50 protein-coding genes and 2 pseudogenes (2 of these 52 only partly in view) are annotated in these 56,699 nt (G+C 73.9%); 36 read left to right on the top strand and 16 right to left on the bottom strand.

Annotated features, from left to right (window positions below; all coding sequences use genetic code 11):
- Both Sdagh_RS04090 and Sdagh_RS04085 read right to left on the bottom strand, forming a co-directional pair.
- On the bottom strand, positions 1–1,367 hold the 5' portion of the coding sequence (locus Sdagh_RS04090) for an FAD-dependent oxidoreductase (protein WP_190078373.1). The gene continues 298 nt to the left of window position 1, outside the view; the window shows 1,367 of its 1,665 coding nt (coding positions 1–1,367); it begins with the start codon at positions 1,365–1,367; its stop codon lies off the left edge, out of view.
- Positions 1,368–1,384: 17 nt separating this feature from the next.
- Positions 1,385–3,025, bottom strand: coding sequence for a carbamoyltransferase family protein (locus tag Sdagh_RS04085; RefSeq protein ID WP_190078374.1), 1,641 nt, complete (start codon positions 3,023–3,025; stop codon positions 1,385–1,387).
- A 603-nt stretch (positions 3,026–3,628) separates the two neighbouring features.
- On the opposite strand from Sdagh_RS04085, the gene Sdagh_RS04080 reads away from it, so the two are divergent.
- The 9 genes from Sdagh_RS04080 to Sdagh_RS04040 all read left to right on the top strand — a co-directional run bounded on the left by Sdagh_RS04080 (position 3,629) and on the right by Sdagh_RS04040 (position 12,578).
- Positions 3,629–4,969 (top strand): alkaline phosphatase family protein, encoded by a 1,341-nt coding sequence (locus Sdagh_RS04080; RefSeq protein ID WP_190012113.1) that lies wholly within the window; start codon positions 3,629–3,631, stop codon positions 4,967–4,969.
- A 71-nt stretch (positions 4,970–5,040) separates the two neighbouring features.
- Positions 5,041–5,394: a hypothetical protein gene (locus Sdagh_RS04075; protein ID WP_189422586.1), complete on the top strand. Its 354-nt coding sequence runs from the start codon at positions 5,041–5,043 to the stop codon at positions 5,392–5,394.
- A complete protein-coding gene (locus Sdagh_RS04070) occupies positions 5,391–6,833 on the top strand; it encodes a M78 family metallopeptidase domain-containing protein (protein WP_190078375.1) in 1,443 nt (480 codons plus the stop codon). Before Sdagh_RS04075 ends, Sdagh_RS04070 begins: the two co-directional genes overlap by 4 nt.
- Positions 6,830–8,038, top strand: coding sequence for a cytochrome P450 (locus Sdagh_RS04065; protein ID WP_190078376.1), 1,209 nt, complete (start codon positions 6,830–6,832; stop codon positions 8,036–8,038). The genes Sdagh_RS04070 and Sdagh_RS04065 overlap by 4 nt, the downstream gene beginning before the upstream one ends.
- Positions 8,035–8,793: a 4'-phosphopantetheinyl transferase family protein gene (locus Sdagh_RS04060; RefSeq protein ID WP_189422580.1), complete on the top strand. Its 759-nt coding sequence runs from the start codon at positions 8,035–8,037 to the stop codon at positions 8,791–8,793. Before Sdagh_RS04065 ends, Sdagh_RS04060 begins: the two co-directional genes overlap by 4 nt.
- A 42-nt stretch (positions 8,794–8,835) precedes the next feature.
- A complete protein-coding gene (locus Sdagh_RS04055; protein ID WP_190078377.1) occupies positions 8,836–10,392 on the top strand; it encodes an aldehyde dehydrogenase family protein in 1,557 nt (518 codons plus the stop codon).
- Entirely contained in the window at positions 10,389–11,228 is an 840-nt protein-coding gene (locus tag Sdagh_RS04050; RefSeq protein ID WP_189422576.1) for an LLM class flavin-dependent oxidoreductase, read from the top strand. The genes Sdagh_RS04055 and Sdagh_RS04050 overlap by 4 nt, the downstream gene beginning before the upstream one ends.
- A 52-nt stretch (positions 11,229–11,280) precedes the next feature.
- On the top strand, positions 11,281–12,045 hold the full coding sequence (locus tag Sdagh_RS04045; protein WP_189422574.1) for a phytanoyl-CoA dioxygenase family protein: 765 nt from the start codon (positions 11,281–11,283) through the stop codon (positions 12,043–12,045).
- On the top strand, positions 12,042–12,578 hold the full coding sequence (locus Sdagh_RS04040) for a hypothetical protein (RefSeq protein WP_190078378.1): 537 nt from the start codon (positions 12,042–12,044) through the stop codon (positions 12,576–12,578). The genes Sdagh_RS04045 and Sdagh_RS04040 overlap by 4 nt, the downstream gene beginning before the upstream one ends.
- A gap of 61 nt (positions 12,579–12,639) precedes the next feature.
- On the opposite strand, the gene Sdagh_RS04035 is transcribed toward Sdagh_RS04040, so the two are convergent.
- Genes Sdagh_RS04035 through Sdagh_RS04020 form a run of 4 tightly spaced genes read right to left on the bottom strand, consistent with a single transcriptional unit; the run spans position 12,640 to position 17,448 of the window.
- Complete coding sequence (locus Sdagh_RS04035) at positions 12,640–13,737, bottom strand: DUF4346 domain-containing protein (protein ID WP_190078379.1); 1,098 nt, start codon at positions 13,735–13,737, stop codon at positions 12,640–12,642.
- The gene (locus Sdagh_RS04030; protein ID WP_189422568.1) at positions 13,724–15,565 is read right to left on the bottom strand and encodes a B12-binding domain-containing radical SAM protein; all 1,842 of its coding nucleotides are present in this window, start codon (positions 15,563–15,565) and stop codon (positions 13,724–13,726) included. The genes Sdagh_RS04035 and Sdagh_RS04030 overlap by 14 nt, the downstream gene beginning before the upstream one ends.
- A gap of 30 nt (positions 15,566–15,595) precedes the next feature.
- Positions 15,596–15,874 carry a phosphopantetheine-binding protein gene (locus Sdagh_RS04025; protein ID WP_189422566.1) on the bottom strand — a complete coding sequence of 93 codons (279 nt, stop codon included), beginning with the start codon at positions 15,872–15,874 and terminating at the stop codon, positions 15,596–15,598.
- 29 nt (positions 15,875–15,903) lie between these two features.
- Positions 15,904–17,448 carry an alkaline phosphatase family protein gene (locus Sdagh_RS04020; protein WP_190078380.1) on the bottom strand — a complete coding sequence of 515 codons (1,545 nt, stop codon included), beginning with the start codon at positions 17,446–17,448 and terminating at the stop codon, positions 15,904–15,906.
- Between the two features lie 504 nt (positions 17,449–17,952).
- Between Sdagh_RS04020 and Sdagh_RS04015 the strand changes: the two genes are divergently transcribed.
- The 11 genes from Sdagh_RS04015 to Sdagh_RS03965 all read left to right on the top strand — a co-directional run bounded on the left by Sdagh_RS04015 (position 17,953) and on the right by Sdagh_RS03965 (position 29,077).
- The gene (locus Sdagh_RS04015; RefSeq protein ID WP_190078381.1) at positions 17,953–18,891 is read left to right on the top strand and encodes a glycosyltransferase family 2 protein; all 939 of its coding nucleotides are present in this window, start codon (positions 17,953–17,955) and stop codon (positions 18,889–18,891) included.
- Positions 18,888–19,910, top strand: a complete 1,023-nt coding sequence (locus Sdagh_RS04010; protein WP_189422551.1) for a PIG-L deacetylase family protein — start codon at positions 18,888–18,890, stop codon at positions 19,908–19,910. Before Sdagh_RS04015 ends, Sdagh_RS04010 begins: the two co-directional genes overlap by 4 nt.
- Before the next feature lie 217 nt (positions 19,911–20,127).
- Positions 20,128–21,240, top strand: coding sequence for a radical SAM protein (locus Sdagh_RS04005; protein WP_190078382.1), 1,113 nt, complete (start codon positions 20,128–20,130; stop codon positions 21,238–21,240).
- Positions 21,233–23,560: an AMP-binding protein gene (locus Sdagh_RS04000; protein ID WP_190078383.1), complete on the top strand. Its 2,328-nt coding sequence runs from the start codon at positions 21,233–21,235 to the stop codon at positions 23,558–23,560. The genes Sdagh_RS04005 and Sdagh_RS04000 overlap by 8 nt, the downstream gene beginning before the upstream one ends.
- Positions 23,560–24,333, top strand: coding sequence for an SDR family NAD(P)-dependent oxidoreductase (locus tag Sdagh_RS03995; protein ID WP_189422545.1), 774 nt, complete (start codon positions 23,560–23,562; stop codon positions 24,331–24,333). The genes Sdagh_RS04000 and Sdagh_RS03995 overlap by 1 nt, the downstream gene beginning before the upstream one ends.
- A gap of 26 nt (positions 24,334–24,359) precedes the next feature.
- Positions 24,360–25,556 carry a Gfo/Idh/MocA family protein gene (locus Sdagh_RS03990; RefSeq protein ID WP_226534509.1) on the top strand — a complete coding sequence of 399 codons (1,197 nt, stop codon included), beginning with the start codon at positions 24,360–24,362 and terminating at the stop codon, positions 25,554–25,556.
- Positions 25,557–25,587: 31 nt separating this feature from the next.
- A complete protein-coding gene (locus Sdagh_RS03985) occupies positions 25,588–26,694 on the top strand; it encodes an LLM class flavin-dependent oxidoreductase (protein WP_189422541.1) in 1,107 nt (368 codons plus the stop codon).
- A 28-nt stretch (positions 26,695–26,722) separates the two neighbouring features.
- A complete protein-coding gene (locus Sdagh_RS03980) occupies positions 26,723–27,073 on the top strand; it encodes a hypothetical protein (protein WP_189422539.1) in 351 nt (116 codons plus the stop codon).
- Positions 27,074–27,086: 13 nt separating this feature from the next.
- On the top strand, positions 27,087–28,016 hold the full coding sequence (locus tag Sdagh_RS03975; RefSeq protein ID WP_189422537.1) for a transglutaminase-like domain-containing protein: 930 nt from the start codon (positions 27,087–27,089) through the stop codon (positions 28,014–28,016).
- Between the two features lie 215 nt (positions 28,017–28,231).
- Entirely contained in the window at positions 28,232–28,600 is a 369-nt protein-coding gene (locus Sdagh_RS03970) for an MmcQ/YjbR family DNA-binding protein (RefSeq protein WP_189422535.1), read from the top strand.
- A gap of 78 nt (positions 28,601–28,678) precedes the next feature.
- Entirely contained in the window at positions 28,679–29,077 is a 399-nt protein-coding gene (locus tag Sdagh_RS03965) for a VOC family protein (RefSeq protein ID WP_189422533.1), read from the top strand.
- A gap of 70 nt (positions 29,078–29,147) precedes the next feature.
- On the opposite strand, the gene Sdagh_RS03960 is transcribed toward Sdagh_RS03965, so the two are convergent.
- Genes Sdagh_RS03960 through Sdagh_RS03945 form a run of 4 tightly spaced genes read right to left on the bottom strand, consistent with a single transcriptional unit; the run spans position 29,148 to position 32,683 of the window.
- Positions 29,148–30,521, bottom strand: a complete 1,374-nt coding sequence (locus tag Sdagh_RS03960; RefSeq protein ID WP_189422530.1) for an alkaline phosphatase family protein — start codon at positions 30,519–30,521, stop codon at positions 29,148–29,150.
- Between the two features lie 48 nt (positions 30,522–30,569).
- Positions 30,570–31,019, bottom strand: a complete 450-nt coding sequence (locus tag Sdagh_RS03955; protein ID WP_189422520.1) for a type II 3-dehydroquinate dehydratase — start codon at positions 31,017–31,019, stop codon at positions 30,570–30,572.
- Positions 31,016–32,398 carry an alkaline phosphatase family protein gene (locus Sdagh_RS03950; protein ID WP_190012101.1) on the bottom strand — a complete coding sequence of 461 codons (1,383 nt, stop codon included), beginning with the start codon at positions 32,396–32,398 and terminating at the stop codon, positions 31,016–31,018. Before Sdagh_RS03950 ends, Sdagh_RS03955 begins: the two co-directional genes overlap by 4 nt.
- 18 nt (positions 32,399–32,416) lie before the next feature.
- Positions 32,417–32,683 carry a phosphopantetheine-binding protein gene (locus Sdagh_RS03945; protein ID WP_190012100.1) on the bottom strand — a complete coding sequence of 89 codons (267 nt, stop codon included), beginning with the start codon at positions 32,681–32,683 and terminating at the stop codon, positions 32,417–32,419.
- A gap of 666 nt (positions 32,684–33,349) precedes the next feature.
- Here Sdagh_RS03945 and Sdagh_RS03940 point away from each other — a divergent pair.
- The 8 genes from Sdagh_RS03940 (at position 33,350) to Sdagh_RS03905 (ending at position 42,199) form a co-directional block, all read left to right on the top strand.
- Positions 33,350–34,516, top strand: coding sequence for an aminotransferase class I/II-fold pyridoxal phosphate-dependent enzyme (locus Sdagh_RS03940; protein WP_189422505.1), 1,167 nt, complete (start codon positions 33,350–33,352; stop codon positions 34,514–34,516).
- A 59-nt stretch (positions 34,517–34,575) separates the two neighbouring features.
- Positions 34,576–35,232 carry an HAD-IA family hydrolase gene (locus Sdagh_RS03935; protein WP_189422503.1) on the top strand — a complete coding sequence of 219 codons (657 nt, stop codon included), beginning with the start codon at positions 34,576–34,578 and terminating at the stop codon, positions 35,230–35,232.
- Positions 35,229–36,254 (top strand): LLM class flavin-dependent oxidoreductase, encoded by a 1,026-nt coding sequence (locus tag Sdagh_RS03930; RefSeq protein WP_190078384.1) that lies wholly within the window; start codon positions 35,229–35,231, stop codon positions 36,252–36,254. The genes Sdagh_RS03935 and Sdagh_RS03930 overlap by 4 nt, the downstream gene beginning before the upstream one ends.
- A 2-nt stretch (positions 36,255–36,256) precedes the next feature.
- Positions 36,257–37,852 (top strand): serine hydrolase domain-containing protein, encoded by a 1,596-nt coding sequence (locus Sdagh_RS03925; RefSeq protein WP_190078385.1) that lies wholly within the window; start codon positions 36,257–36,259, stop codon positions 37,850–37,852.
- A 66-nt stretch (positions 37,853–37,918) separates the two neighbouring features.
- Positions 37,919–38,761 (top strand): SAM-dependent methyltransferase, encoded by an 843-nt coding sequence (locus Sdagh_RS03920; RefSeq protein WP_189422497.1) that lies wholly within the window; start codon positions 37,919–37,921, stop codon positions 38,759–38,761.
- Between the two features lie 52 nt (positions 38,762–38,813).
- Positions 38,814–40,256 carry an MFS transporter gene (locus Sdagh_RS03915; RefSeq protein WP_190078386.1) on the top strand — a complete coding sequence of 481 codons (1,443 nt, stop codon included), beginning with the start codon at positions 38,814–38,816 and terminating at the stop codon, positions 40,254–40,256.
- 40 nt (positions 40,257–40,296) lie between these two features.
- A complete protein-coding gene (locus tag Sdagh_RS03910) occupies positions 40,297–40,896 on the top strand; it encodes a class I SAM-dependent methyltransferase (protein ID WP_190078387.1) in 600 nt (199 codons plus the stop codon).
- 415 nt (positions 40,897–41,311) lie between these two features.
- The gene (locus Sdagh_RS03905; RefSeq protein ID WP_190078388.1) at positions 41,312–42,199 is read left to right on the top strand and encodes a hypothetical protein; all 888 of its coding nucleotides are present in this window, start codon (positions 41,312–41,314) and stop codon (positions 42,197–42,199) included.
- 35 nt (positions 42,200–42,234) lie between these two features.
- On the opposite strand, the gene Sdagh_RS03900 is transcribed toward Sdagh_RS03905, so the two are convergent.
- Complete coding sequence (locus tag Sdagh_RS03900) at positions 42,235–42,417, bottom strand: tail-anchor membrane protein (RefSeq protein WP_190078389.1); 183 nt, start codon at positions 42,415–42,417, stop codon at positions 42,235–42,237.
- A gap of 267 nt (positions 42,418–42,684) precedes the next feature.
- Positions 42,685–42,920 (bottom strand): annotated as a pseudogene (locus tag Sdagh_RS03895) (hypothetical protein); the annotation flags it as partial.
- A gap of 106 nt (positions 42,921–43,026) precedes the next feature.
- Between Sdagh_RS03895 and Sdagh_RS36635 the strand changes: the two are divergent.
- Positions 43,027–44,398, top strand: a pseudogene (locus Sdagh_RS36635) (SWIM zinc finger family protein).
- A 139-nt stretch (positions 44,399–44,537) separates the two neighbouring features.
- Here Sdagh_RS36635 and xylA read toward each other — a convergent pair.
- Positions 44,538–45,704, bottom strand: a complete 1,167-nt coding sequence (gene xylA, locus Sdagh_RS03880; protein ID WP_226534507.1) for a xylose isomerase — start codon at positions 45,702–45,704, stop codon at positions 44,538–44,540.
- Between the two features lie 189 nt (positions 45,705–45,893).
- Here xylA and xylB point away from each other — a divergent pair, with 189 nt between their 5' ends.
- From xylB to Sdagh_RS03845, 7 genes are all read left to right on the top strand, one after another.
- Positions 45,894–47,324 carry a xylulokinase gene (xylB, locus tag Sdagh_RS03875; protein WP_190077890.1) on the top strand — a complete coding sequence of 477 codons (1,431 nt, stop codon included), beginning with the start codon at positions 45,894–45,896 and terminating at the stop codon, positions 47,322–47,324.
- A 93-nt stretch (positions 47,325–47,417) separates the two neighbouring features.
- Positions 47,418–48,626, top strand: coding sequence for an ROK family transcriptional regulator (locus Sdagh_RS03870; RefSeq protein ID WP_189421567.1), 1,209 nt, complete (start codon positions 47,418–47,420; stop codon positions 48,624–48,626).
- Between the two features lie 639 nt (positions 48,627–49,265).
- Entirely contained in the window at positions 49,266–49,865 is a 600-nt protein-coding gene (locus Sdagh_RS03865) for an N-acetylmuramoyl-L-alanine amidase (RefSeq protein WP_190011033.1), read from the top strand.
- Between the two features lie 151 nt (positions 49,866–50,016).
- The gene (locus tag Sdagh_RS03860; protein WP_190077889.1) at positions 50,017–51,186 is read left to right on the top strand and encodes a glycoside hydrolase family 12 protein; all 1,170 of its coding nucleotides are present in this window, start codon (positions 50,017–50,019) and stop codon (positions 51,184–51,186) included.
- Positions 51,187–51,296: 110 nt separating this feature from the next.
- Positions 51,297–52,376, top strand: a complete 1,080-nt coding sequence (locus tag Sdagh_RS03855; RefSeq protein WP_190011031.1) for a lytic polysaccharide monooxygenase — start codon at positions 51,297–51,299, stop codon at positions 52,374–52,376.
- 266 nt (positions 52,377–52,642) lie between these two features.
- Positions 52,643–53,032, top strand: coding sequence for a luciferase domain-containing protein (locus Sdagh_RS03850; RefSeq protein WP_189421563.1), 390 nt, complete (start codon positions 52,643–52,645; stop codon positions 53,030–53,032).
- 184 nt (positions 53,033–53,216) lie between these two features.
- Positions 53,217–54,407: a phosphodiester glycosidase family protein gene (locus tag Sdagh_RS03845; RefSeq protein ID WP_370594866.1), complete on the top strand. Its 1,191-nt coding sequence runs from the start codon at positions 53,217–53,219 to the stop codon at positions 54,405–54,407.
- A gap of 16 nt (positions 54,408–54,423) precedes the next feature.
- Here the strand turns inward: Sdagh_RS03845 and Sdagh_RS03840 are convergent, their stop codons facing one another.
- From Sdagh_RS03840 to Sdagh_RS03830, 3 genes are all read right to left on the bottom strand, one after another.
- Positions 54,424–54,618: a hypothetical protein gene (locus tag Sdagh_RS03840; protein ID WP_189421561.1), complete on the bottom strand. Its 195-nt coding sequence runs from the start codon at positions 54,616–54,618 to the stop codon at positions 54,424–54,426.
- A gap of 123 nt (positions 54,619–54,741) precedes the next feature.
- Positions 54,742–55,605, bottom strand: a complete 864-nt coding sequence (locus tag Sdagh_RS03835) for a phosphatidylinositol-specific phospholipase C/glycerophosphodiester phosphodiesterase family protein (RefSeq protein WP_189421560.1) — start codon at positions 55,603–55,605, stop codon at positions 54,742–54,744.
- 189 nt (positions 55,606–55,794) lie between these two features.
- Positions 55,795–56,699, bottom strand: the 3' portion of a protein-coding gene (locus tag Sdagh_RS03830) for an acyl-CoA dehydrogenase family protein (protein ID WP_190011030.1). Its footprint extends 169 nt past the window's final position; 905 of the gene's 1,074 nt are visible here — the last part of the coding sequence; its start codon lies beyond the right edge, outside the window; the stop codon is at positions 55,795–55,797.

Raw genomic sequence — 56,699 nt, 5'->3', positions numbered from 1 at the left:
AGGAGCAGGTGCGGGCCGGCGGCGGACGGTGCGCACAGATCGAGGGTGGACATCTGCCCGGAGCCGCCGGCAGGGCCGGGCGGGAGCGGCAGGTGCGGGAGCCGGGTGCCGGGCGCGCCGGACAGCTCGAAGGTGCCGGGGAAGGGGCCGCCCGGCCCTGCCGGGCCGCCGATCACCGCGGCCGAACGGTACCGGTACCCCATGATGATGGTGCGCGGATCGCGCACCTCGGCGCCGAGTCGCTCGCCCGGGACGCCGTCGAGCAGCAGGGCCTGCTCGGCGGTCGCGACGCCGACCGGGCGGCGTTCGGCGTCGTAGCTGTCGAGCAGCGCGGGAGCGGCCCAGCCGTCCAGCACCGCGGCGATCTTCCAGGCCAGGTTGTGCGCGTCCTGGATGCCCGCGTTGGAGCCGTAGCCGCCGGCGGGCGGGTGGAGGTGGGCGGCGTCGCCGACCAGGAACACGGGCCCCGCGGAGAAGCGCTCCGCGATCCGGTGCCGGGCCTGCCAGTGGAAGGTCGCCGTCAGCTGCACCGGGATGGCGTCGGTCCCGAGCGCGGCCCGCACCAGCTCCATGCACCGCTCGGGGCCGGGCTCGCGGTCCGGGCCGCCGACGGCCTCGGTCTCCACGGCCGCCGCCCACCGGTGGTCCGCGTCGAGCTGCATGACCGCACCGGAGAACCCCGGGTTCTCGATCATGCTCATGAAGAACCGGCGGCCCTTCAGCAGAGGGGTGAGGTCGGCCCGGAACAGGATGCTGGTGCGGCGCGCGATCGTGCCCAGGCCGTCGCGCGCGATGCCGGCGGCCTCGGGTATCCAGCCGTGCGCGCCGTCGGCGGCGACCAGGTACCGCGCGGTCACGGTCTCGGTACGGCCGTCCGCGCGGCGGACGCGTGCCTCGACACCGTCGTCGTGCACCGACAGCCCGGTCAGCTCCTCCCCGAACCGGACGTCCGCGCCCGCCCGTACCGCGGCCTCGCGCAGCAGCGGCTCGGTGCGGTGCTGCCCGCACCAGAAGGGCGGGCAGGGCCCCGGTACGGCGAGTTCCTCCTCCCCCGTCTCCAGTACCTCCGCCGCGTCGGGACGGGACAGCGAGGGGACGCCGACCACGGTGCGGGGCAGCACCCGGTCCGGCTCGGTGAACACGCGGGGATCACCGCCGGCGACCACCTCGAACCCGGCCCCGGCCATCGCCTCCTGGAGCCCGGCCTCGCGCAGCAGTTCCATGGTCCGCCGGGTGACGTGGGTGGCCCGGGGCAGGGTGGAGGTGCGCGGACGGCGTTCCACGAGCCGGACCGCGACGCCGGACCGGGCCAGGAAGAGCGCGGTCGCCAGCCCGGTGGGCCCGCCCCCGACGACCAGTACGGTCATGGCCGCAGACCCTCCGTTCAGGCCTTGCTCACCAGTTGGTCGCCGACGACCAGATGGTCGAGGTTCATGCCGGCGAAGGCTTCGACGGCCTCCTCCGGGGTCTCCACGATGGGCTGACCCGCCACGTTGAAGGAGGTGTTGAGCAGGACGGGGCACCCGGTCAGCCGCTCGAACTCGCCGAGCAGCCGGTACACCGCGGGGTTCTGGCTCTCCTCCAGCGTCTGGTGCCGGGCCGTGCCGTCCACGTGGGCCGCCGCCGGGATGGCGTCGGGACGGGTGACCTTCGTGACGATCAGCATGTACGGCGAGGGCTGCCCGAGGTCGAAGAACTCGTCGCTGCGCTCGGCGCGGACGATCGGCGCGTACGGCCGGAAGCCCTCCCGGAACTTGACGTTGTCGTTGAGGTGGTCGCGCACGGACGCGGGGAACGGGGCGGCGAGGATGCTGCGGTGCCCGAGCGCCCGCGGACCGAACTCGCTGCGTCCGTCCCACCAGCCCACGATCCGGCCCTCGGCCAGCAGGGCGGCGACCTCCCCGGGCAGGTCCTCGGGGGTCCGCGCGGGCAGCCCGGAGGCGGCGACGGCCTCGCGGGCCCGGGAACGCGGGTACTCGGGCCCCAGGTAGGCGTTCTCCAGAGCGGGGAGTTCCGCCATCGGCACGCCCTCCAGCTCGTGCAGCCCGTAGTAGGCGCAGCCGAGGCTGATGCCGTTGTCCCCGGCGGCGGGCACCACGAAGAGCCGCTCGAACGGCGTCTCCTTCAGGATCCGGCCGTTGGCGACGCTGTTGAGGCCGACACCGCCCGCGATGCACAGATCGGTCAGCCCGGTCCTCTCGTGCAGCGCGCGGGCGCAGTGCACCAGGGCCGTCTCCAGGACCTCCTGGGCGGCGCGGGCGATGGCCGCCCTGGTGTCGAAGTCGGCGTCCTTGGCCAGCCGCCCCAGCAGGTGGGAGACCTTGCTCGCGGAGATGCTGACGCCGCCCCCGGGCAGCAGGGTGACCAGTTCCGCCAGGTCGTCCACGAACCGCTGGTCGCCGTACGGCGCGAGGCCCATGGTCTTGCCGTCCTCGCTGACCGGGAAGCGCGTCTTCGGCCCGGTGTAGGCCAGTCCGATGGCGAGGCTGGCGGTGCGGTACAGGTGGCCGAGCGAGTTGTCGGTCTCACCGGGCTGGTAGTAGGCGCTCTCCGAACCGGCGTCCACCGCGTGCGCCCCGCTGACCCGGTCGAGCAGCCGGATGCCCCGCTCGTCGGCGAGGAAGGAGCTGATGGTCTCGGCCTCCCGGGCCGAGGAGCCCGACTTGTCGCCGACGGTGAGACTGCCGGAGTTGTCGCACACCAGCACCGCGGCCCGGGACATGCCGGAGGCGCCGAACGCGCTGTAGGCGTGGGCCAGATGGTGGTTGATCACCGTCATCCGGCGCCGGAAGGAGTGGTAGAAGGGCCGCGGCACCAGCTCGCAGGCGACCACGTGCTCCACCTCGGCCGCGGTGAGGCCGAGCTGCCCGAGACACGTCTGCCGGCTGACACCGGCCAGCAGATCCGCGCCCAGGCCGTACTTGCTGCGCATGAGCCGTTCTTCGTCCACCGCGACGAGCCGGGTGCCGTCGGTGGCGCAGGAGGCCCAGTCGTGCCCGGATCCACCTAGGCCCAACACGGTCATATCGCGTCCTTTCCGGTGTGAGGGACATCGATCGGGACGTGCGGCGGTCGGCGCCCGGACCGGGGGGTCGCCATGGCCGGCCGGACGGTGATCGAGCGGTGGCCCCGCGCCGGGAAGGGGGGGTGCCGCCGGTTCGCGATGCATGCCCCTGCCCGGCCGGGAACGCGCAGGGCGTGGGCGACGTACGGGCAGCCTGCGGACGGCGGGAAGGACGTCCGCGGAACGGCGGCGGGCGGGGAGACGGTGAGCGAACGGACAGCCCGCACTGTAGTCAACCGGCGTCGAGCACTGTCAAGGAGGCGTCCGCCCGGCCGGCCGTAGTTGACTGAAACACCCGTCCCCGGACGCCGGTGGGGCCCCGGCACGGTGCTCCACCGGGCCGTTCGCGGCCGGGCGACGGCGATACGGGCATCCCTTTCGGCCATCATCATCCAGGGGGCATACGCCGTCCGGATCGGCATGTACCGTGCAGTGCTGACGGCATGGCATCCGGGCGTGCGGCACGACCCCTCCCCTCGGCCCGCCAGGTGCCGAAGCGCAGAACACCACCGTTCCCACTTCGCAAGCGGCGATCCCCTGTACGGCTGGACAAGGGAGTACTGGGTGACGAAGCAGCATCGAACGATCGTGATCATCACGGAGGGCGCGGCTCCCGCCCTGCTGGACCGCTGGTGCGAGGCGGGTGCCCTGCCCGGGTTCGCCCGGCTGCGCCGCGAGGGCGCGCACGGCCCCCTGGCCGCGGAGGGCACCCCCTACGAACCACCCGGCCTGCTCAGCGTGCTCACCGGCAGGCGGGCCGCCGACCACGGCTTCTTCTCGTACTGGACCTGCCACGATCCCGAATACACACCGCAGGTCCTCGGCTCCGGGGACCGCCGTCACCCGCTGCTCTGGCAGCACCAGGCGTTCGCCGGGCTCAGGTTCGCCAGCATCGGGCTCTTCGGAACCCATCCGATCGAGCCGATGGACGGCGCGCTGATCAGCTATCCGATGTACGCCACCCTGCACGCCTGCCACCCGCGCGACCTGCAGCGCCGGCTGGCGAAGCAGGGCATCCGGCCCGTGCACGACGTCTCCATCTTCTGGACCGGCCAGCCCCGCGAGGAACTGCTGCCCCGGCTGCTGGAGGCCGACCGCCAGCGCGGAAAGGCCGCCCTCGCGCTGCTGCCCGAGTCCGACGTCGTCATCGTCAACCTGACCAGCATCGACCGCACCTCGCACATCTACTTCCAGGAACTGGACCACGGCCCCGAACACGACCGGGACAGCGCGGTGTTCGCCGCGTACCGCACCTGCGACCAGGTGATCCAGGACGCCCTGGCCGTCGCCGACGATCACACCGACGTACTGGCCTTCTCCGAGATCGGCTTCGGACCGCTGCGTGCCTACTGCTCGATCAACGACCACCTGGCGGAGGCCGGCCTCCTCGCCACCGGCGCGGAGGGCCGCGTCGACTGGTCCGGCACCCGCGCCTTCGAGGCCGTGCAGGGCACCCACGGCGTCAACATCAACGTCCGCGACCGGTACAAGCACGGCACGGTCGGCCCGGCCGAGTACGAACGGGTCCGCGACGAGGTGCGCGGCCTGCTGCTGGACACGGTCAACCCCCGTACCGGCCGGCCCTACTTCGCCGCCGTGCAGACCCGTGAGGAGGTGTATCCCGGGAGTGCGACCGCGGGTGCGCCCGACCTGATCCTGGAACCCGCCGACTGGCGCTACCTCCCGCTCGGCGACCCGCAGTGGGCGGGCCATGTGCACCGGACCTGGCAGAGCGGCTGGCACCGCAGGGAGTCCTACTGGGCCGGGCTCGGCCCCGGTTTCGCCCCGGCGTTCACCGACGGCGTCCCCGCCGCCCCGGTCGACATCCCGGCCACCCTCGCCGCCCTCCACGGCCGCCCGGTCCCGGCCGACTGGCCGGGCCGCCCCCTGGGTGCTCCGGCCTGACCGTCCGACGCGGCTCCGCCACCGGCCGTCCGGCGTCTCCTCCGTCTCCCCCTTCTCCTGGAGGTCCGCGCATGCGCGACTCACGACCACCCGAACGGCGGCGCGAACTCCGCCGTACCGTCACCGCGCCCCCGGCCGGGACCGACCTGGAGGCGCTGGCCCGCGAGGCGGACCACGTCGTGTGGGAGCCCCCCTCGGCCGACACCCTCCCCTGGGCGGTGCCGGCCGGCCGTACCCCCCGGGAACTGCTGCGCGCCGCGCTCACCGAGGGGGCGATCGGCGGGCCCTGGGAGCGTGGTTTCCCGCGGTACGCCTGGCACCGCACCGGCGATGTCGTCCAGGAGTTCCGGCTGGCCGGCGCGGAACCCGGCCGCTACACCGGCTACACCCTGCACCCGAGCGAATGGCCGGAGGGACTCGCATGAGCACGCTGCCCGAGTTCTCGCTCGTCTGGAAGTGGCACGACCCGCCCGTGCAAGCGCGTGACGAGCGGACCGTGACCTGGGCCGACGTCGAGATGAGCATCGGCACCCTCGCCCCGCTGACCACGGTCGAGGACCCGGCCACCGGCACGGTACGGCCGTACACGACCGGCTCGCTGTACCCGCTCGCCGAGTGGATCGCCTTCAACTGGTGGTCGCTGACGGCGGACGCCCGCCCCGGCACCCAGATCTCCCAGCTCCGCTTCGCCTACAAGAACGGCGTCGGCGACCAGCGCGGCTCCTGGTGGCAGCGGTCGCGACGGCACGTCATGCGGGCCGCCTGCGACGGATTCCGCTGGCCGGACGTCCTGTTCGTGCCCGAGGGGCGGCAGACCCGGATCGTGTGGATGCCGGACGGCGGCCCCGACCCCCGGCCCGGCCCCCGCTACCTCGGACGCGGCAACCTCCTCGTCGGCTCCGAGGGACTCACCGAGACCCTGCGCGGCCTCGTGGACGCCGTCGTCGCCCGGCTGGCCGAATGGGGCGTCGACGACACCCCGCTCCAGCGGGAGTGGACCGCGCTGCGCGGCACCGGCGAGGACGAGGCCGCCTTCTGCCGCGCCGCGGCCCGGCTCGGCCTGGACCCCTACACGGAGGCCGGGCCCTACGCCGACGCCATCCAGCGGGTGCTACGGGAACTCCCCGAGTCGCACGCCTTCGACTTCCTCAACGGAGTCCGCCCCGAGCGCATCACCGACCGGCTCGCCTGGCTCGAACGGGCCCGTGCGGTGGCGGGCACCGCGCCCGCCGGGCGTCCGGCCGACCCGGCCGTCACCGAACTGCGCGAGCTGTGCGCCGACCTCCGCGAGACGTTCTTCGCCCCGGGCCGCCTCGACAACGCCTGGCACCTCGGCTACGAACTCGCCCGTCGGGTCCGCTCCTGGGCGGGGGTGGCGGCCACCGAGCGGTTCGAGACCGACGCGCTGCTCACCTATGTCACCGAGCAGACGGCGTACGTCGACCGGGGCCTGGTCGCCTTCGGCCGGCGCGAGGGTGCCCAGGGACCGGTGCTGGTCTCCAGCCGGCGCTACACCGAGCGGCCCCGCCGCTTCCTCCAGGCCCGTGCCCTGTGCCACTTCGTCTGCGACCTCGACACCGACTTCCTCGTCGTCGCCGCGCACACCCACCGCCAGCACCTGGCCCGGGGCTTCGCGCTCGAACTGCTGGCGCCCGCCCGGGGCGTGGCCGAACTGCTGGGCCGGCCGGACGGGCTGGTCACGGCGGAGGACGTCGAGCAGATCGCGGAGGACTACGGCGCCGGCACCATCGTGGTGGAGCACCAACTGGACAACCAGGTACTGGCCCAGGACTTCCCCTTCGTGCCGGTGGAACCCGCCGTACGGCGCGGCACCCCGGACTATCCGCTGGGACCGGCCCGGTGAGCGCCGCCGCGCCGGAGGTCTTCCCCTACCCCGCGGGCCCCGGCGGCACCGTGCCCGCGCAGTACGACCGGCTGCTCGCCGAGGAGCCGGTCCTGCGGGTCGGGCTCGCCGACGGCAGCGCCGTCTGGCTCGTCACCCGGGACGCCGACGTCCGGACCGTGCTGACCGGGCCGGCCTTCAGCCGGGCCCGGGCCGCCGCACTGCCGGGCACCGGTCTCGGGCGGGGGCAGGGCACCGGGATCGTGGACCTCGACCCGCCCCGGCACACCGCCTTCCGCTCCCCGGTCGCCGCGGCCTTCTCCGCCGAGCGCACGGTCCGGTGGCGGGCCCGCGTCGAGGAGATCGCCGGACAGCTCGCCGCCTCCCTCGGACGCCTTCCGGACCCCGTCGACCTGGTGGGCTCCTACACCGCCCCGTTCGCCGGCCGGGTCGTCTGCGAACTGCTGGGCTTCGACGGGGACCGGTGGCGGGAGATCACCGGTGACGTCGAGGCGCTGCTGATGTCCGGCGGCGCCGACGGACCGGAGCAGGAGGCCTGCCGGACCCGGCTGGCGGAGGCGTTCACCGGCCTGCTCGACGAGCGCCGGGCGCGCGAGGGCGACGACGTCGCCGGAGTCCTGCTGGGGCTGGACGACCCGGAAGCGGAGGGCGGGAAACTGACCGACGAAGAGCGGATCGTCCTGCTCCACGGGCTGGTCATCTCCGGCTTCATCGGGGTGCGGGATTTGCTCGCCCGCCACCTGTACGGCGTGCTGGCCGACACCGGCGTCCGGGACCGGCTGGTAAGCCGGCCGGAGCTGATCCCGGGCGCCGTGGCCGAGTTGCTGCGGTTCTACCCGTCCAGCAACGACGGCCTGCTGCGGGTGGCCACCGAGGACGTCGAGCTGTCGGGGACGCGCATCCCGGCCGGTGCCGCGGTGCTGCCCCTGGTCTCGGCCGCCTGCCGTGACCCGCGTGTGCTCGACCGGCCCGGCGAACTGGACATCGAGCGTCCGCAGACGCCCACGCTCGCCTTCGGCGCCGGACCCCACCGGTGTCCCGCCACCGACCTGGTACTGGTCCAGCACGCGGCCGGCATACGCGAGTTGCTCGCCGCCCACCCCCGTATCGGGCTGGCGGTGGAGCCCGGCGACGTGGCGCACACCTCCCGGTTGCTGCCGCTCGGGGTGGCGGCGCTCCCGGTGCGGCTCGACACGGCACCGTGAGCCGGGAGTCCGCGCCCGTGCTGCTGTGGTGCGTCTCCACCCGGGCCCCCGACCACGTGGTGCGCGCCGCGCGGCTCCTGTTGCCGGCGGCCGACCGGAACCGCATGGCACAGCTCAGGTCCCGGGCGGACCAGGACGCGTTCGCCCTCAGCCGGGCGGTGCTGCGCCGCTGCCTGGGCGCCCTCACCGGCGAGGCCCCGGCGCGGGTGCGATTCACCCGGCAGGACAACGGCAAACCCGAGGTGGCCGGCGCCGGGCGGGACACGGGCCTGGCCTTCAGCCTCTCGCACACGGCGGGCCTGACCCTGCTCGCGGTGACCTGGGGCGGCCCGGTCGGCACCGACGCCGAACGGGTACGGCGGGTCGCCGCCGCGCGGATCGCCGCCCGGTACTTCCCCGGCGACGAGGCCGCCGCCGTCGCGGCGCGTACCGGTCCCGAGGCCTGGGACCTGTTCTTCCGGATGTGGGTGCGCAAAGAGGCGTGTGTGAAGGTCTGGGGCGGCCGGCTGCGGGAGGGCCTGCGGACCCCCGTGCACCCGGCCGCCCCCGGCCCGGCGACCGTACAGGGGCCCCAGGGGCGGCTGTGGCGGGTGTGGGACCTGGCGTGCGTGCCCGCCCCGTACCGGGCGGCGGTCGCCCTGCCCGGGGGTGCCGGCCCCGGCTCGCTGACGGTGCGCCGGGTGACGGCCGCGCAGGTGCTGGAGAGCGGGCCGGCCGCCGGGCGGGGCCGGCGCTGCGCCCTGGCCGCACCCTGACCCGCACCGGCGAAGCGCACGAGCCCGACGAGGAGAAGGCAGATGGCAGAGCACTTCCCGAGATACGTGGACGGCGGTCCGGCCCCGGCGCAGGACGGCGCCACCTTCCGGACGTTCGAACCGGCCACCCGCCGCCACCTGGCCGACGTGCCGCGGTGCGGCCCGGCGGACGTCGAGACGGCGGTGGCGGCGGCCCGCCGCGCCTTCGACCGGGGCCTCTGGCCCCGGATGGCGCCGGACGAACGCGCCGCGGTGCTCCGCCGGATCGCCGAGCGGATCGCCGCGGAGTCCGGCCGCCTCGCCGAGCTGGAGGTCCGCGACAACGGCACCACCGTGCGCAAGGCCCTCGGCGCCGACGTCCCCGGGGCACGCGCCGCGTTCGCCTGGAGCGCGTGGTGGGCCGAGCGGCTGCCCACCCGGCTCGGCCGGCCCGGCACCACGGAGGGCCGCTCGCCGCACTACCTGCGCTGGCAGCCGCTGGGCGTGGTCGCCGCGATCGTGCCCTGGAACCTGCCGCTCCTGCTGGCGGCCTGGCGCATCGCCCCGGCCATCGCGGCAGGCAACACCTGTGTGGTCAAACCGGCGTCGTTCACCTCGCTCACGGCGCTGGAACTGGTCCGGCTGATGCACGAGTGCGGGCTGCCTCCCGGCGTCGTCAACGTCGTCACCGGCCCCGGCGGCACCACGGGGGACAGCCTGGTCCGGGCTCGCGGTGTCGACCTGGTGGCCTTCACCGGATCGGACGCGGTGGGGGAGAGCGTGCGCAGCGGCGCCGCCGGGGCCGGGGTGAGCACCCGGCTGGACCTCGGCGGCAAGTCGCCGAACGTGGTCCTCGCCGACGCCGACCTCGACCGGGCCGCGGCGGGCGTGGCGTGGAGCATCTTCCTGCACAACGGGCAGGTGTGCATGGCCGGTTCGCGGGCCGTGGTGCACACCGACGTGTACGACGGGTTCGTCGAGCGGATACGGCGACGGGCGGGTGCGCTGCGCCTGGGCGACCCGCTGGACCCGGACACCGACCTCGGCCCGCTGGTCTCCCGCAACCAGGCCCGCACCGCCCGCCACTTCACCGAGCGCGGTCTCGGTCAGGGCGCGCGGCTGGTGTGCGGCGGCCGGATGCCCGAGCCCGGGGAACTGCCCGAGGGACTGGACCCGGGCGCCTACTTCCTGCCGACGGTGCTCGCCGACGTGGCGCCGGAGGACACCGTCGCCCAGGAGGAGATCTTCGGGCCCGTGCTTTCGGTCCTGCGGGCCCGGGACGACGCCGACGCCGTGCGGGTCGCCAACGCCTCCCGGTACGGGCTGAGCGCCGGCGTCTGGTCGGCGGACGCCGAGCACGCGCGTACGGTCGCCGAGGCCCTGCGTGCCGAACAGGTGTGGATCAACGACTACCGGCTGGTCGACCTCGATCCGCCGCCCGCGACCGACGGGCCGGCCGGTACCGCCTGGGACCGGGTGACCAATGAACTGGACGCCTACCGCAGCCGCCAGGTCGTCGTCGACAGCACCGACGGACCGCCCGGCCTCGCCCCGACCCCCTACCACCTGCTCGGTTCCGGCCTGCCGCCGGCCGTGTCCCGCCCGCGGAGTACCCCATGAAGATCGGCATCGCGTTCCCCAACACCGTCCCCGGCGCCTCCGGGGCCCTCCAGACCCGGTGGGCCGTACGGGCCGAGGAGCGCGGCTTCTCGTCCGTCGCGGCGACCCACCGGCTGTGCTACCCCGGCCACGAGCCGCTCGCCGTGCTGGCCGCCGCGGCCGGGGCGACCTCGCGCATCGGGCTGTCCACCAACATCCTCGTCGCCCCGCTGACCACCGCCGCGGTGCTCGCCAAGGAGGCCGCCACCGTCGCCTCCCTGGCCGGGGACCGGGTCACGCTCGGCCTGGGGCCCGGGGTGCGCGCCGATGATTTCCGGGCGGCCGGGCGGGACTTCGCGGGGCGGGCCGCGGTGTTCGACGCCCAGCTGGCCGAACTCGCCCGGCTCCGCGCGAAGGGCGGCACCGGTGAGCTGCCGGGGGCGGTGCCGCCGGTGCTGGTCGGCGGGGTGAGCCGGGCCGCCGTCAGACGGGCGGTGCGCTGGGCCGACGGCTGGACCGCGCCCGGTCTGGAGCCCGAGCGGGTGGCGCCCTGGGCCGAGGAGGTCCGCGCCGCCTGGGACAGCGCGGGACGCGCGGGACGGCCCCGGCTCGTCGCGCTCTCCAGGTACTGGCTCGGCGAGGACGTGGCCGAGGAGGCCGCCGCGTTCGTCCGGCAGTACTTCCAGGTGCTCGGCGCCGAGGCGGATTCCTTCGTCGCGAAAACTCCGAGTACACCGGAAGGCATCCGCGATCAGGTCGGCCGGCTGGCCGCCGCGGGATTCGACGAGGTGATCTTCCATCCGACCGCGGCACGGCTCGCGCAGGTGGACCGGCTCGCCGACGTCCTCATTCCCTGAACTCCGCATCCGTCCCTTCCACGCGCCCCGCGCCGCTGATAAATTCGACTTCATGTCTGCCAACCTGACGAGCGACAAACTGAAGGCTGCGGAGGATCTCCAGGAACACGGCTACTGTCTGCTTGAATGCCCGATATCCGAGCGGGATTTCAAACAGCTCAGAAAACGCCTCCTCGACGTGGCGAAAAAGGAACGGGAGGACGGCAGCGCATTTCTCTACGACGGTGGAAACCAACGGGTGTTCAGCCTGCTGAACAAGGGCGAGGAATTCGAGCGCAGCGTCCGTGAACCCCTGGTTCTGCAGTTGATGGAGGAGGTGCTGGGCTTCAACTTCCTGCTGTCCAGCACCCACGCGAACATCGCGGGCCCCGGCGGGGCCTCCATGAACGTCCACGCGGACCAGACGTTCGCCCGGCCACCGTGGCCGCCGTACGCGCTCGTCGCCAACAGCATGTGGATGCTGGACGACTTCACCGAGGACAACGGCGCCACCCGGCTGGTCCCGGGCAGCCACCTGCTCGGCCGACAGCCGGACTACGACCTCGGCGAGGGGGACGTGGAGACGATCCCCGTCTGCGCCCCGGCGGGCAGCGTCATGATCTTCGACGGGCGGCTGTGGCACCAGACCGGGGCCAACGTCACCGACCGGCCCCGGCACGGCATCCTGAACTACTACTGCCGCGGTTACGTCCGGCAGCAGCAGAACTTCTTCTCCGGCCTGAAACCGGAGGTCATCGAGCGCAGCGACGCCGGGATGCGGCGGCTGCTGGGCTTCGAGAACTACTTCGCCCTCGGACTCGCGGACGGCCTCGAATGAGTACGGCGGCCGTGGACACCGGCCGGTTCCTCCAGGCGCCGGGACCCGATCCGGTGCTGCGGCTGGTGGTGCTGGACCCGGCCGGCGTCCTGGGGCCGGGGCTGCGCGAGGCACTGCGACCGGAGGCGGCGGTGCTGCGGGCCGCCCTCGAGGACCCGCTCCCGCCTCCGTCGGCGACGGCCGGTGGCCTGCCCTGGGCGCTGCTCGCCACGGCGGACGGGGGCCACGAGGGCGACATCGCGGCGGCAGCCGTCCGGGCGGTCCGGGCGGCGGGGACGCCTCCGTCCCGGGTGCTGTTCCACACCGGGCGGACGCTCGGCGCCGGGGACACGGCGGCACCGTCCGGCGGCCCGCTGCCGTGTCCGGTCTCCCTGCTGCTGACCGACCCGGGCACGGGGGCCGTGGGCGCCTGGCAGCGGCTCGCCCCGGACGGTTTCACCGTACGCGTCCTCGGCTCCGACGCGTGGACGCCGGCCGGCCTGCCGGTCACGGCCCGGCTCATCAAGGAGGAACTGCGCATCTGGCCGGCGTGAACCGGCGCCGGACGGAGCCCCGCTCCCCCGCGGGGCTCTCTCCCGGACCGGCCCGCGGGTGTCAGGCCGTCAGGGCCCCGTACAGCTCCTGCGGGCTGCACTTGCGCAGGTCCAGGTCGGGCGGGAGGTCGAGGCCGAGTTCCTCCTCCAGGAGGATGGCCAGTTCGATCATGCGGACGGACTCCACGGAGACCTGGCTGCCCAGCGGGACGTCCGGGGCCAGCTCCGTACCCTCCAGTCCGAGCCCCGTCACCACGGCGGTCAGGAACTCCGCCATGCTCGGCTGGCCGGGCGATGCTTCGGTCATGGCCGGGTTCTCCTCTCGGGCGTGGCCCGGCAGTACGGCGTCCCCGGGGCGGCCCGGGGCCCGCAGCGGCACGTCCTGGACGTAGGGAAGACCGAGGCGCAGGGCGGTCTCGGCCTTGGTCAGCTCGCCGCCGAGGTAGCCGGCGTGAGACGGGTCGGTGATCACCCCGGCGCGCAACAGCCCCAGCAGCATGGACTCCGCCCGGACACCGGCCATCTCGTGCCGGGGCGTCAGGTCGTCGTCGTAGTGGCGCAGGACGATCCGCCGGGCCCGCCGGTCCAGGCTGATCACCACGAACCCGTCCAGGACCTGGCTGAGCCCCACCCGCCGGCCGCCCGCCCGCAGCCGGCGGAAGCCCGGCACCGGGCGGTACGGGCCGTCGGCCGAAGCCGCCCGCGCGTCCGGGGCCGGCGGGCGGGCGGCGCGGAGGCGGGCCCGCAGTCTCCGCACGATCTCGCCGAGCACCAGCGGATCGCGCTCCCCGCGCGCGTCCACGACCTCCACCCGGGCCCGCAGCCTCTCCACCTCGTGCAGCGGAACGGAGCGGAGCACCGGCAGGTAGCCGGCCGCTCCGACGATCCTGCGGCGCTCGGGGTCGACGCCGTCCCGGAAGAGAGCCAGCAGGCTCTGTCCGGCGAGGAACCGCGGTGACTCCTTGCCGCAGACGACCAGCCCCCGGATCGCCGGCCGGCGCGCGAGGGTGCGCAGCAGCTCCTCGATGCCGAGGTTGGCCGTCATCAGCGTGCCGGCCAGCGCCACGCCCGGCAGCGCGGAGAGGGGCGCCACCAGCTCCCGGCTGCTCAGGCTGCAGACCGCGATCTGGTCCTCCGCGACCCGTTCACCACGTGGCACCGGTGCCCTCGCCGGTGTACGTGCGCGGCAGACCGCCAGGACGCACCGGTGGCAGGGTGGAGCTGATCTCGGACACCCGGGCTCCGAGCCGGGTGAGCCGCTTGCCCACCCGCAGCTGCTCCGAGCGCATCTGGTCGAGCCGGTCGCGGAAGTACTGCTCGACCTCCACGACTTGGCGCTCCTGCTTGTCGGCGTCCAGCGATTCGTTGAGCACCGCGTCGAGGTTCGCCATGAAGAAGGCGTAGTTGAACTGCCCCATCTCCTGGCGGACGGCGTGCACCCGCTCCTTGAACTCCTCCATCACCTCGTCCACACCGGGCAGCTTGCGGAAGCGGCGCTGCAGCCGGGAGATGAAGGTCTGCAGGACCACGTTGTAGGTCTCGAACTCGAACACCGCGGACTGCTCGGTGATGACCCCGCGCCGGTGGTAGTCCTCGTTGTTGTAGAGCCGCGCGAAGTGCTTGGCCAGCAGCCCGACCTTCTCGTCCGCGAAGGAGTAGCCGTACGGGTCGAGGCTGTCGCGGTAGCTGTGGTCGAGCAGGTCGTCGGATTCCAGGCGGTGCACGATCGCGGTACCCGGGTAGATCTCCAGCCGCTCGGTCATCCGGCGCAGGTTGTGCCCGGCGTTGTCGCGCAGGAACCGGGCGTTGGCCGTCAGGGTGTCGACGGTGGCGTACGGGTGGAAGGGGATGAAGCCCATCGCCAGGTAGATGCCGTGCTCACGCAGCATCCGGATGATGGTGACGTTATCCTCGACCGTGGCGCGCTTCTCCCACAGCAGGAGTTCCTCGGCGGTGCCGGCCTCGATGCCGACGTTGACCTTCTCCAGCCCGGAGGCGGTGAGCAGGTCGAGGAGCGCGTGGTCCTCGGGGGTGTCGTGCCAGTTCTCGGCCCGCATGCAGACGTTGTAGTAGATGTCCAGGCCCCGGTCGAGGATGCCCTGGGCGATGGCGGCGACCCGCTTCTTGCCGACCCGGCCGCCGTCGGGGTCCTCGAAGGTGGAGTCCACGAAGTCGAAGGTGCGGAAGTTGTGGCGCTCCACGATCTGCGCCACCTCTTCGACGATCTGCTCGGGCCCGCGTCCGCGCCACGCCTTGCCGGCCTGTACCCGGTTCTTCAGATGGGGTGCCGAGCAGAAGGCGCAGTTGGCGACGCAGCCGCGGCTGGTGCTGACCCGTACGTACTCCAGCTTGTCGCCGTGCTGGCTCAGCTGGTCCCGGGCCGGGAACGGCAGCACCTCCAGGTCGTGGATGAGGGGCCGGGCCGGGTTCTGGCGGATACCGCCCTCACCGTCCCGGTAGCAGACCCCGGGGCAGTCGGTGAGCGGTTCCTTCAGGTACAGCCGCTGGGCGAGGTCGAGGATGGTGGGCTCGCCCTCGCCGACGGCGACGATGTCCGCGTACGGGTTGTTGCGCAGCACGTCCTGGCCGGCGAACGTACCGGCCGGGCCGCCGCAGGCGATCGGCGTGTCCGGCAGCACCTCGCGGATCTGCCGGCAGAGGCTGACGCAACTGGTCGTGTTCAGGCTCATCAGCGTGAAGCACACCAGGTCCGGCCGGTACTCCCGCAGGTGGGCGACGACCGCCGCGTGGTGCTCGTCGCCGTGCTCCACCTCCCTGATCTCGGCCGTGAAGCCGACGTGCCGCAGGGCGCTGGCCATGTAGGCGACGCCGAGGTGCTCCGGCGACATGACGAGGTCGCCGTCGAGCAGGATCAGGAAGCTGACCTTGAACGAGGCGGGATCGGTGACCCGCGGGTCCAGCGAGAGCTCGAACTCTCCCGGTTTCCGGCGGGGGCTGCGCGTTTCGAGGGTGACGTCCTGAATCATCGGCTCTCCAGGGAGACGGGGTCCGGGCACTCAGGCCGGCTCGTTGGCGGGTTCTCCCTCCCGCACCCGGCTGATGACGTACTCGGCGAGCAGGTCGAGGTCGTCGATCAGCTTGATCGAGAGGTCTTCGTCGGCGATCTCCACGCCGAACTCGCTCTCCACCCAGATCAGGAACTCGATGGTGTTGATCGAATCCAGTCCCAGCGCCTGGACGAGCCCCTTGTCGGGGACCTCGGACGGCTCGATGGACAGTTCGAGGGAGTCGACGAGCACCTTGCGCAGCCGGTCCTTCGTCTCCTGCAGTTCCATGTCGCGCACCCCTTCGTGTCGTTGATCGCTCACAGGTAGCCCATCTCGCGCAGCCGGCTGCTGGTGTAGTCGTCCTCGCCCGGTTCCTCCGGCGCGTCCGCCGGACCGGCCACGGACCGCACGGCGTCCGGCCGGTCGAGATGGCGGGCCGGCCCGGGGACGGGTACGTCCTCGGTGAACACCTCGGTGCGCGGACGGCCGTCGACGTCCTGCGGCCAGGCGGCCCCGAGGTCCGTCAGCAGCGTGGGCATCGCGTCGGTCAGCGGGATCGTGCCGGGCAGCCGGCCCGGGCGGACGCGTGGCGAGCGCTGTGCCCAGATGCCCTCGTACCGGTGGAGTCCGGTCTGCGGGCTGGGGGTCCACAGCTCGCCGGTCAGCGAGGTGACCGGAAGCACGGACTCGTCCGCCGGGACCAGCAGCAGATCGGGGGCGCGCTCACCGTTGCCGCCCGGGTACGCCTCCTGCCGGGGCAGGACCGCCCGGAACACCGGGTCCCCGGTGGGGCCCTTCAGCCCGCCGAGCAGGTCGGTCACCTCCGCAGTGACCCGGTCCCGGTCCCGGGGGGCCACGGTGCCCCGGATCTGGCGGGCCTTGAGATTGAGGTTGAGCCCGTAGGAGCCGGGGACCGGCATGTAGACGGCCGTCCGGGAGAAGTCCACCCGCCGCCCGCCGTCGGCGAACCAGCTCGCGGTGCCGTCCGCGGGCACCGCGCCGGTCTCGGTGGCGAGCAGGCCCGCCTCCTCCAGCACCTGGTGGACGGAGAACGCGTACCGGCCCCGGCCCAGGCCGTGGTCGGAGACGAGGGTCACCACGGTGTCCTCGTCCACCAGTGCCAGCAGCTCGCCCACCGCGGTGTCCAGCGCCCGGTAGACCCGGGTGAGGGCCCGCTCCCAGCCGCTGTCCGCCGGAGCGTCCTCGTGCCGGGGATGCTCCGCGTCCTCGTAGTGCCAGTAGTGGTGTCCGACCCGGTCGGCCTCGGTCAGGACGACCATGACGACGTCCGTGGGCCGGGTGGTCATCAGGTGCCGCACGGACCGGATGCGGGCCTCCACATTGCGTTCGGCCTGGTCCAGGTAGCTCATGTCGCCGCGGAACATCGTGGCGAGGTCGGATTGGAAGTGCGCGCGGGCCGCGGCCAGTTCGCGCAGCAGCGAGTCGGGCCGGCAGTGCCGCAGGGTGCGTTCCAGGGGCCAGGTGATCTGGTAGCCGGGCAGGTCGGCCGGCGGATGGGACATCGGGATGTTGACCAGCCCGAGCGTGTACGACTGTGCCGCCAGCCAGTCCCATGCCGAGGACCGCCCCAGGTCGCCGGCCCTGGTGATCCGGGCGCCGTAACCGGGGTCCTGGGTGTCGTAGAACTGGTAGATGCCATGGTTGCCCGGGGCGGCCGCGCTGACGAAGGTGGACCACCCGGGAGCGGTGTGGGCCGGCCAGGTGCAGGTGGTCCTGCTGCTGGCCGAGGCGGTCAGGAGACGCTCGATGTTCGGAAGCAGTCCCCGTCCCACCAGGGGGTCGATGAGATCGAACGTCCCGCCGTCGATTCCGATGACGAGGGCAAGCGGCGAGGGTGGCACGTGATTGCCTCCAGCTGTGTCGCCGGATGATCGGGTCTGACCGTAACACTGAGGCAAAACGTCATTCGAGGAAAGGTGGTTGTCCGGAGCACCTTGACCGAAAATGGAGGCTCGGACGGACACGCGTGGCGAGCGGTTCTTGATCCGCCTCAGGTTCCGGTCGACCGCAGATGCGCATGGCGATCTTCGCCCGGGTACCCGGGCCGTCGGCCGACTGCCATGCCGTTATGGCCAAAAGGAATCGCCCCGCTTGATCATCAGGCGCTTCTCGCGTGTATTCCGGGCAAGCGGCCCTTCCGAAATTCCACCTGCCGGTTGACTTCCCGGGCTTCGCCGGTGGAGCCTCTCCGGGCGGGCTATTCGCCGACGGTCCGGTCTCACCCCGTGTCCTGCCTCTGTCGTTCACGCCGATTTCCGCAGCGCACTCTCACGTTCTCCCGCGCTCGGAGCGCGCCGGGACTTCGCCGAGCCGTGCCGACTCTTCGCCGACGGAAAGGCCGATGCATGTCCCCGCCCCTGCCCTCCGCGCCGATCACCCTGGCCGTGGTGGTCCCCACCCGGGGCGACCACGAGCGGCTGCGCGTCACGCTCGCCTGTCTCGCCGCGCAGACCGGTGCGCCCGACCACGAGGTGATCGTGGTCGACGACAACGCGCCCGAGGACCGTCCGGCGCTCGCCGGCGTCCTGGCGGAGGCGGACGACCGGCTGCCGCTGCGGGTGGTGCCCGGACCCGGACGGGGGCGGGCGGCAGCCCGCAACGCGGGTGCCGGCGCGGCCGACGCCGCCTGGGTGGTCTTCCTCGACGCCGATGTCGTCGTCGGCCCGCGCTTCCTGCGGGCGTACGCCGACGCCGCCCGGCCCGGGGTCTTCCTCCACGGCCGGATGCGCGAACTCCCGACGGCGGCACGGCTGCTGACCGCGTTGAAGGACGCCCCCCGGCCGGAGATCCAGCGGACCGCGGCGGAGCTGACCGGCTCCGCGCCCGGCGCCCGGGACCGCGATCCCCTGCGCCGCACGATGGCGAACGCCCTGGAGCGCGCGGTCGAGGCGATGGACGCGGGCACCCTGCCGGACGTCGCCGCCTGGCTCGGCTTCGTCGGCGCCAACTCGGCCGTGCCCAGGGAGGCGTGGCGCTCCGTGGGCGGCTTCGACGAGGAGTTCGGGCGCTCCTGGGGCTGCGAGGACATCGAGTTCGGGGTACGGCTGCACACCGCCGGGCTGACGCGGTCCCTGGTTCCCGAGGCGTACGGCGTCCATCTCAGCCACACCAGGCCGGACCGCTGGCACCAGCACGGAAGGAACATGGAGCGGTTCGCGGCGCTGCACCCGCTGCCCGCGGTACGGGCCCTGACCGCCCTGCTCGGCCCGGACGGGACCCCCGAGCGCTATGTGGCCTCCGTCCAGGCCGAGACGGCGCGGTCCCGGCCGACCGGCACCCGGTGAGCGCGCCCCGCGGGACCCGCGCCCACCTGGTGGTCTCCCCGCACCCGGACGACGCGGTGTGGTCCCTCGGGGGCCGGCTGGCCCACTGGGCCGCGCGGGGGGTACCGGTCACGGTGGTCACGGTCTTCGACGGACCGGAGCCCGAGGGCGTTCCGGAACCCGAGGCCGTTCCGGGGGCCGAAGGCGTTCCGGGGGCCGAGGGCGTTCCGGGGGCCGGTCCGGCTCCCGTATCCGCGCCGCGGGAGCGGGCCTCGGCCCCGAGCCCGGCCGGCGGGTCCGGCACCCGGCCGCTCGCCGGCCGTCTGCCGCCGCGCCCGCGGGTCCCGGCCTCCGGTGCCTCCGGCTCGCCCGGCGCCCCGCGGCAGACCGCCCCGTCTCCCCCGCCGCTCCCGCACACGGACCCCTCGCCCGATGCCTGGCGGCGCGTCGCCCACCCCGCGCTCCGGCGTCGGGAGGACCGTGCCGCGCTCGGTGAGCTGGGTGTCGCGCACCTCTCCCTGGGCTTCACCGACGCCGCGCTGCGCACGTCGGACGGCCGGTACCGCTACCGCTCGGCGCCCCGGGTCTTCGCCGCGCGCCACCCGGACGACGACGACCTGCCCGGCGCGATCAGTGAGGCCCTGCGCCCGCTCTGCCCGCCCGGTACCCGGGTGCACGCTCCCCTGGCCGCCGGCCGGCATGTCGACCACGTGGTCTCCCGGGCCGCCGTGGAGCGCCTCGCCGCGCCCGGCACCGTCTGGTACGAGGACTTCCCCTACCCCTTGCGCGGACGGGACCACGACGGCCTCTCCGCCCGTTGCCAGCCCCTCACCGAGGCCGAGGTCGAGCGCTGGCTGGCCGCCGCCCTGCGGTACGCCAGCCAGGCCGAGGCCCTGTTCGGCGGAGCGGACGGGCTGCGCCGGGCCCTGCTCGCCCGGACCCGCGCCCACGGGGCCGAGGCGGGGACGCCGCACGCCGACCGCCACTGGCTGCGCGTCGAGCCGGGCCGCCCCTGGGAGGACCGTGCCGATACGTCATGACCTGCGGAAGGCATCGGACGGCCGAGGCGTCGGGAGACGGTCCGGCAGACCGGACCGGGCAGGTCCCGGAACCGAGCCGGGGCGGTGGCGCCCACGCGTGCCGCTCCCCCGATCACATCCGGCGCAGTCCTCCCGGCATGCCACCGGCCCGGGTGCCCCGGCCCCCCGTACGACCGCGCGACACGTGCTCCGTCGGACGACCGTGAAAGGACCGCAGATGCCGCCCCTCGCCCCGCTCCCGCTGATCGGCAACGATCTGGTCATCAACGAGGACTCCTGCAACCTCAGTTGCACCTACTGCCTGACCGGGCAGAGCAACCTCAAGGAGGGCCACTCCCTCAAGCTCATCTTCGATCCGCCCAAGCGTGACGACTACTCCCCGGCATCGGGGCTCGGCAAGCGCATCAACACCGTCGCCGACCGGCTCGGCAACCGGTTCGGCCTGCCGCTGCTGAAGGTCACCGGGGGCGAGATCTTCCTGGTCCGCGGGATCATGGACTTCCTGGAGGAGCAGTCCGCCAAGTACGAGGTCCTCGTCATCCAGACCAACGGCGTACTGGTCGGCGACGAACACCTCGCGCGGATGCGGTCGTGGGGCAACGTCGTCCTGCAGGTCTCCCTGGACAGCCACCTCTACCCGGGCAACAGCTACCGCGTGCAGTCGGAGTCGCTGCACACCAAGGTGGTCCGGGCCGTCAGCCGGATCCTCGACTCCGGCCTGCCGGTCGAGATCTACGGTGTCCTCAACGACCGCAGCGTCGGCGAACTGCCGGACTTCGCCGGCTGGCTCGCCTCCTTCGACAACCCGCCCACGTTCTTCCCCTTCCCGGTCCGCGGCCCGGACGCCGCGCAGTTCGCGGTACGGCCCGACCAGATCGGCCACATCGAGGAACTCGTCGAGCGGTACGACGAGTTCAGCCAGGTGCTGCCGCCGCGCGCCTACTTCGCCCGGCTGCTCAGCTTCTACCGCGAGGGCAAACGCACCTTCCGCTGCCATCTGCCCCGGCTGGTCGTCTCCAGCTTCAGCGACGGCGTCGTCACCCCCTGCCCCAACATCTGGTTCTCCGACATGGGCAACATCCTCGGCGAGGAGTCGGAGAACCTCCTGACCAAGCTCGGCTCCAGCGGCCTCTACCAGGCGCTCCTCGCGCCCAAGCCGAGGCTGAGCGCCTGCCATGGCTGCTTCACCCCGTGGGACACCCTCTCCATGTACTTCGAGGACGAGATCACCCTCGACGAGCTGTGCGCCGCCCCCACCTACGCCCCGCCCCGGATCCGCGGCATGATCGAGCACGCCAAGGCCGAGTACCTGGCGAGCAGCGATGGCTGAGGGCACCGGACGGGCCCCCGGCACGCTCCGAGGAGCGCTCCCCGGCACCCTCCTGGACGCCGTGGGACGCCTCGCCCCGGACACCCCGGTGCTGGCCGGCCGTACCGCGGCCGAGCTGACGGCCGAAGCGCACCGGGCCGCGGACGCCCTCAAGGCCCAGGGAGCCGAGGGCGAGGCGGTGGCGCTCCGGCTGCCCAACGGTCCCGACTGGGTGGTGCACTTCCTCGGCCTGCTCGCCGCGGGCGCCCGCCCGCTGCCCGTGGCACCCGACACCCCCGGCCCCGAGGTCGGCAGGCTGCTCGGGCTGACCGGTGGCGGCCGGGTGCTGGAGCCCGCCGACCGGGCCGGCCGGCCGGTCCGGCTGGAGGGCACCCCGGGTGCCCCCGCCGACGACGGCCCCGGCGTGCTGCTGCCCACCTCGGGCTCCACGGGCGCGCCCAAACTGGTCTGGCGCCCCGAGGCGAGCTGGCTGACCGAGGCCCGCCGCTACCGGGACGGCGTCGGCCTCACCGGCGAGGACGTCCTGCTGCTGCCCGTGCCGCTCGCGCACGCGTACGCCCTCGGCTGGATGTGCGGCGCGCTGCTCACCGGGGCCACCATCACGCCCGTGCCGCCCACCGGGCTCGGCGAGACGGCCCGCGCCCTCGCCGCCGGCGCCACCGTCGTCGCCCTGGTGCCCGCGACCGCACGGCTGCTGGCCACCCGGCAGCGGCTGCGCGCCCGCCGCGCCCGGCCGGACACGGCACCGCCGGCCCCCCGCCTGCGCATCGCCATGGCGGGCGCGGGTCCGGTCGACGGACCGCTCGACGCGCTGTTCCGCGAGGCGTACGGCATCGGACTCGCCCGGAACTACGGCTCCACGGAACTCGGCGGGGTCCTCTCCGGGCCGGCCGGGCTGCCCCCGCTGTGCGTGGGCACTCCCCTGCCCGGGGTGGGCGTCCGCCTCCTGGACCGCACCACGCGCGCCGAGACGGCGGACGGCCCCGGGATCCTCCAGATCCGCACCGACGCGCTGCCCGACTGGCACGACACCGGCGACCTGGCCGTGTTCGAGCGGGGCGCCTGGCGGATCCTCGGCCGCGAGGGCACCGCCGTCCGCCGCGGCGCCCGCTGGGTGGCGCCACTGGAGATCGAGTCGGTGCTGCGCACCCACGAGGGCGTGCGGGACGTGCGGGTCGCCGCCCGGCGCCGGGCCCACGAGGGCGAGGACGGGCTGGTCGCCGAGGTCGTCGTGTCCGACGAGACCGACGAGGAGGCGCTGCGGGCCCACGCGGCCCGGCACCTCGCCCCGCACAAGGTCCCCGACACCTTCGTGCTGCGCTCCGCCCTGCCGAAGACCGCCGTCGGCAAGGCCGCGGCCCCGGTCCGCTACCGCCTCACCACGCGGGCGCTGCGCGCCGCCCGCGCCTACAAGGCGTCCGAGCTGCTCTTCGCCCTCCACGGCCTCGGTGCCCTGGACCTCCTGGCCGAGGGCGCCGACCTCGCCGAGATCAGCGCCGCGCTGGACTGCGACACCCGGGCGCTGGAGCTGCTGCTGGACACCGCCGCGGCCCTCGGCCTGCTCTCCACCTCCCCCGGCGCCGGCGGCCCCGCGGTCGCCGGCGCGGAACTCGCCGCGTTCGTGGAACTGGAGGAACGGCTCTCCCGCGATCTGGTGAGCCGGGAGGCGCTGGCCGCGGTGGCGCGTACGGGCTTACACCACCGGCCGTTCGAACAGCGCCCGCCGGACGACGCGTTGGTGCGTGTGTACCAGGGCGCCATGAGCGGGCCCTCCGCCCGCGCCCGCACCGCTCTCGGGCTGCGGCTGGTCCGGGCGCGTCCCGGTACCCGGCTGGTGGAGGTCACCGCCGGACCCGGCCGCTACCTGGAGCGGCTGCTCGCCGGCGACCCCACGGCCACCGGCCACCTGTGGCAGACCGGCCGGCTCGCGGGGCCGGTGAGCGAGGCGGTGCGTGAGGCCGTCGCCGCCGGCCGGGTCACCACCGGGCCGGATCTGCCGCACGGCGACGCCGATGTCTGCGTCGTCGCCAACAGCGTCCACGACCCCGCCGGCGGCGCCCGCCTCGCGCCGCTGCTGCGGACCCTGAAACCCGGTGGCCGGCTCCTGGTCGACGATGTCTTCCTGCCCTCCGGCGCCCCGGACGGCGAGCCCGGCGAGGGTGCCGAGCTGGCACTGGACTGGCTCACGCACGGTGGCACCCGCTGGCCCACCCTCGCGGCGCTCACCGCCGCTCTGACCGAGGCGGGCGCGGACCTCGTCCGCGACCTTCCTCTCGAAGGTTCCCCCTGTCATCTCGTCCTGGCCAAGGAGGCCGACTGATGGGTGATCCCGTCGTCCGTATCGCCGAAACCATGGGACAGCGCGGCCGAGTGGTCGTGATCTCCGGAGCGTCCGGGAGCATCGGCAGCGCCTGCGCGGCCCAACTGGCCGAGCTCGGTGCCACCGTCGTCGCCGGCTACCACAGCGGCGAGGACCGGATGGGCAAGCTGGCCGCCCGCGTCGAGGAGGCCGGCGGGACGCTCGTCCCCGTCCGGGCCGACCTGTCGGAGCCGGACGGACCGGCCCAACTCGTCTCGGCGGCCCTCGACCGGTTCGGCCGGATCGACGGCCTGGTCGCCGCCGCCGGGCTGCGTACCCGGCGCCTCGCCATGGCCACCGACGCCGGCACGCTGGCCGAACTGCTCGACGTCAACCTGGCCGGCTCGGTCAACCTCGCCAAGGCGTGCCTGAAGCCGATGATGCGGGCCCGCTACGGCCGTATCGTCCTGTTCGGCTCCCGGGCCGGCACCAGCGGCCTGCCCGGACACAGCGCGTACGCGGCGACCAAGGGCGCCCTCCAGCCCTGGGCGGCCTCGCTCGCCGGCGAGGTCGGCAAGCACGGGATCACGGTCAACGTGGTGGCGCCGGGCGCCATCCGGGCCGAGGTCATGGACTTCTCCCCCGCGGAGCGGGACCTGGTGCTCCAGTTCATCGGCGCCGGACGGCTCGGCGAACCGGACGAGGTCGCCGCGGCGGTGTCGTTCCTGCTCTCCCCGGCGGCCTCCTACGTGAGCGGCAACACCCTCGTCGTGGACGGCGGTGCGCGCTTTTGATGCCCGGCGCGGCCGACGCACCCTCCGTGCCCGGCACGGCCGCCGCACCCGCGCGGTCCCGCCCGGCCGACGCCCCGCCCCTGCGCACGGCCGTCCTCGGGGCCGGCTGGGTCTCGCGCACGGTGTGGGTGCCGCTGCTGGAGGCGCATCCGGCGTTCGAGGTGGCGGCGCTCGTGGACGCCGACCAGGCCGCTGCCCGTGCCCTGGCGCCGCCCGGACGGGAGGTGGTCGTCGGCACCGGCCCGGAGGACCTCGCCGGCCTGCCCCTGGACCTCGCCGTGATCGCCCTGCCCAACCACCTCCATGTGCCTGTCGCCCGTACCCTGCTCGGCCGCGGGGTCCCCGTGTTCGTGGAGAAACCGGTCTGCCGCACCGCCGCCGAGGCCCGAGCCCTCGCCGAGGCCGCCCGGGGCGGGGCGGGCGTGCACGCCGGGAGCGCGGCCCGTCACCGCGCCGACGTCCGGGCCCTGGCGGCGCTGCTGCCCTCGCTCGGCGATCTGCGGGCCCTCGACCTCGACTGGTCCCGGGCATCCGGCATCCCGGAGCGCGACGGCTGGTTCACCGACCGCCGGCTGGCCGGCGGCGGGGCCCTGCTCGACCTCGGCTGGCACCTGCTGGACGTCGGTTTCGACCTGCTCGGCCGCCCCGGGGTGACGGACGCCCTGGGCACCGTCTCCGGTGACTGGCTCGGGGACGCGGACGCCGTCGCCGACTGGAGCGGGCGCGGGCGCGACGGCGGCACCCCGGCCCGCACGGCGGACGACCTGGTGGAGGACACCGCGCGCGGTTTCCTGCTCACCGACACCGGCGTCGCCGTCTCGCTCCGCGCGCGCTGGGCCTCGCACCAGGCCGTGGACCACACCACGGTCACCGTCGAGGGCACCAAGGGCGTCGCCGTCCTGCGCGGCACCTTCGGCTTCAGCCCGCACCGCGTCCAGCGCTCCTCGCTGACCGTGCTGCGGCGGGGTGAGCGCACCGAGGTAGCGCTGCCCGAGGAACCCGTGGGCGTCGAGTACGAGCGCCTCGTCGAGCACCTCGCCCGGCGGCTGACCGGCCCCGAGGCGTCCTCGCCCGACGCGGGCGGCGGCTCGCTCGCCGAGATCGGCGTACTCGCCTCGTGCGTCGACCGGCTCTACGCGGCGGCCGGACGCCCCGGCCTTCCCACGAAGCCACCGGAACCTCCCCGGGGCCAGGGGGCCCCGAAGACCCGGCAGTCCCTGTGACCACCCACCCGATCTCAGCTCCGGAGTGCCCATGAAATTCGCGTACTTCACCCACGTATGGGGACGGGAGAACATCTCCGTCCGCCAGCGGTACGAAGAGCTGTGGCAGGAGATCGAGGCCGCGGACCGGCTCGGCTTCGACTACGCCTTCTCCGTCGAACACCACTGCACCCCCGAGGAGAGCTGGATGTCCTCGCCGGCGGTGTTCTGCACCGGCGCTGCGCTGCGCACCGAGCGCATCCGGGTGGGGCCGATGGGCTGGGTACCGCCGCTGCACCACCCGCTGCACATCGTGGAGGAGGCCGCGACGCTCGACCACCTCCTCGGCGGCCGGCTGGAGGTGGGGCTCGCCTCCGGGGTCAGCGACCAGCCGTTCAAGCCGTTCGGCGCCGACTTCGCCGGACGCAAGGAGCGCACACGGGAGTGCGCCGACCTGCTGCGCACCGCGTTCGCCGGGAAGGGTTCCTTCGACTTCGACGGACCCGTGCACCGGCTGCGCGACATCACCCTGTCGTTCGGCGCCGAGCAGACCCCCCACCCGCCGCTGTGGATTCCCACCACGGACCGCGCGACCCTGCGCCACCTGGCGAAGACCGGCGGCCACACCTGTTCCACCATGATCGTCCCGAGGGCGGTCATGGGCCTCGTCTACCGCCACTACGTCGACTGGTGGCGCAAGGAGGGGCAGCCGGGCGCCCCGAACATCGGCTACTGGAGTCTGGTGCACGTGGCCGGGACGGACGCCGAGGCGGAGGCCCGGGCGGCGGAGCAGGCGACCCGCACCTTCGTCGAGACCCTGCGCTACGGGTCGGTGCGCCGCTCGGTCGACCGGCTCGCCCCGGCGAGTGGCCTGAGCACCGCGGACATCCTCGCCGGCTGCCACGACTTCCGGTTCCTGATGGACCACAACCTGATCTTCGTGGGTTCTCCGCGCACGGTCGCCGACCGCGTCGCCGAGGCGGCCCGCGAGGGGTACTTCAACACCCTCTTCGGGGAGTTCGTCTTCGGTGACATCACCGGGGACGAGGCGATCGGCTCCATGGAGCTGTTCGCCCGGGACGTCGTCCCGCACCTCGCCGCCTTCACCCCGTACGAACCGCCCGAGGCGGCCGCGCCGAGCGCCGCCGCCGCCTCCTGAGACCCCAGGGAATCCAGCCTTGACCTCCATGACCGAACCCGACGGAGTGCTGATCGCATTCGCCGGCGGCGACACCGCCGACCGCCAGGTGCTCGCCCGGCGCCTCACCGACACCGTCGTGCAGCGCGGAGCCCGGGCGACCGTCCTGGACGGTCCGGCGGTACCCGCCGGCCTGCGTGCCGCCCTCGTCCTCCAGGTGACCGGCGGACCCCGGGGTGCCGAGCCGATCGTCGTGCCTCCCGGCGAGCCCGATCCGCTGGACCACCTCCTGCGGGAGCTGGAGCGGCGCGGGCTGCCGCCGGCGTCCGCGGCGGCCTACAGCCCCGACGAGGAGGACGAGGTGGCCCGCCGTCTCGAAGCCCTCGGCTACATCGACTGACCGAGGCCGGCCCATGGTGACGCATGCCAGCAGTGAGCCGCGCGAGCGGCAGCTTCCCGAGCCGAAGCTCGTCGAGGACCTCGTGAGGCGGTTGCGCCAGGTACCCGACCGGCAGCGGCGCTTCTCGGTGACACCCGTTCAGGCCCGTCGCGTGCACGGCGTCCGCCCCGACCTGCTGGCCGCGCTCACCGCCGCCGGCGTCCCGCACGTCGGGGTGGGTGACGAACGGCTCTACGACGCCTACGACCTCGGCAACGCGGCTCTGCACCTGGGCCGGCTCTCGGTGCAGAGCCGGTCCATGCGCGCGTGGTCCAAGGCATGGCAGACCGCCCTCGGCCAGGCACCGGCCCACCGTGTGCAGGTGGTTTCCGCCTGCCCGGTACCGGGCCACCGCGGCCCCTGCCGCTACGGCGTGCTGCTGGGGGACCGGAGACACCAGGTCGAAGGTCCCGCGGCGGATGCCCGCCTGGGCGAGCTGCGCACCGCCCCCACTCGGGACTGGCCCGAACTTCCCGCAGCCGTACGGGAGTTGTTGCGGGAGGAGGCGGACATCGGGTTCTTCCTCCTGCCCGAGGCGGTGCGCTGGGACCAGGAGTTCATGTGGCGCACCCGCATGGCGGACTGCGGTGGCGCCGCCGCCTGGCTGGTCCACGAGGGCGGCCGGCGCGGCCTGCGGAGCCGGTTCTCCTTCGGCCTGCTGGTGGCCGCCCCCTACTCCACCCCGCACTGCTGGGCGGAGTTCCTCGTCGACGGGGTCTGGGTCCCGGTCGACCCGCTGCTCGTCCAGGCACTGAACCAGTGGGGCGGACTCGATCCGGGCGCCTTCCCGCCCGACGGCACCCCCGGTGCCCTCTTCCACCGCCTCACCGACCGCTTCACCAAGGTGGTGAGCCACGGTGGCGTCTGGGCGCAGGTGTCCTTGCCGACGGACCGGATCGACTGAGCGCGGGCCGGGCGGAAAGGCGACCCCGACGGCGCTTCACAGCACTTCCGGCACGGCCCCGGCCTTTTTCGGCCATCGTGTCCGCGACCCGGGCGCGTTGGGCGGTCACGCCCGGAACGACGGCCTAGGCTGACGGACGCGATCGGAGCGCAGGACCTCGTCGGCCTCGTGCCTCCGGGCACGTCGCTGACTCCCTCGACGACGAGAGGACGGGCATGACCCCTGAAGAACTGTCGGACTTCGCTCTGGAGTTGCCGAGCGCCACGGACGACGAGGCCTTCGGCCCCGGGGCCACGGTGTTCAAGGTCGAGGGCAAGGTGTTCGCCATCCTTCAGGACGCCACCGCCGAGGGACCCGCGCAGGTCACGCTGAAGTGTGAGCCCGACCTCGCGCTGCATCTGCGCGACCAGTACCCGGCGGTGGGGCCCGGCTACCACGTCAACAAGCGGCACTGGAACACGGTCCTGCTCGACTCCACCGTCCCGGCGTCCGAACTGCGGGAGATGGTGGAGCACTCCTACGACCGCGTGGTGTCCGGCCTGCCGAAGGCGGTGCGCGAGCGCCTGCGGCTCCAGCGGGGCTGACCCGAGGGGTCCGCCCGCACACCCCCGGCCGCCCGGCACCAGCAACTCGCCCCGACAACAAAGGAAAGAGCACCACTCATGGCAGTTCCTCAGCTGTCCCTCTTCGGGATCGTCGTCGACGACATGTCCAAGGCCCTGGCGTTCTACCGCCGCCTCGGGCTGGACATTCCCGCCGAGGCCGACTCGCAGCCGCACGTCGAGACCGTGCTGCCCGGCGGAGTACGGCTCGCCTGGGACACCGTGGAGACGGTCCGCAGCTACGACCCCGAGTGGAAGGCGCCCACCGGCAGCCACCGGTTCGCCGTCGCCTTCGAGTTCCCCGACGCACAGGCCGTCGACGCGAAGTACTCCGAACTGGTCGACGCCGGCTACGTCGGCCACGTCGAGCCGTGGAACGCCGTCTGGGGTCAGCGCTACGCCATCGTCCTCGACCCCGACGGCACCGCGATCGACCTGTACGCGCCGCTGGCCGACTGAACCGGCCCACGGCGGGCGCCGGCCGGCCCCCTGGCCGGCCGGCGCCGCGACGGGGCCCGGCCCGTCCGCCTCACCCGGGCAGGCGTCCGCCTCCCGGCAGGCCCAGCAGCTCCCGCAGTGCGGGAGCCACGTCGTACAGCGACAGGTCCTCCGCGCGGCCCGGTGCGATGCCCGGGGTGTCGAGCACGAGGATGCCGGTGTCACCGTGGTTGGCGTGGTCGGGGCCGGTGTCGTTCTCGGTGGTGTACAGCCCCTGGCCCATGCCCAGCGTGGCCAGCGCGCGCCAGCGCAGGTTGCCCACGTAGACCAGCAGGTCGGGGGCGATGCCGTTGACTTCCGGGTAGAGCTGCTCGGGACGCAGGGCGCGGGTGCCCATCGGGTTGCCCTGGTCGTCGGGCAGCCGTTCCAGCGCGCTCGCGATACGGTCCAGGGTGGCGTCGTACTCGCCCGCCGGTACGGTGCCCTCGGGTTCGCGCCCCTCCACGTTGAGGAAGATCCGGCCGTAGTAGCCGCCCTCCGCCCAGGCCGTGGTCCGCTTCCAGTCGACGTGCGCCCGCGCCATCGGCGTCGGTCCGGCGGGCTCCTTCGCCAGGACGAGCAGCCCCTCCCGCCGCAGCCACTCGTTGATGAACAACCCGCCGACCATCGGCTGCGCCCCGTGGTCGGAGACCACCAGGACGGAGGTGTTCTCCGGCAGGCACTCCAGGAAGTCGCCGATGTGCCGGTCCAGCGCGCGGTAGTAGTCGCGGAACAGGTTCTCGTAGGGGTTGCCGGGCTCGTGGCGGGGGTGTCCCGGGTCGCAGTACTTCCAGAAGCCGTGGTGCAGCCGGTCCGGGCCCATGTCGACGAAGGAGAGGAACTCCCAGTCCTGATGGGTGGCCAGATGCCGGGCCACCTGGAAGCGCTGCTCGCTCATGTCGAAGATCTGCTGGGAGACCCGGCCCAGCTCGGGCGAGCGGAAGTTCTCCACGTCGAGCGCGTAGCCGCCGGTCAGCTTCTCCAGGTCGTCGCGGAGCGCGGGCGGTGAGGTGAACTCGGAGCGGGTCGAGGGAGCGAGGAAGCAGGAGACCATCGCGCCACGGATCGGGGTCGGCGGATAGGTGCCCGGCACGCCCAGCACCACGCTGTCCCGGCCCTCGGCCGTCATCTCGTCCCAGATCCGCGGGGCCCTGATGCTGCGCGAGGTGGCGAAGGCGAGCGGCCCGTAGTCGTGGGCCGCCCGGTCCCGGAAGCCGTACACACCGAGTTCGCCCGGTGTCCGGCCGGACATCATGCACGACCAGGCCGGCATGGTGATGGGCGGGTCGACGCTGCGCATCGGGCCCCACAGCGAGCGCTGCCGCAGAGCGCTCAGGACGGGCATGTCCTCGGCGAACCGGTCGAACATCAGCTGCGGCGTCGCCGAGTCGAGTCCGATCACGGCCACCCTGCCGGGCTGGGGCATCGATTCCTGCCTTCCTGGGGAACGGGGGTCGGGGGCGGTCCAGAGCGGTCAGTCCGGTCCGGCCGCCGGAGGCACGAGCCGGGTGAGGGCCTGGGCGGCGACGCGGTAGCCGAGCGCGCCCAGGCCCATCACCACGCCCGCGGCGAGCGGGGCGGTGACGGACATGTGGCGGAAGCTCTCGCGCGCCCACACGTTGGACAGGTGCACCTCGATCCAGGGCGGCGCGAAGTCCTCCAGCGCGTCCCTCAGCCCCCAGCCGGCGATCATCAGCGCCCCGGGGTTGACCAGGGCGCCGACCGCGTCGCCGTGCTGCTGGAGCAGCTCGATCAGCTCCCCCTCGCCGTTGCGCTGCTCGGCGACCAGGGTCCAGCCGCGGGAGGAGACCTCCTCGGCCACGTCCGCCTCGATCCGGGCCAGCGTGGTGGTTCCGTAGATCTCCGGCTGCCGGGTGCCGAGGGTGCCGAGGTTGGGGCCGTTGAGCAACAGCACATGGCTCATTCCCGGTCCTCCTCGCGGACGTCCAGGACGACCGCGCCGTCGAGCCCCAGCGGCCGGATGCCGATGGAGGCCAGTACGGTCGGTGCCACGTCCACCATGTCGTACGGCTCCTGCGGCACACCGTCGTCCGCCCTCGGGGCGGGAGCGCCACGCCGGTAGAACACGGCGTTCTCCCGGGTGTGGGTGCCGGTCAGCGCGTCGGAGCGCAGGAGGGCCGTGCCCTCCCAGCCGCCGCGCAGCTGCACGCCCGGAGCGGGCAGTGCCAGCAGGTCCGCCGCATGGCCGGCCAGCGGCCCGTGGTAGAGGTCCGCCGGCCGGAACACCGCGGAGACCAGCGGGGGACCGTCCACGTCGGCGCCGACGTGCTCCCCGTCGCAGCGCAGCGCGGTCAGTTCACCGGCGATCTCCTCGGCCAGCTCCTCCGCCTCGGACGCGGTGAGTCCGCCGCCCCCGAACCGCTCCTTGCGGTGCAGGTAGATCCGGGCGGGATCGAGCGCGAAGGCCCGGGTGCGGGCGTCGAGTCCGGCGGCGAGCTTGGGGGCGGAGCCCAGCGGGGCCAGGTAACCGGCTTCCCTCAGCCAGGAGTTGACGTAGAACTGCCGGTCGGCGGGGCCGAAGCCGTGATCGCTGACGAGGAACAGCTCGTCGTCGTCCCGGCACAGGTCGACGAGCCGGCCGACGCAGGAGTCGACCAGCCGGTAGAAGTCCCGCACGGCCCCGTGCAGCGGATCGGCGGGGTCGGCCACGGCCCGCCAGAGGAAGTGGTGCACCCGGTCGGTCTCGGTGATGACGGCCACGCCCAGGTTCCACGGTTCGTGGGCGAGCAGGTGCTCCATGGCGTCGGTGCGCGCCCGCAGTGCCCGTACCGCCCGGCCGAGGAACCCCTCGGGGTCGCCGGCCACGTCGCCGACCTCGACGTCCAGTTCGTAGTCGAAGCCGCGCAGGACCGGCAGCAGCCGTGCCGGGGTCACCGCGTTCTCCATCCGGGGGGCCACGAATCCGGAGACCACGACGCAGTCGGCGGCCGGCGCGGGATAGGTGCCGGGGACGTTGAGGCACACGGTGCGGCCGCCCGCCGCGGCGGTCAGTGCCCACAGCGGGGGCTGGCGCAACTGCATCAGGTTCGGGAAGTGCGTCCGGTAGTCCGCGTCCGGCACGAGGTCGGTGAAGCCGAAGATGCCGTGCCGGCCGGGGTTGGTACCGGTGAGGAAGGTGGCCCACGAAGTGGAGCTGATCTCCGGTACCGGCGCCCGCAGCGGGGCGCAGTGGCCTTCTTCGAGCAGCTCGCCGATGCGGGGCAGGGTCCCCTCCGCCGCGAGTTCGGTCAGCAGGGTGCGTGGCATTCCGTCCAGCCCGATGATCAGGGCGCGCTCGGCCATGTCCGCTGTCTCCGTTCGTCAGGTGGCGGGCGTGCTGCTGCGGTCCATGCGGTCCTTGACGTAGGCGGCGAGCAGATCGAGGTCGTCGATCAGCTTGATCGAGAGATCCTCGTCGGCGATCTCCACCCCGAATTCGCTCTCCACCCAGATCAGGAATTCGATCGTGTTGATCGAGTCGAGTCCCAGCGCCTGCACGAGTCCGTGGTCGGGGACGTCGGACGGCTCGATGGACAGTTCCAGGGAGTCCACCAGCACCTTGCGCAACCGGGCCTTTGTCTCTTCCACGGCGGAGCGTCCTTTCAGGGCAACGCGAACGGACGGGCGGTGGTGCGCGGGAAGGCGGCGGAAGGGGAGCGGCAGGAAAGCTCGCGCCGGCACCGCCGCCGGCGCCGGCTGCCGCCGACCGGACGCCGCCGGCCTGCGCGGAATCGCGAACGGGCGGCACGCGAAGGTGACCGGAGTAACGCCGGTTTTCCGGCGGGGCACCACGATAAGCGGATTTACATTCCGGTCCAGGTGTGCATTCTGGCCATTCCTCCGGCGCGGGTACGGCGGCGGGACGCACCGGCCCCGACGTGGTGTGCTGCGGTGTCCCGGCCGGGGCCCGGCCCGTGTGAGCGTGGCAGAAAAGCAACTGTGCGGACCGCGGCGGACGGGACCCCTCCGTCGCGGTGTTGACGCCGTTCAGCGGAGCTTGCAGGATTTGGACCGCCGGGCGACCCGGATCGCCCGCCACTGTCTGCCCGTTTCCGTCAGCGCAGCACCACCGGGTCGGTCCCGACCCGCGATCCTCCGTCAGCGCGACACCCCGAAAGCCCCGTCTCGGCGCCGTGAGCGACGGGCTCGCGGCCGGCCCACGGCCACGTACCCGTTGCCGGACCGGACGCCGGTCCAGGGAGTCGCCGCAGTATCGCGCGCCGCACACCGACCGAGACGACGAGAGGCACGCCCATGTCATCCGCCCCGGCCCAGCCCACTCTGACGTTCCCCGCGTGGCCGCAAGCCGGCGCCGAGGAGCGCGAGGGTCTGTTGCGCGCCCTGGACCAGGACGGCTGGTGGCGCAACGGCGGCGGCGAAGTGGACTCCTTCGAGCGGGAGTTCGCGGAGCTGCACGGGGCGCCGTACGCCGTCGCCACCACCAACGGCACACACGCTCTCGAACTGGCGCTGTCCGTCCTCGGCGTGGGCCCCGGCGACGAGGTCGTCGTGCCCGCCTTCACCTTCATAGCGTCCTCGCTCGCCGTCCAGCGGCTCGGCGCGGTGCCGGTGCCCGCCGACGTCCACCCCGACACCTACTGCCTCGACGTCGAGGCCACCGAGAGGCTCATCACCCCGCGCACCAAGGCCGTCATGCCGGTGCACATGGCGGGCCAGATCGCGGACCTCGACGCGCTCGCGGAACTCGCGGAGGCGACCGGTGTGGCCGTGCTCCAGGACGCGGCGCACGCGCACGCGGCCCGCTGGCACGGCCGCCGGGTCGGCGAGCTCGGCTCGATGGCGGCGTTCAGCTTCCAGAACGGCAAACTGATGACGGCCGGCGAGGGCGGCGCCCTGCTGCTGCCGGACGAGGAGAGCCACCGGCAGGCGTATCTGCGGCACGGCTGCGGGCGCCCGCCGGGCGACCGGGTCTACGCCCACCTCACCCAGGGCTCCAACTACCGTATGAACGAGTTCTCGGCGGCCGTCCTGCGGGCCCAGCTGGGTCGGCTGGAAGCCCAGATCGCCGTACGCGAGCAGCGCTCCCGCCAACTGGCGCAGGCGCTCGCGCGCATCCCGGGTGTGGTACCGCAGGGGCGGGACGACCGCTGTGACGTGAAGTCGCACTACATGGCCATGGTGCGGCTTTCCGGGACGTCTCCCGAGCGCCGCGCGGCCGTGGTGGACGCGCTGAACGCGCACGGCGTCCCCGCGTTCGTCGGGTTCCCCCCGGTCTACCGCACCACCGGCTACTGGCAGGGCCCGTACTCCGGTGACGCGGAGGAGCTGGGCAAGCGCTGCCCGGTGGCCGAGGAGATCGGCGGCGACTGCGTGTGGCTGCACCACCGGGTGCTGCTCGCCGACCCCGCCACCCTGGACCGGCTGGCCGAGGTGTTCGCCGACGTCGTGGCCCGCGCCTGAACCGCGGGGCCCGGTCCGGCACGGAGCTTCTGTCAGGTCTATCAGCGAACGGGGAGCAGATGACGGCTCAGCCTGAGTTCGGCACGGTGGTCTTCGACCTGGACGGGGTGCTCATCGACAGCTTCGCGGTCATGCGCAAGGCGTTCGCCCTCGCCTACCGGGAGGTCGTGGGCGAGGGGGAGCCGCCGTTCGAGGAGTACCGCACCCACCAAGGGCGCTACTTCCCGGACATCATGCGCCTGATGAACCTGCCCCCGCGGATGGAGCAGCCCTTCGTCGAGGCCAGCCACCGGCTCGTCGCCGAGGTCGAGGTGTACCCGGACGTACCGCTGCTGCTGAAACGGCTGCGGGAGTGCGACGTCCGCACCGCCATCGCGACCGGGAAGTCCGGGGCGCGGGCGCGCACCGTCCTGGAGGTGGTGGGCCTGCTCCCGCTGCTGGACACGGTGGTCGGCAGCGACGAGGTACCACGGCCCAAACCCGCCCCCGACATCGTGCGCGAGGCGCTGCACCGGCTCGGCGCCGGACCCGACGACGCCGTGATGGTGGGGGACGCCGTCATCGACATCCGGAGCGGCCGGGCCGCCGCGACCGCCACCGCGGCGGCGCTGTGGGGGGAGACCGCGCCGGGCCCCCTGCGCGCGGAGCGCCCCGACTTCGTCCTGGAACGCCCCACCGATCTGCTGGCGCTCGTCTCGGGGGGAGAAGCCCGATGAGCAGCGAAACCCGACGCCCGCGCTGGAGCGTCGTCGCCCCGCAGGGCACCAACCTCGAACTGGCCGGACTCGACGGCGCCGGCGCTTGGCGCACCCTGACCGACACCGCCGCGCTGGCCCGCACCTGCGGGTACGACACGCTGTGGCTGGAGGACCGCACGGACACCCTGCCGCGCCGGGAACTCCAGCCGGTGACCGAGTGCTGGACCGCGCTCGGTGCCCTCGCGGCGACCGTTCCCGACATCGGTCTGGGTCTGCTCAGCGCGATCCCGCCCCACCGCAACGCCCTGCTGCTCGCGAAGCAGGCGGCGGGGGTCGACATCATCTCCGGCGGTCGCTTCACCCTGGGACTGTCCACGTCCCCGAAGCTGCCGGAGCAGGCCGCCGCGGGCACCGCCCGCCCCGGAGCCGGGACCGGGCCGGCCGTCGCCGAGACGATCGGGGCGCTGCGGGCCCTGTGGTCCGGTGCCCGCACCACCGTCGACGGCGACACCGTCACGCTCACGGGCGCCCACGCGGTACCCGTCCCCGTGCAGCCTCAGCTGCCCATGGCGATCCGCGCGGACGCGGCCCACCCGGACGCCGCCGGCCTGCTGCCGGAGGCCGCGGTCCGCGAGTGCGCCGTCGTGCAGTGGCAGGGGGAGCCCGCGGACGTGGCCCGCGCGGTCGCCGGGTTCGGTCTGCGGCGGGAGAAACTCGGCCTGGAACCGGGCCGCACACGGCACGCGCTCCTCGCCGAGTGCCGGGTCTTCGAGGACCAGGTGAGCCGGGACCGATGGCTCTCCACCCCGCACGTGGTGGCGTTCTGGAGCCATCACCCCGATCTGCTGGCCCGGCGCAGCCTGTACGGCACGGTCGAGCAGGTGCTGGAACTCGCCTCGCGCTACGCCGCCGCCGGGGTGACCGAGTTCGTCCTGTGGTTCCGCGACTACCCGGGGACCGAGAGCCTGCGCCGGGTCGCCGAGGAGATCGCCCCGCGGCTGCCGGCGCTCCCCAGGTCCGCCTTCCCGGAGGAGGTGTAGACGTGCCGACGCCCACCGCGCCCGCCGGCTACCTGTCGGACGCCTGGCTGTCCCTGGCCGCCGGCCTCGTTCCCGCGCCCGACCCCGGCCGGCGCAGCACCGTCTCCTTCCGCCTGACGGTCACCGACCCGCCTCCCGGGGTCCACGCCACGGTCGACGTGCGCGTCGACCTGGAGGGCGGCCGGCTCTCCGTCACCCCTGCCACCGGCGAGCCCCCCGGGCTGCTGATCGCCCTGCCGTACACCGGCGCGTACACCCTGCTGCTCGGCGCCGCCCGGCCACGCGCCGAGCTGCTGGAAGGCGGCGACGCCACCATCACCGGCAATTTCAGCCTGCTGTTCTTCATCGACGCGGCGCTGCAACGTGACCGCAGCGGCCAGGTCGCCGCCCTGCGCGACGGGACAGCCGTACCGGCGGGGCACGTGCCGTGGGACGAGCCGGAGCCGGGGGGCGGGGGGACCGGCACCGCCGGGGCCGACCGCGAGGCACTCGCGCGGGCCGCCGACGCCCTGCCCGGCACCTTGCGGGAGCTGCGCCGCGAGGTGGGCGCCTCCACCCCGGGAGCGCAGTTCTACGCCTCCCAGGACGGCAAGGTCCTGGCCGAGGTCGGCCTCGGGCTGGCCCGGCCCGGCGTCGCCCTGACGGCGCGGTCCGCTCCCCTCTGGTACTGCTGCGCCAAGCCGCTGCTGTCGGTCGCGCTCGGCCGGCTGTGGGAGGCCGGGGAGTTCGATCCCTACCTGCCGGTCGCCCACTACCTGCCCGAGTTCGGTACCCGGGGCAAGTCCGCCATCACGACGATGGAACTGGTCTGCCACACCGGACCGGTCCCCACGGGCCTCGACCCGTTGCACGGGGTGGTGACCGGCCCCGACGCGGAGCGGCTGCGGCGCGCTCTCGACGTGCCGGTCCCGGTCCGGCCCTCCGGGGGCCCGCCGGGCATCAACTACAGCCAGTGGTGGGCCTGGTTCGTCCTGGCCCGGCTGCTGCCGGCCATCGACGGCCGGGACTACGTGACCTATGTCGAACAGGAGATCCTGCGTCCCTGCGGCATGGACCGTACGCGGGTGTGCCTGACGCCCGAGGACTACGCCGCGTACGGCGACCGGCTGCCGCTCATCCACGTGTCCAACCTGGGTGACGTGCCGCAGCCCACCTACTTCTGGTCGACACGCGGCGCCACCACCCGCTGCGTCCCCGGTGTGAACACGCGGGGCCCCCTCAGCGATCTCGGCCGGCTGTTCGAGATGCTGCTGGACGGGGGGTCCGCCCCCGGCGGACGCGTCCTGGCGCCGACGACGGTGGCCGCCCTCACCGCCCGCCACCGCACCGGGGTGAACGACCGGTACGGAAACGCCGACTGGGGCTTCGGTCTCCGCCTGGAATGCCGTTCGCTCGGACCCGAGTACACGAGTTTCTCGCGTCACGCCTCGCCCCGCGCGTTCGGTCACGACGGACTGTGGACCGCCGTCGCCTTCGCCGACCCGGAGTCCCGTCTCACCGTGGCCGTCCATCTGAACGGCAAGGTGGAGCACGAGCGGCACCGCGAGCGCATCCTCCGGATCGCCGACGCCGTCTACCAGGACCTCAAGCTGACCTGACGCACCGGGGATTCCCCCGGTCCGCTCACGATTGACCGCGCACCCGCCTGACCAGAAAGGCACCCGATGGCACAGCAGCCCGCCCCGCCCACCCTGCCCGTCCCCGACGAGGTCGGCCGGCTGTACGACCGCTATACCGACCTCGGCAGTGCGACGCTGGGCGAGAACCTGCACTTCGGGTACTGGGACAGCCCGGACAGTCCCGTCCCGCTGGACGAGGCGACCGACCGGCTGACCGATCTGATGGCGGACCGCCTGCACCTCGGCACCGGCTCCCGGGTGCTGGACCTGGGCTGCGGCACGGGCCGCCCCGCCCTGCGGATCGCCGGCCGCACCGGCGCGGACGTCACCGGCATCTCCATCAGCCACAAGCAGGTCGAACGGGCCACGGCGCTCGCCGCCGACCACGGCCTGACGGACCGGGTCCGCTTCGAACGGGCCGACGCGATGAACCTGCCGTTCGCCGACGGCTCCTTCGACGCGGTGATCGCCCTTGAGTCCATCATCCACATGCCCGACCGCGCTCAGGTCCTGCGCCAGGTGGCCCGGGTGCTCCGGCCGGGCGGACGGCTCGTGCTCACCGACTTCTTCGAACGCGCGCCGATCCCCGACTCGGGGCGGCCCGCTGTCGAGCGGTACCTGCGCGAATTCATGATGACCATGGTCCAGGCGGAGGACTATCCGCCCCTGCTGCGCCAGGCCGGACTGTGGTTCGAGGAGCTGACCGACATCAGCGAGCCCACCCTGCGCCGCACCTTCATCGAACTGTCCGCGCGCATCAGCGGCTCCGCGCGGCAACTGGCCGCCGACTACGGCGGCGAGCTGGTCGAGCAGTTCAACCCGGGTGACATGACGGACGTCAGGGAGTTCGGCCACCTCCTCGTCGTGGCCGTGCGGCCCGGCCTTTGAGGGTGGCGGGATATAGCCCTCGGCCCGCGAGCCGTCGGCACAATGGCCACCCATGTCACACATGACCTCCGAACCCGGTCCCGTCCAAACCGAGCGCCGTGGCGGCCGCACCGCGTGGATCGTGGTGTTCGCCGCGTGCGTGGGACAGTTCGTCGTCGTCCTCGACGTCTCGGTGATCAACGTCGCGTTGCCGTCCGTCCGCGCGGGGCTCGACATCGGCGAGGGAAGCCTCCAGTGGGTGGTCAACGCGTACGTCATCACCTTCGCCGGGTTCCTGTTACTGGGGGGCAGGGCCGCCGACCTGTTCGGACGCAAGGGCGTGTTCATCCTCGGACTCGGCATCTTCACGGCCGCCAGCCTGCTGGGCGGGCTGGCGACCTCGCCGGGGATGCTGATCGCGGCCCGCGCGGTGCAGGGCGTCGGCGCGGCCGTGCTGTCCCCCGCCACCCTGACGATCCTCACCACCACCTTCCCTGAGGGCACCGGACGCGTCCGTGCCATCGCCACCTGGACGGCCGTGGGCACCGGAGGCGGCGCGGCCGGCGGGGTCATCGGCGGCCTGCTCACCGACTACCTCTCCTGGCGCTGGGTCCTGCTCATCAACGTTCCGCTGGGGCTGATCGTCATCGTGGCGTCCGCGGTGTGGCTGACGGGGGGCAGGGCCGGGAAGGCCGGCCGGGGCCGGCTCGACGTTCCCGGAGCCGTCCTGGCCACGCTCGGCGCGGGCAGCCTGGCCTACGGCATCTCCCAGACGGAGTCGCACGGCTGGGGCTCGGCGCGCGCCCTCGGTTTCCTGCTCCTCGGCGTCGTCGCGCTGGGGGCGTTCCTCGCGGTGGAGCGCCGTGCGGCCGAACCGCTCACCCCGCTCGGGGTGTTCCGCGTGCGTTCGGTGTCCGTGGCCAACGCCATCACCGTGATCAGCGGCATGGCCTTCTACGCGATGTGGTACTTCCTGTCGCTGTACATGCAGAACGTGCTGAAGTACTCGGCCGTGGAGACCGGGCTCGCCCTGCTGCCGCACACCCTCGCGGTCATCCTCTCCGCCCAGCTGGCACCCCGGATCACGCGCTGGATCAGCGGACGCACGCTCCTCGCGCTCGCCGGTGCGCTGACGGCGGCGGGCTTCTTCTGGCAGGCCGCCCTGAAGGCGGACGGCACCTTCCTGGTCACCCTGCTCGGTCCGGGCATCGCGTTCTCGTTCGGCGCGGGGCTGATGATGACCATCCAGTCGGTCTTCGCCACGACGGGCGTGCCCGCGGAGCGGGCCGGGGTGGTCGCGGGTCTCGTCAACACCTCGCGCACCATGGGCGGCGCGCTCGGGTTGTCCGTCCTGTCGTCCCTCGCCGCCGGCCGTACCGATCGGGAGGGCACCGGCCTGGAGGCGCTGAGTTCGGGCTATGCGAGCGCGTTCTTCGGGTCGGGGGTGGCCGTCGTGGTGAGCATGGCCCTGATCGTGCTGCTGCCCAGGTCGCCGCGGAGTCCGGCGACCGCGTGACCGGTGTCCCTCACGGCGGGCATGCGGAAGCATGCGGGGCATGAGCGACGACCACGCACACGTCCAGGAGTTCTTCTCCGTCCGCGCCGCCGACTGGGACAGCCGCTTCCCCGATGACGGTCCCGCCTACACCGGGGCCGTCGCCGAACTGGGGCTGCGCCCCGGGGACCGGGTGCTCGACGCCGGGTGCGGAACCGGCCGCGCCCTGCCGCCGCTGCGCGCGGCCGTGGGTCCCTCGGGGGTGGTGATCGGGGCCGATCTGACCCCGGCCATGCTGAGGGCCGCCCGGCGGGCCGGGAGGGACCGGGACGGGCGACTGCTGCTGGCGGACGCCTGCCGACTGCCGTTGCGGTCCCGGTCCCTCGACGCGGTGTTCGCCGCCGGACTCATCGCCCATCTGCCCCGCCCCGAAGAGGGTCTCGCCGAGTTGGCGCGCGTGGTGCGGCCGGGCGGTGTGCTGGCGGTGTTCCATCCGATCGGCAGAGCCGCGCTCGCCGCCCGTCAGGGGCGACGGCTCGCTCCGGACGACCTGCGCGCGGAGCCCAATCTGCGCCCCCTGCTGGCCGCCGCGAGGTGGCGCATGACGTCGTACGCCGACGAGGACACCCGTTTCCTGGCCCTGGCCGTCCTCGACGGCTGAGCCGGTGGGACCGTACCGGTGGCCGTCGGTGCGCTGCCGGGAGCCGCCTCGCCCCGGGCGCTCGGTGAACGCGGCGGGCGGGAGAACGCCGGAGGAACCCGGTCGGGGAGGGCGAGCCGTGCCCGTGTACGCGGACGGCCCCGCCTCGGGCGGGAGCGGTCGGTCGTGACAAGCGGCTTCCGGCCCCACTGGGTCCGGTCGTCGAACTCCCGTCGTCCGCCGCCCGGAGGGCGGGCCGGGCGGCGTCAGGTGCGTGCTCTCGGCGTGCCGGCCCCGGCCCCCGGCCCTCGTACCGGATGTACTCGGGTCGGGGGCCGGTGCGGCGAGAGTGCGTGCGGGGCGCCGCCCGGCAGGCGGGAAGCCGGCGGCAGGGCCTAGGGTGTCCGCCGTTGGTCGAACCGATGGGGAGGCTGGGATGGCCGAGACGGACGAGGACGCCGTGACCGCCGAGGACGAGGCGCTGTGTGTCCTCACGGCGGTGCTGCTGACCCCCGCGCAGTTCCCGAGCGTGCTGGGCGACGACTACCCGGAGGCGTGCTCGGCTCTCGGTCTCCCTCCCGCGGCGGACGGTTACGGCCTGGTGCTCGGGCAGGACGGCTCCGGAGCCCGGTGGACGGTCGTGGTCGACGATGTGTCGCTGGTCGCGGTGGCCATAGCGTCCTGGGACTGCGGCATGGAGCACGACCTCTCGCCGGACGAGCGGACCGTCGTCACCGCGCTGCCCGGCTGGCCCCTCACGGTCGCCGTGGCAGCTCCGGGCCTTCCCGCGCCGCACGACCCCGGCCCGCAGGCCACCGACCGGCCCCCGCTGTCGCCGCCCGACACGACCGTCTGGGGACCGGCCCAGCGGCGCCTGGGAGCGGACGAGATCGCGCTGCGGTGGACGCGGTGGCGGGAGCAGATCGACGACTCGGAGTTCGCCACCGGCAGCGACGCGCACGAGGGCCGGCCGGTCGCTCCCGGCGAGGACGAACGTGACAGCCGGGCCGGCGCCGAGGGGGGTGACAGCTCCCCGCGCGAGGCACCGGCGCACGGACACGGCGGCATCCGGCGGGTGCTCGCGGAGGCCCGCGCCTATATCGGCACTCCGCCGCCGCTCGGCCGGGTCCGGTCGTCGTTCGCCGCCGGTGACGCCCGCACGCTGCGCGCCGACGGGCCGGGCTGGTCGCTCGTGGCGCGGACCGACGACATCGCCTTCGTCCTCCTCGACGAGGAGCCCGGCGAGGTCCTGCCGGTGGGCCGGGGGCCGGAGCTGCCGGGTCTGCTGAAGGCCCTCGACGCGATGGCGGTGCGCCCCGGCTGAGCCACCGCGCCGGGCCCCATCCGCACGTCAGGCGGTCAGCGGCCCAGCTCCTTGCGGCTGACCCGACGCAGCCGGCGCCGCTGCGAAGGGTCCAGCACGAGGTATGCGGCGGCGGGGACGCCCAGGACTATCAGGAGGGCGGCCCACCAGGGCAGCCAGATCCACAGGACGAGCCCGACCGCCACACCCCCCGCGGCGATCTTGGCGTTCTTCGACATGGTGTCGCCTCCTCCGCGGCCACTGCCGCTCTCTGTCGTGAAAACGGACGCGCGTCCGCCACGGTTCCTGCCGCGACCCTGAGACACCCCTGAGAGCGGACCCTGAGTCCCCCTGAGAGGACATCCCCGCATGCGCCTGGACGCGCGCCGGCCCGCCGGGGTGCCGTGGAGCCCGGTGGTGGCGGACGAGGCGCAGCACCTGAAGAACGGCCCTCGGCGGCGGCGAGGCGGCCTGCACCGAGCCGACGGGCGCCGAGCCGGCCGATCCGCGTCGGCCGGCTCCCGCCTCCGGTCCGGCAAGGCCGCGATACGGTCCTCGACCGCCCCCTCGGCCACCAGGCGGTGCACCTGCACCGGCCGGGTCCGGCCGGTGCAGGTGGGCGCGGGCGTCGGCCCGCGCCTCGACGGCCGGGTTCCACCAGCGGTCGTGGTGCACGACGTGCTCCGCGCGGGTGGCATCGCGCCCGGTGCCGGCCCGCCTTGAGCGACAGCGGGAGCACGGGCGCCGCCGCGCGGGCGGCGCCGCGGCGAAGGTCCGCTCCAGGTCACCGTCGTACCGGGGCATCACGCCTCACCCCGCGGTTCCCCCAGGGCCGGGGCTTCGCCGGCATCTGGTGGGCCATGCCCGGGTGCGGGCGCTGGAGAAGTCGGTGCTCAACGCCGGGCAGGTGCGCGCGGGCCGGCGGCTCGCCCGCGCGGGAGCGGTCGGCGCGGTGCCGGTACGCCCGGGGCGGGTCACGGCGTCGTCGGGGACCGGGAGGGTAGGGGGCACCGCGCCGACGTCCTCCTGGCGGTGCTGTCCGCGGAGCGGTGGAACCGGTTCTTCGGCATGGCGGTCGAGCGGGCGGGCCATGCCGCCGCGCTGCTCGACCAGGAGATGCCTCCGCGTCTGGCCGAGGACGCGGCCGCCGCCGGGGTCGGGCTCCTGCCCGGTACGGGTGATCCGGAGCCGGAGTGCGACTGCGGCGCCTGGGGACCGCTGCGGGCACAGTGTCGCGCTGTGCTGCCAGGTGGCGCGGCTGCTGGACGAGGACCCGTTCGTCCTCCCGCTGCTGCGGGGACGGGGTGGACGGGCCGTACGCGACTCCCTCCGGGCGCGGGCGGCGCCGGCCGCCGGGGACGACGCCGAGGGGGTGGACGCCGCAGCGGCGTACGCGGCCTCGGACACGGTGCCGCCGCTGCCGGAGCTTCCCGGTGTTCCCGGCGAGCCGGGCGTGGCGCCGTCCCTCGACACGGACACCGCCCCCGGCCCCGGGGTCGACCCGGCGGCGCTGGCGTTCCTGGCGTCAAGGGCCGCCTCGGAGGCCGGCGCCTGCTCGCCGACGCCCTGGCCGCCGGACGCGGGGAGCGGCGCCTGGAACGCGGGGTGTCCGTTACGCGGGATGCCGTACGCCTGGCGGCGGGAGACGCTCCGGAACCGGTGGGAGACCGTCCGGGACCTTCCGGGGAGCGACGTGAGCCGGCAAGAGGGGGCCCGGAACCGGCAAGGCCAGGTCGCTCAGGGCGGACGCCGGGCCCGGCACCGTGACGGCCCGCCTGGCGGACGGCGCGGGGCGGGATCGGCTCGGGTTAGCGACGGCCGTCCGCGCGTGGCGGCTCGGCGGGGCCGGCGCACTGGCCGTACGGGAGGAGGAGCGGGAGGTGTCCGGCCGGGCGCTCGCACGCGCGCGTACCGCCCTGGAGCCGGCTGGGACGAGGACGAGCGGCCGTCGCCGCGGGCGCGGGCCAACCGGTGGACGGCCGACGGGGAGCCGCTCCGGCTCCGCCTGGACGCGGACGGGAGACGGTGGCCGTACCGCGAGGAGGTCGGCCGGTGGATACCCGCCGGCGGGTCGCACGGGACCCGCCCACCGCGCTGGCGTCGGCCGCGCGGGCAGCCGGGGCCGACGACCGGCCGCGTCCGCGACGGGATCGCCGTCCGCGTTCTGTGCCGGCGACGTGCCCCCGCGTCCTCGTCGCCCTGATCGGGAGCGGTGGGTGAGCGCGGGGGCCTCCACCGCTTCGACGCGGCCGGCCACCGGTCCGCGTGCCGAGTCCGGATGACGGTCAGCCGGGAGCCGGGCCGCTCCCGCCGGGACGGCGCACGAGGGCACCGTCCCGGCACGCGCGCGTGCGCTCGATCACGAGCGGACGCCGAGGAGGTGGTCCATGGCGAGCTGGTCGAGGTGTTCGAAGGCCATCCCCCGGGCGGCGGCGGCCTCCGCGTCGAACGTCTCGTAAGCCGACCGGTCGGCCAGCAGCCCGGCCAGTCCGTCCTCGGCGGTCGGCCGGGCCAGCTGGTCCAGCCGCGAGGCCGCCAGCGCCTCACGCACCTCCGGGTCCGCACGGAACGCCGCCGCCCGCTCCTTGAGGATCAGGTAGTTGCGCATACAGCCCGCCGCCGACGCCCACACCCCGTCGATGTCCTCCGTGCGCGGCGGCTTGAAGTCGAAGTGCCGGCACCCGTCGTACCCGGCCGACTCCAGCAGATCCACCAGCCAGAACGCCGACCGCAGATCCCCCGCCCCGAACCGCAGGTCCTGGTCGTACTTGATCCCCGACTGACCGTTCAGATCCAGATGGAACAGCTTGCCCGCCCACAGCGCCTGCGCGATCCCGTGCGGGAAGTTCAGCCCCGCCATCTGCTCGTGCCCCACCTCCGGGTTCACCCCGAACAGCTCCGGACGCTCCAGCCGCTCGATGAACGCCAGCGCGTGCCCCACCGTCGGCAGCAGGATGTCCCCCCGCGGCTCGTTCGGCTTCGGCTCGATCGCGAACCTCAGCTCATACCCCTGCGAGGTCACGTACTCCGCCAGCAGATCGAAAGCCTCCTTCATCCGCTCCAGCGCGTCCCGCACGTCCTTCGCCCCACCGGACTCCGCACCCTCACGCCCGCCCCAGGCCACATACACCTCGGCACCCAGCTCCACCGCCAGATCGATGTTGCGGACCGTCTTGCGCAACGCGAACCTGCGCACGTCCCGGTCGTTCGCCGTGAACGCACCGTCCTTGAACACCGGATGCGTGAACAGGTTCGTCGTCGCCATCGGCACCTTCATGCCCGACGCGTCCAACGCCTGCCGGAACCTCTTCACCCGCGCCTCACGCTCCGACTCCGACGCCCCGAACGGAATCAGGTCATCGTCATGGAACGTCACCCCGTACGCGCCCAGCTCCGCCAGACGCCGCACCGACTCCACCGGATCAAGCTCCGGCCTCGTCGCGTCCCCGAACGGATCCCTGCCCTGCCATCCAACGGTCCACAGACCGAACGTGAACCTGTCCTCGGGAGTGGGCTGGTAGCTCATGCCACGGCTCCTTGCTCGCTTGCGACTATTTCGTCATGGCACTTTACAAATTAGTATGCGGACGCAGTCCTGGGAAGAGACCCGGTGTCTCCGTGTGTCCGAGGAGTGATGTCCGTGCCCTCGCGGCCCGGACACCCGCAGCACCCCAGGCCGGAATCGCGCAGAGCCGCGGAAAGAGGGAGTAGCCCGATGTCAGCAGCCGAGGGTCCGCTCGTCGTCGGCGTGGACACGTCCACCCAGTCCACCAAGGCACTGGTCGTGGACGTGGCCACCGGCCGGGTCGTGGCGAGCGGCCAGGCCCCGCACACCGTGTCGTCCGGAGCGGGCCGCGAGACCGACCCCCGTCAGTGGTGGGACGCCCTGCGCGAGGCCCTGCGCCAGTGCGGCGAGCCGGCCCGCGAGGCGGCCGCGGTGTCGGTCGGCGGGCAGCAGCACGGCCTGGTGACGCTCGACGCGCACGGCGAGCCGGTGCGCCCGGCCCTGCTCTGGAACGACGTGCGCTCGGCGCCACAGGCACGGCGCCTGATCGAGGAACTGGGCGGCCCCAAGGCGTGGGCGGAGCGCACGGGCAGCGTGCCCGGCACCTCGTTCACGGTCACCAAGTGGGCCTGGCTGGCCGAGCACGAACCGGACGCGGTCCGCGCCACCGAGGCCGTACGCCTCCCCCACGACTACCTCACCGAGCGTCTCACCGGTGAGGGGACCACCGACCGCGGTGACGCCTCCGGCACCGGCTGGTGGGCAGCCGGGACGGAGGCGTACGACGAGGAGACACTCGCGCGCGTGGGGCTCGATCCGGCGCTGCTCCCCCGGATCGTGCGCCCCGGCGAGGTCGCCGGCACGGTACGCGACGGCCAGGACCTGCCGTTCGCGCCGGGCACCCTGGTCGCCGCCGGCACCGGTGACAACGCCGCCGCCGCGCTGGGCCTGGGCATCCGCCCCGGGGTGCCGGTGATGAGCCTGGGGACTTCGGGGACGGTGTACGCCGTGTCCCGGCACCGCACCGCCGACCCGACCGGCACGGTGGCCGGTTTCGCCGACGCCCGCGGCGACTGGCTGCCGCTGGCGTGCACCCTGAACTGCACGCTCGCCGTCGACCGGATCGCCGCGCTGCTCGGCCTGGACCGGGAGGCCGTCGAGCCGGGCACCGGCGTCACGGTGCTGCCGTACCTGGACGGCGAGCGCACCCCGAACCTGCCGGGCGCCTCCGGGCTGCTGCACGGGCTGCGGCACGACACCACCGGTGGCCAGCTGCTCCAGGCCGCCTACGACGGCGCGGTCCACGCCCTGCTGGGCGCGCTGGACCTGGTCCTCGACGCGGACGCGGACCCGGCCGCCCCCCTGCTGCTGATCGGCGGCGGCGCCCGCGGGAACGCCTGGCAGCAGACCGTACGACGGTTGTCGGGGCGGCCGGTGCAGATCCCGGAGGCCCGGGAGCTGGTGGCGCTCGGCGCCGCGGCGCAGGCGGCCGCGCTGCTGACCGGGGAGGACGCGGCGGCGGTCGCGCGGCGCTGGAACACGGCGGCCGGGCCGGTGCTCGACGCCGTGGAACGGGACGAGGCGACACTGGCCAGGATCTCCGGAGTACTCTCCGACGCGGCCCCTCTGCTGGACCGGTAGGGCGCCCGCCGACCGGGCGCACCGACCGGGCCGTCCACCGGCACGCACGGTGGCGGCGGGCACGAGAACCGCACGGACAGGGACCGAGGAGGCATGACCGCACCGCCGCACAGGGCGCACCCGGCCGGTCCGGGGCGCCCGTCGCCGGACACCCAGCAAGGCATGCGCCGGCGCAATCTCGCCCGGGTGATGCACACGGTCCGCGCCGAGGGCCGGTTGTCCCGGGCCGCCGTCGCCTCCCGGATCGGGCTGACCCGTGCGGCGGTGTCGACCCTCGTGGACGAGCTCGTCCGCTGGGGCCTGCTGGAGGAGCTGGGACCCGAGCGGCCCGGACGGGTGGGGCGCCCGGGTTCGGCGCTGGCGGTCAGCTCGCGCGGTCCGGCCGGGATCGGCGCGGAGATCGGCGTCGACCATCTCGCGGTGTGCGCGGTGGACCTGCGGGGTCGGGTCCGGTCCCGGGCGGTGCGCCATGTCCGCGACCGGGCCCGCGCCGCCGGGCCGGTGCTCGAACAGCTCACCGCCCTGGTCCGTCAGGTCGTCGGCGAGGCCGAGACCGAGGGGCTGTGGCCGGCCGGGCTGGCCGTGGCGGTCCCGGGACTGGTGGCGCGGGACGCCCTGACCGTCGTACGGGCCCCCAACCTCGACTGGCACGACATCGACCTCGGCGGCCTGCTGGCCGTGGACATGCCCCTGACCGTGGGCAACGAGGCCAACTTCGGCGCCCTCGCCGAACTGTGGCTCGACGACCGCACACCCCGGGACTTCCTGCACGTCTCGGCCGAGATCGGGATCGGCGCGGCAGTGGTCGTGGACGGACGGCTGCTGCGCGGCACCCGCGGCTTCGCGGGTGAGCTGGGGCATGTTCCGGTCCGTCCCGACGGGCCCGCCTGCGCCTGCGGCGGGCGCGGCTGCCTGGAGCAGTACGCCGGCGAGGAGGCCGTCCTGCGCGCGTCCGGTCTGGAACCGGGCGAGAACCGCGTCGGCCTGCTCGCGGACCGCGCGGCACAGGGCGACGCGCGCGTACGCAGTGCCCTGACCGACGCCGGTACGGCGCTCGGCATCGCGCTGACCGGCGCGGTGAACCTGCTGGACCCCGAGAGCGTGGTGCTGGGCGGCGCCCTGGCCGAGCTGGCGCCGTGGCTGCTGCCCTCGCTCCGCGCCGAACTGGCCCGGCGGACCGCGGGCCCGGCCTGCCCGGTGACCGTGTCCGCGCTGGGGCCGCAGGGGCCGTTGCTGGGCGCCGCGCACTCCGTGGTCCGGGGCGTGCTGGACGATCCGGCGGTGGTGGCGGAGCGGACCTGACCACCGCCGCGCCCTCGGCCGGAGCGGCGGTCCCTCCCCAGACCGTCGCGGGCTCGCGCGGACATGCCGCCGGGGGCTCTCCTTCACGCACACGGTCCTGCACGGCCGGCGGGCCTCGGGACCGACCGCCGCCACCCTCTCGGACATGGACGCGGCCCCCCAGACCGTCGCGGGCTCGCGCGCGCCGCCAGGCTCACCTCCTCGCGCCCGGTCCTACGCGCGACCGGCGGGCCTTGGGCTCGGGACCGCACGCGGCCGACGGACCTCGCGCAGGAACGGCCTGCCCTCTATCCCGCCACACCGCCGGCCCTCACTCGATCGAGTGGCGGAGTTATCCACAATCGGCCAGTTTTCCACCGCGTACCGGCGCGCCCATGGCTCCGATCCGCTTTCGCCGTACCGTGATTCACGCGGAAGGCGACCGCCGCGAGGACGGCGGACACGGACGCCGGACCCACCGCCGTCCGGGGGCGGGACCGGGTCGTGACCGTGCTCCCACCGGTGCGCGCGCCACCCTGGGCACACTGCCCGGCCGCCCCTGTCGCACCGCCCGCGCACGGCCCTCCGACACCCCTCCGACGACCACCCCGAAGCACTGGAATCCGACGACCACCCCGAAGCACTGGAAGGTGACCGCTCATGGAACGAGTACGACCGCTCCCCGGCCGACGACGCCTCCTGGCCGCCGCCGCCCTTGCCACCGTTCCGTCCGCCCTGCTGTCCGGCGCCCCGGCCGCGGCGCGGTCACGGGCCGTGGACCACCCGACCGCCGAATGGCAGCCCGCCAGCGGATCGAACTACACCAAGTCCAGCCGGCCGACGGCCTACCCCGTCGACCACGTGGTCATCCACGTCACCCAGGAGACCTACGCCGACACCCTCGCCATCTTCCAGAACCCGCAGAAGAGGGTGTCCGCGCACTACGTGGTGCGCTCCTCCGACGGGCACCTCGCCCAGTGCGTCCGCGAGGCCGACATCGCCTGGCACGCGGGCAACTGGGACCACAACACCCGCAGCGTCGGGATCGAGCACGAGGGCTGGGTGGACAGACCGGCGTACTTCACCGACGCACTCTACGAGAGTTCGGCGGCACTGACCGCGGCGATCTGCGCCAGATACGGCATCCCCAAGGACCGCGCGCACATCATCGGGCATCACGAGGTGCCGGGCAGCGACCACACGGACCCCGGCCCCCTGTGGGACTGGTCCCGCTACATCCGACTGGTCAATTTCATGTGACAGCGGCCGGAGCGACGACGGAACGAGGTCCGGCTCCGTTCCTCCCCGCACAGAGCCTTGTCAGGAACATGGTCAACTCTTACAGTCCCCCACATAGCGATGGGAGCGCTCCCACCCGTCTGACTCCCCCGTCCCAGAGAGGTCCACCCGCATGCGCCCCTCTCCCCACCGACTCTCCGCCACGCGCGCCCTGTTCAGCGTCTTGCTCATGGCGCTCTCCCTCGTCGCCGTCCTCATGACGGCCGCGACGGCCGCGCCGAGCGCCGCGACGACGGGCACCGCGGCCGCGGCGAGAGCCGCTGACACCACGATCTGTGAGCAGTACGGTTCGACCACGATCCAGAACCGGTACGTCGTCCAGAACAACCGCTGGGGCAGCAGTGCCGAGCAGTGCGTCACCGCGACCGACTCCGGTTTCGTGCTCAGCAGGGCGGACGGTTCCGTGCCGACCAACGGCGCTCCGAAGTCGTACCCGTCCGTCTTCAACGGCTGCCACTACACCAACTGTTCGCCGGGCACCTCCCTCCCCGCCCGGGTCGACGCCATATCGAGCGCGCCCAGCAGCATCTCCTACGGTTTTGTCGACAACGCCGTGTACAACGCCTCGTACGACATCTGGCTGGACCCGGCGCCCCGGACCGACGGCGTGAACCGGACCGAGATCATGATCTGGTTCAACCGGGTCGGTCCGATCCAGCCGATCGGTTCCCGGACCGGCACGGCCACGGTGGCCGGGCGCAGCTGGGAGGTGTGGTCGGGCAGCAACGGCTCCAACGACGTGCTGTCCTTCGTCGCCCCCGCGGCCATCGGCAGCTGGAGCTTCGACGTCATGGACTTCGTCCGGCAGACCGTCTCCCGCGGTCTCGCCGGGAACGACTGGTACCTGACGAGCGTCCAGGCCGGCTTCGAGCCGTGGCAGAACGGGGCGGGGCTGACGGTGAGGTCCTTCTCCTCGGACGTCGTCCTGGGCGGCGGGGGGCCGACCGATCCCGGCACCCCGGCCGGCGCCTGCGCGGTGTCCTACGCCACGCAGGTCTGGCCCGGCGGGTTCACCGCCGACGTCACCGTCCGCAACACCGGGTCCGCCCCCGTGGACGACTGGCGGCTGGGCTTCACCCTGCCCTCGGGGCAGCAGATCAGCCACGCCTGGAACGCGACGGTGACTCCGGCCTCGGGCGCCGTGACGGTCCGGGCGCCGGAGCACAGCCCACGCCTCGCGGCGGGCGGCAGCCAGACGTTCGGCTTCCAGGGCACCTACAGCGGCACGTTCGCCGAGCCGGCGGCCTTCACCCTGAACGGCGTTCCGTGCACCGCCACCTGAGGGTGCCGGACCGGATGCGCGCCGCCGCCCGGCCGGCCGGATCGCTCCGGCGGGCCGGCTCACCCTCCGAACCCACTCGACCGACCGATCACACATCAACCGGAGATCCCATGGCTCGACGCAGCAGACTCCTCACCCTCGCGGCGGTCCTGGCCACCCTGCTCGGTGCGCTCGGGCTGGCCGTCCTCGGACAGGGCAAGGCGGAGGCGCACGGGGTGGCGATGACCCCCGGATCACGCACCTACCTCTGCCAGCTGGACGCCATCACCGGCACCGGCGCCCTGGCCCCGACCAACCCCGCCTGCCAGAACGCTCTGAACGAGAGCGGAGCGACGGCGCTGTACAACTGGTTCGCCGTGCTGGACTCCAACGCGGGCGGCCGGGGCGCCGGTTACGTGCCCGACGGCACGCTGTGCAGCGCCGGCGACCGGTCCCCGTACGACTTCTCCGCCTACAACGCCGCCCGGTCCGACTGGCCGAAGACCCACCTGACGTCCGGCGCGACGATGAAGGTGCAGTACAGCAACTGGGCCGCGCATCCGGGCGACTTCCGGGTCTATCTGACCAAGCCCGGCTGGTCACCCACCTCCGAGCTGGGCTGGGACGACCTCCAGTTGATACAGACGGTCACCAACCCGCCGCAGCAGGGCTCGGCGGGGAGCAACGGCGGCCACTACTACTGGGACCTGGCGCTGCCCTCGGGCCGCTCCGGGGACGCGGTGCTCTTCATCCAGTGGGTGCGGTCGGACAGCCAGGAGAACTTCTTCTCCTGCTCCGACATCGTCTTCGACGGCGGCAAGGGCGAGGTCACCGGCATCCGCGGCTCCGGCGGCACGCCGGAGCCGACCCCCACGCCGACACCCACCGATCCGCCGCACACCGGCTCCTGCATGGCCGTGTACACCGTGCAGAACAGCTGGAACGGGGGCTTCCAGGGCTCCGTCGAGGTGATGAACCACGGCACGGAGCCCCGTAACGGCTGGGCGGTGCGGTGGACACCCGGGGTCGGGACCCGGATCAGCAGTGTGTGGAACGGGGTGCTGTCCACCGGGTCCGACGGCGCGGTCACGGTACGCAACGCGGATCACAACCGGGTGATAGCCGCGGACGCCAGTGTCTCCTTCGGGTTCACGGCGACCTCCACCGGCAACGACTACCCGGTCGGAACGATCGGCTGCGTGACCCCGTAGGCACCGTCCGCACCCGGACGATCTGCTGTCCTCGATGATCGGCCGCGCTCGGTGACCCGCGTCCCGCCTGGTGAGCCGTGCGCACGAGGGCGGAGCGCCGCGCGTGACCGCGCGGCGCTTCCCGCCCGGCGGGCGCGGCCGGGTCCCCACCCCGGCACACTCGCCCCACGTGGTACCGGGCGTGACACCGGGTCAGTTACCTCACGCGCCGGTTACAAATCGCTCAACCCCTGGTTGCCGGGCGGTGATGGAGCGACGATAGGGACATGACTCTGGCCCAGCGTGCCCTGGAGCGACTGCAGGACTGGCCCGACCTCACGGCGGGGCCGGCCAGTTGCGGTACCGGACAGGCGCTCCGCTCCGTGCACGACGAGATCATCCACTTCCACTCGGACCGGGACGTGGACCTGAACCTGACCCGACGGGCCGTCCAGCGCTTCCACTACGACCTCGGCGGCTCCAGCGCGATCCACCTCGTGCCGGGTTCCCGCTGGGTGACGGTGCATCTGGACTGCGAGACCGACATCGACCTGCTGATGAGCCTGGTGAGCATCGCGCTCAAGGCCCACCAGACGTGGCCCGCCGCCGAGCCGCCGTCCGGCTGCAACTTCCACCGGGTCACGGTGCTCCACCGCGACAGCGTCCTCGGCGGCTGAGGGCCACCCGCGGCGGCCCGCGGGCGTCCGTGGGAGTGCCTTTCCGTCCCCTTTTCCGCGTCGCGGCCCGGCAGTCGCCTCCGGGACGGCGGCCGTCTGGTGCACTACCTCCCTGAGCGTGCGGCTGACGAGACATCAAGGGGCGTTCGTGACACCTCATGCGGCATTCCGTCGGACACTGGCCTTGCTCGCGGCGTTCGGCGCACTGGCCGGCACGGCGCTGGCGGGTGCGGCACCGGCCGTCGCCGCGCCGGCCGCCGCCGAGATCGCGCCGGGGGTGACGTACGAGGAGTTCGACCTCCCGGCCGCCGGCGGGACCACCCACGCCCACCTCCTCGGCGTGGACCTGGACGCCCCCGGGGTCCGGCTCGGGCTGCTGTACCCGGGGGCGGTGGCGGCGCGGGCCACGGTGTCGCGGATGGCCGCCGCCCAGGGCGCCGTCGCGGGCGTCAACGGCGACTTCTTCAACATCACCGAGAGCCAGCACCCGGGTGTCGAGGCGACCGGCGCGAGCGTGGGACCGGCGATCGCGGAGGGCCGGGCGCTGAAGGCGGCGGTGCCGGACGGCCAGCGCTTCGGACCGGCCATGCCCTCCGGCGTCACCACCGAGGCCGTCTTCGGCGTCGGCGACGACCGGCGGGCCCGGCTGGACCGGCTCTCCCTCGACGGGGAGGTCCGCACACCGGAGGGGACGCTGCCGCTGCGCGGCTTCAACCAGTACGCGCTGCCGGTGGACTCGGTCGGCGCGTTCACCGCCGAGTGGGGCGGCGCCTCCCGGGTGCGGGCGACCTGCGGCACGGACACCGACCGGGCGGCCGCGTGCAGCCCGGACACCTACGAGGTGACGGTCCGCGGCGGCCGGGTGGTCTCCGCCTCCGGCGCCCCCGGCGACGGCCCGGTCGCGGCGGACACGACGGTGCTGGTGGGCCGTGAGGAAGGGGCCCGGCAGCTGCGGAAGCTCGCCAGCGGAGACGCCGTGACCGTCACCCACCGGCTGGTGGCCGCCGTGTCGCAGGAGCCGTACGGGTTCGCCGTCGGCGGTTATCCGGTGCTCTCGGGCGGGCGGGCGCTGCCGGGCCTGGACGGCCGTACGTCGGCCGTGCGGACCGCGGTGGGCATCGCGGACGGCGGACGCCGGGTGCTGCTGCTCGCGCTGGACGGCTCGGCCGCGTACCGATCGGGGCTGACCGTCGCGGAGGTGGCCCAGGCGTTGCTCGCCCGCGGGGCTACGGAGGGGTTCAGCCTGGACGGCGGCGGGTCGACGACGCTGGTCGCCCGCGCGCCGGGCGCGGCCGGCGTCTCGGTGCGCAACCACCCCAGTGGCGGGGCCGAGCGCGCCGTCCCGAACGGGATCGGGGTCTTCTCGGCCGGCTGACGGCGCGGCGAGGGGGTCAGGGTCTGAGGCCGCTGACGATGTCCGCCGTGGCGATCAGCCCGCTGTTGATGGTGGGCGCCATGCTCGTACTCGCCAGGTAGAAGCCCAGCAGCAGACAGACCAGGGCGTGGGAGATCTTGAGCCCGCCGCTGCGCAGGAAGATCACCGCCAGGATCGCCAGCAGCAGCACCACAGAGATGGAAACGGCCATCGTCAACCTCCTCCGCCACGCCGCCTTGTCGGGTTCGCGGCGTTCGGCCGCAAGTGTGGCGTAGCGGAGGGTTCGTCCGGGCGGCTGGGCTGTCCTCCGAACGTGTGGTGTCGTGCCCGCCGGTTACCGCGCCCGGTGGGCGTCCAGGAACGCCTCCAGCCCCGCGAGGTCGTCCGTGTTGAGGTGATCGGTGCCCGCGGCGAGCAGTTCCGTCCAGACCGCGTCCCGGGCCGGGCCCGCCAGATCGGGGGTGGCCCAGAAGCGGACGCGCTGCCCGCGGGCGTGCGCGGTGGCGACGATGCCGTGCAGCTTGCGGCGCTCGGCCGCGGGGAAGGCGCCGACGCCCTGCCAGGTGAAGTTGTTCGCCCAGTTGTCGCTGATCAGCGGGACGAAGGAGGCGGGGGCGGCGCTGCCGAGGTCGGTGAGGCGGCCGTCGTAGAAGGCACTGCGTACGGTCTGCGCCTCCATGGGGGCGCGGGCCGCGCGGTCGCCGGAGACGACGGCGGTGACCGGGCCGGTGCGCACCCGGCCGTGGGCGTAGGTGGTGAACAGGTGCCGGTAGCGGCGGAGCCGGCGGTCGAGTTCCCGGTAGGTCGACGCGCCCTCGGTCTTGACGTCGACGAGCAGTTGGAGCGGGCGGCGGGCACCCCGGTAGACCCGGCCGCCCTGGTCGCGGACGCGGGCGGCGAGCGGGTCGAGGTAGAGGGACTCCAGGGTGCGGGACGGGTCGAGGCCGACGGCGTCGTGGGCGACGAGGAGTTGTCCGTCGACGAGGTGGATGTCGGCCTCGACGCTGCCGAAGCGGTGGTCGAGGGCGTCGAGGAGGGGACGGGGGTGCTCGTAGTCGTTGTGGGCGTGGGCGTGCCGCAACGGGCGCGCGCGGTCGGCGTGTTCGCCGGCCAGCGCGGTGCCGGCGGGCAGGGCGACCGTGCCCGCGAGGGCGGCGCCGAGGGTGGTGAGGGCTCTGCGGCGGGTGGTGAGGGCCATGCTCTGCCTCCCTGGTAGGGCCTTACGGGACCTCAGTGAGTATGCGATCCGGCAGGGACCGGGAAGCGGGGACGTGCGGGGAGTTGGCCGGACCGCCGTCACCCGTTCACCCGGTGCGCGCGGGGAGGCCGGGCGCGCACGCGAAAGCCCGCCCGGGGGCCGGGCGGGCTGCGACCGAACGTGCGGCGGTCAGGGAGCGGGGAGTTCCACCAGCGTGGCCAGGGCCGCCCGGTGGGCGCCCGCCGTGCCGTAGGCGATCGAGTCGGCCTTGGCCCGCTTCAGGTACAGGTGGACGGGGTGTTCCCAGGTCATGCCGATGCCGCCGTGCAACTGGAGGGCCTCCTCGGCGGCGTGGACCGCGACGGGGGCGGCGTACGCCTGCGCGACGGCCACGGAGACGTCGGCGTCCTCGCCGGTGGCGAGCGCGTCCGCGGCGCTGCGGGCGGCGGCGCGCAGATGGGCGGTCTCCAGCCACAGCGCGGCCAGCCGGTGCTTGAGCGCCTGGAAGCCGCCGACGGACCGGTTGAACTGCTTGCGCTCCTTCAGGTAGCGCACCGTTTCCGCCAGTGTCCAGTCGGCGAGGCCGAGTTGCTCGGAGGCGAGCAGTCCGGCGCCGGTCCGCAGGGCCCGTCGTACGGCGGGTTCCGCCTCCCCCAGCCGCTCCCCCGGCGCGCCGTCCAGCGCGACGTCGGCCAGGGGGCGGGTCAGGTCCAGGGAGGTGCGCGGGGTGACGGTCGCGTCGGCGGCGCGCACGGCGTACAGCCCCCCGTCGTCCGCCGGGACGAGCAGCACGTCGGCGACGGCCGCGTCCGCGATGCCGGTCAGCGAGCCGCTCAAAGTGCCGTTCTCCAGCCGTACGGCGGGGAAGGCGGCGCCGGGGGCGGTGTGCAGGCCGACGGCGAGGGCGGCGATCCGGCGGCCGGCGGCCAGCTCGGTCAGCGTGCGGCCGGCGGCACACTCCAGCAGCGCCTCGGTGGCGACGACGGCGCTGGTCAGATACGGGACGGGGGCGACGGCCCGGCCGAGTTCCTCCAGGACGACGGCCGCCTCCCGGTGGCCGGCGCCCTGACCGCCGTACTCCTCGGGGATCAGCA

The sequence above is a fragment of the Streptomyces daghestanicus genome (genome assembly GCF_020521275.1).
GTDB classification, from domain to species: domain Bacteria; phylum Actinomycetota; class Actinomycetes; order Streptomycetales; family Streptomycetaceae; genus Streptomyces; species Streptomyces griseoviridis.
Note: the sequence above shows the minus strand (reverse complement) of the source record. Positions and strands in the feature narration are given on the sequence as shown.

Bases quoted from the DNA above. Each gene is read 5' to 3' on its own strand.
- Sdagh_RS04085 (WP_190078374.1), bottom strand. From the start codon at position 3,025: ATGACCGTGTTGGGCCTAGGTGGATCCGGGCACGACTGGGCCTCCTGC.
- Sdagh_RS04075 (WP_189422586.1), top strand. From the start codon at position 5,041: ATGCGCGACTCACGACCACCCGAACGGCGGCGCGAACTCCGCCGTACC.
- Sdagh_RS04070 (WP_190078375.1), top strand. From the start codon at position 5,391: ATGAGCACGCTGCCCGAGTTCTCGCTCGTCTGGAAGTGGCACGACCCG.
- Sdagh_RS04055 (WP_190078377.1), top strand. From the start codon at position 8,836: ATGGCAGAGCACTTCCCGAGATACGTGGACGGCGGTCCGGCCCCGGCG.
- Sdagh_RS04050 (WP_189422576.1), top strand. From the start codon at position 10,389: ATGAAGATCGGCATCGCGTTCCCCAACACCGTCCCCGGCGCCTCCGGG.
- Sdagh_RS04045 (WP_189422574.1), top strand. From the start codon at position 11,281: ATGTCTGCCAACCTGACGAGCGACAAACTGAAGGCTGCGGAGGATCTC.
- Sdagh_RS04040 (WP_190078378.1), top strand. From the start codon at position 12,042: ATGAGTACGGCGGCCGTGGACACCGGCCGGTTCCTCCAGGCGCCGGGA.
- Sdagh_RS04030 (WP_189422568.1), bottom strand. From the start codon at position 15,565: ATGATTCAGGACGTCACCCTCGAAACGCGCAGCCCCCGCCGGAAACCG.
- Sdagh_RS04025 (WP_189422566.1), bottom strand. From the start codon at position 15,874: ATGGAACTGCAGGAGACGAAGGACCGGCTGCGCAAGGTGCTCGTCGAC.
- Sdagh_RS04015 (WP_190078381.1), top strand. From the start codon at position 17,953: ATGTCCCCGCCCCTGCCCTCCGCGCCGATCACCCTGGCCGTGGTGGTC.
- Sdagh_RS04005 (WP_190078382.1), top strand. From the start codon at position 20,128: ATGCCGCCCCTCGCCCCGCTCCCGCTGATCGGCAACGATCTGGTCATC.
- Sdagh_RS04000 (WP_190078383.1), top strand. From the start codon at position 21,233: ATGGCTGAGGGCACCGGACGGGCCCCCGGCACGCTCCGAGGAGCGCTC.
- Sdagh_RS03995 (WP_189422545.1), top strand. From the start codon at position 23,560: ATGGGTGATCCCGTCGTCCGTATCGCCGAAACCATGGGACAGCGCGGC.
- Sdagh_RS03985 (WP_189422541.1), top strand. From the start codon at position 25,588: ATGAAATTCGCGTACTTCACCCACGTATGGGGACGGGAGAACATCTCC.
- Sdagh_RS03980 (WP_189422539.1), top strand. From the start codon at position 26,723: ATGACCGAACCCGACGGAGTGCTGATCGCATTCGCCGGCGGCGACACC.
- Sdagh_RS03975 (WP_189422537.1), top strand. From the start codon at position 27,087: ATGGTGACGCATGCCAGCAGTGAGCCGCGCGAGCGGCAGCTTCCCGAG.
- Sdagh_RS03970 (WP_189422535.1), top strand. From the start codon at position 28,232: ATGACCCCTGAAGAACTGTCGGACTTCGCTCTGGAGTTGCCGAGCGCC.
- Sdagh_RS03965 (WP_189422533.1), top strand. From the start codon at position 28,679: ATGGCAGTTCCTCAGCTGTCCCTCTTCGGGATCGTCGTCGACGACATG.
- Sdagh_RS03960 (WP_189422530.1), bottom strand. From the start codon at position 30,521: ATGCCCCAGCCCGGCAGGGTGGCCGTGATCGGACTCGACTCGGCGACG.
- Sdagh_RS03955 (WP_189422520.1), bottom strand. From the start codon at position 31,019: ATGAGCCATGTGCTGTTGCTCAACGGCCCCAACCTCGGCACCCTCGGC.
- Sdagh_RS03950 (WP_190012101.1), bottom strand. From the start codon at position 32,398: ATGGCCGAGCGCGCCCTGATCATCGGGCTGGACGGAATGCCACGCACC.
- Sdagh_RS03940 (WP_189422505.1), top strand. From the start codon at position 33,350: ATGTCATCCGCCCCGGCCCAGCCCACTCTGACGTTCCCCGCGTGGCCG.
- Sdagh_RS03935 (WP_189422503.1), top strand. From the start codon at position 34,576: ATGACGGCTCAGCCTGAGTTCGGCACGGTGGTCTTCGACCTGGACGGG.
- Sdagh_RS03930 (WP_190078384.1), top strand. From the start codon at position 35,229: ATGAGCAGCGAAACCCGACGCCCGCGCTGGAGCGTCGTCGCCCCGCAG.
- Sdagh_RS03920 (WP_189422497.1), top strand. From the start codon at position 37,919: ATGGCACAGCAGCCCGCCCCGCCCACCCTGCCCGTCCCCGACGAGGTC.
- Sdagh_RS03915 (WP_190078386.1), top strand. From the start codon at position 38,814: ATGTCACACATGACCTCCGAACCCGGTCCCGTCCAAACCGAGCGCCGT.
- Sdagh_RS03910 (WP_190078387.1), top strand. From the start codon at position 40,297: ATGAGCGACGACCACGCACACGTCCAGGAGTTCTTCTCCGTCCGCGCC.
- Sdagh_RS03905 (WP_190078388.1), top strand. From the start codon at position 41,312: ATGGCCGAGACGGACGAGGACGCCGTGACCGCCGAGGACGAGGCGCTG.
- Sdagh_RS03900 (WP_190078389.1), bottom strand. From the start codon at position 42,417: ATGTCGAAGAACGCCAAGATCGCCGCGGGGGGTGTGGCGGTCGGGCTC.
- xylA (WP_226534507.1), bottom strand. From the start codon at position 45,704: ATGAGCTACCAGCCCACTCCCGAGGACAGGTTCACGTTCGGTCTGTGG.
- xylB (WP_190077890.1), top strand. From the start codon at position 45,894: ATGTCAGCAGCCGAGGGTCCGCTCGTCGTCGGCGTGGACACGTCCACC.
- Sdagh_RS03870 (WP_189421567.1), top strand. From the start codon at position 47,418: ATGACCGCACCGCCGCACAGGGCGCACCCGGCCGGTCCGGGGCGCCCG.
- Sdagh_RS03865 (WP_190011033.1), top strand. From the start codon at position 49,266: ATGGAACGAGTACGACCGCTCCCCGGCCGACGACGCCTCCTGGCCGCC.
- Sdagh_RS03860 (WP_190077889.1), top strand. From the start codon at position 50,017: ATGCGCCCCTCTCCCCACCGACTCTCCGCCACGCGCGCCCTGTTCAGC.
- Sdagh_RS03855 (WP_190011031.1), top strand. From the start codon at position 51,297: ATGGCTCGACGCAGCAGACTCCTCACCCTCGCGGCGGTCCTGGCCACC.
- Sdagh_RS03850 (WP_189421563.1), top strand. From the start codon at position 52,643: ATGACTCTGGCCCAGCGTGCCCTGGAGCGACTGCAGGACTGGCCCGAC.
- Sdagh_RS03840 (WP_189421561.1), bottom strand. From the start codon at position 54,618: ATGGCCGTTTCCATCTCTGTGGTGCTGCTGCTGGCGATCCTGGCGGTG.
- Sdagh_RS03835 (WP_189421560.1), bottom strand. From the start codon at position 55,605: ATGGCCCTCACCACCCGCCGCAGAGCCCTCACCACCCTCGGCGCCGCC.